This window comes from Dethiosulfatibacter aminovorans DSM 17477 (assembly GCF_900142005.1).
In the GTDB taxonomy this organism is placed as follows: domain Bacteria; phylum Bacillota; class Clostridia; order Tissierellales; family Dethiosulfatibacteraceae; genus Dethiosulfatibacter; species Dethiosulfatibacter aminovorans.
In genome coordinates, this window is sequence record NZ_FQZL01000010.1 from 1 (window position 1) to 57,671 (window position 57,671).

At 39.4% G+C, this 57,671-nt stretch carries 44 protein-coding genes and 4 riboswitches (1 of these 48 running past the window's edge); of the genes, 36 read left to right on the forward strand and 8 right to left on the reverse strand.

The annotated features are described in order from the left end of the window. From BUB05_RS08125 to argH, 8 genes are all read left to right on the forward strand, one after another. On the forward strand, window positions 1-522 hold a 522-nt coding region (locus BUB05_RS08125; RefSeq protein WP_175548532.1), incomplete at its 5' end, for a trimethylamine methyltransferase family protein. A 43-nt stretch (window positions 523-565) separates the two neighbouring features. Then, the gene (locus BUB05_RS08130) at window positions 566-1,345 is read left to right on the forward strand and encodes an aspartate/glutamate racemase family protein (RefSeq protein WP_073049106.1); all 780 of its coding nucleotides are present in this window, start codon (window positions 566-568) and stop codon (window positions 1,343-1,345) included. Between the two features lie 197 nt (window positions 1,346-1,542). Next, complete coding sequence (locus tag BUB05_RS08135) at window positions 1,543-3,117, forward strand: BCCT family transporter (RefSeq protein ID WP_073049107.1); 1,575 nt, start codon at window positions 1,543-1,545, stop codon at window positions 3,115-3,117. A 15-nt stretch (window positions 3,118-3,132) separates the two neighbouring features. Next, entirely contained in the window at window positions 3,133-4,530 is a 1,398-nt protein-coding gene (locus BUB05_RS08140; protein WP_073049108.1) for a trimethylamine methyltransferase family protein, read from the forward strand. 164 nt (window positions 4,531-4,694) lie between these two features. Continuing rightward, window positions 4,695-5,600: a UDP-N-acetylmuramate dehydrogenase gene (gene murB, locus BUB05_RS08145; RefSeq protein ID WP_073049109.1), complete on the forward strand. Its 906-nt coding sequence runs from the start codon at window positions 4,695-4,697 to the stop codon at window positions 5,598-5,600. Between the two features lie 17 nt (window positions 5,601-5,617). Next, window positions 5,618-6,358: a PHP domain-containing protein gene (locus BUB05_RS08150; protein WP_073049110.1), complete on the forward strand. Its 741-nt coding sequence runs from the start codon at window positions 5,618-5,620 to the stop codon at window positions 6,356-6,358. A 1-nt stretch (window position 6,359) separates the two neighbouring features. After that, window positions 6,360-7,214, forward strand: a complete 855-nt coding sequence (rapZ, locus tag BUB05_RS08155; protein WP_073049111.1) for an RNase adapter RapZ — start codon at window positions 6,360-6,362, stop codon at window positions 7,212-7,214. Window positions 7,215-7,326: 112 nt separating this feature from the next. Next, window positions 7,327-8,700 carry an argininosuccinate lyase gene (gene argH, locus BUB05_RS08160; protein WP_073049112.1) on the forward strand — a complete coding sequence of 458 codons (1,374 nt, stop codon included), beginning with the start codon at window positions 7,327-7,329 and terminating at the stop codon, window positions 8,698-8,700. 113 nt (window positions 8,701-8,813) lie between these two features. On the opposite strand, the gene putP is transcribed toward argH, so the two are convergent. The 3 genes from putP to BUB05_RS08175 form a co-directional block, all read right to left on the reverse strand. After that, on the reverse strand, window positions 8,814-10,298 hold the full coding sequence (gene putP / locus BUB05_RS08165; RefSeq protein WP_073049113.1) for a sodium/proline symporter PutP: 1,485 nt from the start codon (window positions 10,296-10,298) through the stop codon (window positions 8,814-8,816). A gap of 94 nt (window positions 10,299-10,392) precedes the next feature. After that, window positions 10,393-11,307, reverse strand: coding sequence for a tetratricopeptide repeat protein (locus tag BUB05_RS08170; RefSeq protein ID WP_073049114.1), 915 nt, complete (start codon window positions 11,305-11,307; stop codon window positions 10,393-10,395). A gap of 3 nt (window positions 11,308-11,310) precedes the next feature. Continuing rightward, window positions 11,311-13,662, reverse strand: coding sequence for an ATP-dependent Clp protease ATP-binding subunit (locus tag BUB05_RS08175; protein ID WP_073049115.1), 2,352 nt, complete (start codon window positions 13,660-13,662; stop codon window positions 11,311-11,313). Between the two features lie 202 nt (window positions 13,663-13,864). Between BUB05_RS08175 and BUB05_RS08180 the strand changes: the two genes are divergently transcribed. Next, window positions 13,865-14,971, forward strand: a complete 1,107-nt coding sequence (locus BUB05_RS08180) for a DUF3810 domain-containing protein (protein WP_073049116.1) — start codon at window positions 13,865-13,867, stop codon at window positions 14,969-14,971. Between the two features lie 61 nt (window positions 14,972-15,032). On the opposite strand, the gene BUB05_RS08185 is transcribed toward BUB05_RS08180, so the two are convergent. Next, window positions 15,033-15,878 (reverse strand): transglutaminase-like domain-containing protein, encoded by an 846-nt coding sequence (locus BUB05_RS08185; RefSeq protein WP_094762794.1) that lies wholly within the window; start codon window positions 15,876-15,878, stop codon window positions 15,033-15,035. A 14-nt stretch (window positions 15,879-15,892) separates the two neighbouring features. Then, window positions 15,893-15,978, reverse strand: a riboswitch (cyclic di-GMP riboswitch). 350 nt (window positions 15,979-16,328) lie between these two features. Further along, window positions 16,329-16,414: riboswitch (cyclic di-GMP riboswitch) on the forward strand. Window positions 16,415-16,647: 233 nt separating this feature from the next. After that, window positions 16,648-16,732, forward strand: a riboswitch (cyclic di-GMP riboswitch). Between the two features lie 81 nt (window positions 16,733-16,813). Between BUB05_RS08185 and BUB05_RS08190 the strand changes: the two genes are divergently transcribed. The 3 genes from BUB05_RS08190 (at window position 16,814) to srtB (ending at window position 26,080) form a co-directional block, all read left to right on the forward strand. Then, window positions 16,814-20,983, forward strand: coding sequence for a DUF7507 domain-containing protein (locus BUB05_RS08190; protein WP_073049117.1), 4,170 nt, complete (start codon window positions 16,814-16,816; stop codon window positions 20,981-20,983). Between the two features lie 188 nt (window positions 20,984-21,171). After that, a riboswitch (cyclic di-GMP riboswitch) is annotated at window positions 21,172-21,257 on the forward strand. 178 nt (window positions 21,258-21,435) lie between these two features. Further along, window positions 21,436-25,095 carry a DUF7507 domain-containing protein gene (locus tag BUB05_RS08195; RefSeq protein WP_073049118.1) on the forward strand — a complete coding sequence of 1,220 codons (3,660 nt, stop codon included), beginning with the start codon at window positions 21,436-21,438 and terminating at the stop codon, window positions 25,093-25,095. Window positions 25,096-25,210: 115 nt separating this feature from the next. After that, complete coding sequence (gene srtB, locus BUB05_RS08200; protein WP_073049119.1) at window positions 25,211-26,080, forward strand: class B sortase; 870 nt, start codon at window positions 25,211-25,213, stop codon at window positions 26,078-26,080. A 101-nt stretch (window positions 26,081-26,181) separates the two neighbouring features. Here srtB and BUB05_RS08205 read toward each other — a convergent pair whose 3' ends face one another. Continuing rightward, window positions 26,182-27,540, reverse strand: coding sequence for a hypothetical protein (locus BUB05_RS08205; protein ID WP_073049120.1), 1,359 nt, complete (start codon window positions 27,538-27,540; stop codon window positions 26,182-26,184). 125 nt (window positions 27,541-27,665) lie between these two features. Between BUB05_RS08205 and rlmD the strand changes: the two genes are divergently transcribed. From rlmD to BUB05_RS08280, 15 genes are all read left to right on the forward strand, one after another. Continuing rightward, window positions 27,666-29,036 carry a 23S rRNA (uracil(1939)-C(5))-methyltransferase RlmD gene (rlmD, locus tag BUB05_RS08210; protein WP_073049121.1) on the forward strand — a complete coding sequence of 457 codons (1,371 nt, stop codon included), beginning with the start codon at window positions 27,666-27,668 and terminating at the stop codon, window positions 29,034-29,036. A 43-nt stretch (window positions 29,037-29,079) separates the two neighbouring features. Beyond that, a complete protein-coding gene (locus BUB05_RS08215) occupies window positions 29,080-29,517 on the forward strand; it encodes a flavodoxin domain-containing protein (protein ID WP_073049122.1) in 438 nt (145 codons plus the stop codon). Between the two features lie 527 nt (window positions 29,518-30,044). Continuing rightward, window positions 30,045-30,593 carry a zinc-ribbon domain-containing protein gene (locus tag BUB05_RS08220; protein WP_073049123.1) on the forward strand — a complete coding sequence of 183 codons (549 nt, stop codon included), beginning with the start codon at window positions 30,045-30,047 and terminating at the stop codon, window positions 30,591-30,593. An 83-nt stretch (window positions 30,594-30,676) separates the two neighbouring features. After that, window positions 30,677-30,958, forward strand: coding sequence for a type II toxin-antitoxin system RelB/DinJ family antitoxin (locus BUB05_RS08225; protein WP_073049124.1), 282 nt, complete (start codon window positions 30,677-30,679; stop codon window positions 30,956-30,958). Next, window positions 30,948-31,223 (forward strand): type II toxin-antitoxin system YafQ family toxin, encoded by a 276-nt coding sequence (locus BUB05_RS08230; protein WP_073049196.1) that lies wholly within the window; start codon window positions 30,948-30,950, stop codon window positions 31,221-31,223. The genes BUB05_RS08225 and BUB05_RS08230 overlap by 11 nt, the downstream gene beginning before the upstream one ends. Before the next feature lie 334 nt (window positions 31,224-31,557). After that, window positions 31,558-32,775: an ATP-binding protein gene (locus BUB05_RS08235; protein ID WP_073049125.1), complete on the forward strand. Its 1,218-nt coding sequence runs from the start codon at window positions 31,558-31,560 to the stop codon at window positions 32,773-32,775. A gap of 453 nt (window positions 32,776-33,228) precedes the next feature. Further along, on the forward strand, window positions 33,229-33,546 hold the full coding sequence (locus BUB05_RS08240; RefSeq protein ID WP_073049126.1) for a muconolactone Delta-isomerase family protein: 318 nt from the start codon (window positions 33,229-33,231) through the stop codon (window positions 33,544-33,546). A 494-nt stretch (window positions 33,547-34,040) separates the two neighbouring features. After that, window positions 34,041-34,709 (forward strand): YkgJ family cysteine cluster protein, encoded by a 669-nt coding sequence (locus BUB05_RS08245; protein WP_073049127.1) that lies wholly within the window; start codon window positions 34,041-34,043, stop codon window positions 34,707-34,709. Between the two features lie 280 nt (window positions 34,710-34,989). After that, a complete protein-coding gene (locus tag BUB05_RS08250) occupies window positions 34,990-36,723 on the forward strand; it encodes an ABC transporter ATP-binding protein (protein ID WP_073049128.1) in 1,734 nt (577 codons plus the stop codon). After that, the gene (locus BUB05_RS08255; protein ID WP_073049129.1) at window positions 36,720-38,570 is read left to right on the forward strand and encodes an ABC transporter ATP-binding protein; all 1,851 of its coding nucleotides are present in this window, start codon (window positions 36,720-36,722) and stop codon (window positions 38,568-38,570) included. Before BUB05_RS08250 ends, BUB05_RS08255 begins: the two co-directional genes overlap by 4 nt. A 34-nt stretch (window positions 38,571-38,604) precedes the next feature. Next, on the forward strand, window positions 38,605-40,347 hold the full coding sequence (locus BUB05_RS08260; RefSeq protein ID WP_073049130.1) for an efflux RND transporter periplasmic adaptor subunit: 1,743 nt from the start codon (window positions 38,605-38,607) through the stop codon (window positions 40,345-40,347). Between the two features lie 24 nt (window positions 40,348-40,371). After that, on the forward strand, window positions 40,372-40,809 hold the full coding sequence (locus tag BUB05_RS08265; RefSeq protein WP_245819804.1) for a MarR family winged helix-turn-helix transcriptional regulator: 438 nt from the start codon (window positions 40,372-40,374) through the stop codon (window positions 40,807-40,809). A 273-nt stretch (window positions 40,810-41,082) separates the two neighbouring features. Continuing rightward, complete coding sequence (locus tag BUB05_RS08270; RefSeq protein WP_073049132.1) at window positions 41,083-42,144, forward strand: lysylphosphatidylglycerol synthase transmembrane domain-containing protein; 1,062 nt, start codon at window positions 41,083-41,085, stop codon at window positions 42,142-42,144. Beyond that, window positions 42,141-44,330: a glycosyltransferase gene (locus BUB05_RS08275; protein WP_073049133.1), complete on the forward strand. Its 2,190-nt coding sequence runs from the start codon at window positions 42,141-42,143 to the stop codon at window positions 44,328-44,330. The genes BUB05_RS08270 and BUB05_RS08275 overlap by 4 nt, the downstream gene beginning before the upstream one ends. 33 nt (window positions 44,331-44,363) lie before the next feature. Further along, window positions 44,364-44,999: a lysophospholipid acyltransferase family protein gene (locus BUB05_RS08280; RefSeq protein WP_073049134.1), complete on the forward strand. Its 636-nt coding sequence runs from the start codon at window positions 44,364-44,366 to the stop codon at window positions 44,997-44,999. 29 nt (window positions 45,000-45,028) lie between these two features. Here the strand turns inward: BUB05_RS08280 and BUB05_RS08285 are convergent, their stop codons facing one another. Next, entirely contained in the window at window positions 45,029-45,505 is a 477-nt protein-coding gene (locus tag BUB05_RS08285) for a phosphatase PAP2 family protein (protein ID WP_245819806.1), read from the reverse strand. Window positions 45,506-45,620: 115 nt separating this feature from the next. Beyond that, window positions 45,621-47,099 carry a metallophosphoesterase family protein gene (locus tag BUB05_RS08290; protein ID WP_073049136.1) on the reverse strand — a complete coding sequence of 493 codons (1,479 nt, stop codon included), beginning with the start codon at window positions 47,097-47,099 and terminating at the stop codon, window positions 45,621-45,623. 287 nt (window positions 47,100-47,386) lie between these two features. Between BUB05_RS08290 and BUB05_RS08295 the strand changes: the two genes are divergently transcribed. The 6 genes from BUB05_RS08295 (at window position 47,387) to BUB05_RS08320 (ending at window position 53,775) form a co-directional block, all read left to right on the forward strand. Then, complete coding sequence (locus BUB05_RS08295) at window positions 47,387-48,889, forward strand: glutamate synthase-related protein (RefSeq protein ID WP_073049137.1); 1,503 nt, start codon at window positions 47,387-47,389, stop codon at window positions 48,887-48,889. Between the two features lie 121 nt (window positions 48,890-49,010). Next, entirely contained in the window at window positions 49,011-50,516 is a 1,506-nt protein-coding gene (locus BUB05_RS08300) for a DUF1846 domain-containing protein (RefSeq protein WP_073049138.1), read from the forward strand. A gap of 159 nt (window positions 50,517-50,675) precedes the next feature. Further along, entirely contained in the window at window positions 50,676-51,662 is a 987-nt protein-coding gene (lplA, locus tag BUB05_RS08305; protein WP_073049139.1) for a lipoate--protein ligase, read from the forward strand. Between the two features lie 126 nt (window positions 51,663-51,788). After that, window positions 51,789-52,580 (forward strand): TIGR00266 family protein, encoded by a 792-nt coding sequence (locus BUB05_RS08310; protein ID WP_073049140.1) that lies wholly within the window; start codon window positions 51,789-51,791, stop codon window positions 52,578-52,580. Between the two features lie 102 nt (window positions 52,581-52,682). Continuing rightward, the gene (locus tag BUB05_RS08315) at window positions 52,683-52,853 is read left to right on the forward strand and encodes a 4Fe-4S binding protein (RefSeq protein WP_073049141.1); all 171 of its coding nucleotides are present in this window, start codon (window positions 52,683-52,685) and stop codon (window positions 52,851-52,853) included. Between the two features lie 100 nt (window positions 52,854-52,953). Continuing rightward, window positions 52,954-53,775, forward strand: a complete 822-nt coding sequence (locus BUB05_RS08320; RefSeq protein ID WP_073049142.1) for a hypothetical protein — start codon at window positions 52,954-52,956, stop codon at window positions 53,773-53,775. Window positions 53,776-53,889: 114 nt separating this feature from the next. Here the strand turns inward: BUB05_RS08320 and BUB05_RS08325 are convergent, their stop codons facing one another. Next, the gene (locus tag BUB05_RS08325) at window positions 53,890-54,129 is read right to left on the reverse strand and encodes a hypothetical protein (RefSeq protein WP_073049143.1); all 240 of its coding nucleotides are present in this window, start codon (window positions 54,127-54,129) and stop codon (window positions 53,890-53,892) included. A gap of 180 nt (window positions 54,130-54,309) precedes the next feature. On the opposite strand from BUB05_RS08325, the gene BUB05_RS08330 reads away from it, so the two are divergent. The 3 genes from BUB05_RS08330 to BUB05_RS08340 form a co-directional block, all read left to right on the forward strand. After that, window positions 54,310-55,581, forward strand: coding sequence for a RidA family protein (locus tag BUB05_RS08330; RefSeq protein WP_073049144.1), 1,272 nt, complete (start codon window positions 54,310-54,312; stop codon window positions 55,579-55,581). A 288-nt stretch (window positions 55,582-55,869) separates the two neighbouring features. Next, window positions 55,870-57,042, forward strand: a complete 1,173-nt coding sequence (locus tag BUB05_RS08335) for a 4Fe-4S binding protein (RefSeq protein ID WP_245819808.1) — start codon at window positions 55,870-55,872, stop codon at window positions 57,040-57,042. Between the two features lie 227 nt (window positions 57,043-57,269). Then, a protein-coding gene (locus BUB05_RS08340; protein ID WP_073049145.1) for a BglG family transcription antiterminator crosses the window boundary here: on the forward strand, window positions 57,270-57,671 show its 5' portion. The gene runs 1,695 nt beyond the window's last position; 402 of the gene's 2,097 nt are visible here — the first part of the coding sequence; the start codon lies at window positions 57,270-57,272; the stop codon falls past the right edge of the window.

Consider the following 57,671-nt stretch of genomic DNA (forward strand, 5'->3'; position numbering starts at 1 on the left):
GCAGCATCTGAAATGGCCGACTACTACGGACTGCCATTCTTCGGAACGGCTTCATGCAGCGATGCAAAGACTGTAGATCCTCAGGCAATGGCAGAAGTGACAATGGAATTATTCTCAACATCATTAAGCAAGGCCAACATAGTCCACGACATAGGAGTAATGGACCACTGCAACAGCGTATCGCCTGCAATGGCAGTGCTTGCAAACGAAATAATAAACCAGATGAAGAATTACTGCAAGGGAGTTGAAGTCAACGAGGAGACCCTGGCACTTGATGTAATACAGGACGTAGGGTTCGGAGGACACTATCTGCAGCACACCCATACATTCTCAAACTTCAAGGAGATATGGTATCCTGAACTCTTCGGCAGAAAGATGGAAAATCCCGACGAGTCGGAAATCATGACAAATGTAATAAACAAGATAGATGCCATACTTGAAAACCATGAAGTTCCTGAGCTTGACAGTGAAGTGCTGGCTGAGCTTGCCAAGTGGGAAGAAAAGTATAATGTACTGGTGTAAACCGGTAGGAAAAAATATATAATGCAATAATATGGAGGAAGAAATGAACAGAGACTTTGGAATCAATTACATTAAAACCAGAAAACAGCATACCTGCTACGGAATGGGAATAGGAATAATGGTCCTCGACGATGCATATCCTGGATTTCCCGGAGACGTGAGAAACGCAAGCGGATTCGGATATCCTGTACAGTATGATATCGCAAAAGGAGTGGACAACTACACCCTAGTATGGGAACAGGACAAGACTCCATGCAGACAGCCGATAATTGATGCTGCAAAAAGACTTGAAAACATGGGATGCAAGGCTATAGCGGCAGAATGTGGATATTTCGCATATTTCCAGAAGGATGTTGCTGGAAATGTTGATATTCCCGTATTCATGTCAAGCCTGCTGCAGGTTCCATTTATTCAGCATTTAATAGGTCCGGACAATGCTGTTGGAATCATTTGTGCTCAAAAAAGGTTCTTGACTGATGTACACCTTCAAAATGTTGGAATCGATTTGAACAGCAAATTCCATATAGCCGGAGCACAGGACGAGTATGGATGCCCTCAGTTTGACACTTTATGGGATCACGAGAAGAGACCTGAAATTCCTGAAAGCTATTATGACCAGTCAGAAGAGGATATGGTTAGGATTGCCAAGGAATTCGTAGCGAAGCATCCCGACATAAAGGCGATAATGCTTGAATGTACAGGAATGCAGCCTTTCGCTAGAGCGGTACAGAGAGCTGTTGACATGCCTGTATTCAGCTGGGGAACACTACTTGACTATGCATATTCCGTAATTGCACACAGAGACTATTACGGTCACGTATAAGTCGACAGAAGATTTGACATCTTTATTCAATTATATAAAATTAAATATGCGTAGACATATGAACAATTTTCTTGCAAGTCTGAGGTTTTACAGTATAGAATATAGAGGAATTAAAGAGATGAATACAGATGTCAAAAAATAAATTTGAACGACCCGAGATTAAAGTGCACAGCTAATTTTTGATGAGGGAGTTTAATATGAATAAAGAAAGTTTGATTAAAAGAATCAGGTTTATACCTACCGCGTTTCCCGTTTTAGTATTTGGTGTATTGATAGTGCTTGGCTTTATGAATGCAGATGCCTTTGTCAGCATTCTTTGGGGGGTTTTCGAGTGGCTTATGGTAAATGTCGGATGGGCGGTAGACCTTGGATGTCTTGCGTTTGTCATATGTCTGCTGGTTCTTTGCATTCACCCGGTTGGTAAGATCAGATTCGGTGGACCTGAAGCGAAACCCCAGTTTTCAACATGGAACTGGTGGGCTATATCACTTTGTGCAGGAATAGGAACAGGTATTGTTTTCTGGGGAGCCGTTGAACCCCTGCTTCATTCCATGAGACCTGCTGGAGGGATGGGACTTGAACCTGGAAGTTCGGAAGCAATGATCTGGGCCATGAGAACTTCATTCCTTCACTGGACACTTACTCCGTATTCAATATATGTAATAGCGGGAGTTGCAATAGGATATGCATATTACAACCTTGGCAAGCCATACGCTGTAAGTTCAGGACTCTGTCTGCTGAACAACGGCAAGGATTTGAACCCTATGACAGTAAATATAGTTGACGGTATAACCTTGCTTGCAATAACAGGTGGTGTTGCAGGATCACTGGGATATGGACTGCTTCAGGTAGGAAGCGGACTGGAATTTGTATTTGGGGTAGTTCCGGGACCTCCCGTATGGATAGGAATAGCATTGGTAATAATTACAGCTTACACGATTTCGAGTGCGACCGGCCTTGACAGGGGTATCAAGTGGTTGAGCGACAAGAACGCCTGGATATTCATAGGATTGCTTGTTTTTGTCACAATATTTGGACCTACGGCTAGAATGCTTAACATTACCACCCAGTCACTTGGATCATATGTAGCGAATTTCATAGAAGGAATGACATTTACAGATGCATTCGGTACGGACCTTTGGCCACAGTGGTGGGACATGTATTGGTTTGTTGACTGGCTGTCATTTGGACCTATTGTCGGACTTTTCCTGATAAAGCTTTGTTACGGAAGAACCATAAGAGAATTCATTATAGTAAACCTCATAGCGCCATCATTATTTGGAATGATATGGTTTGGAATGTTCGGTGGATTCGCACTGGATCTTCAAATAGTGCAGGGAGTAGACCTTCTTGGATTTATGGATGCCAACGGCCTTGAAAGCTTGATGTATGAAGTGTTTGCTTATGTGCCATTGACAGGTTTGATAAGACCGTTGATGATTATTACAATAATGCTTTCATTCATCACTCTTGCAGACTCAATGACGTCTACCGTATCCATCATGTCAATGAAGGACAACCATGACGTGAATGAGGCGCCTCTTGGAATCAAATTGTTCTGGGGACTGTTGATGGGTCTTACTTCAATCATATTCGTCCTGAACGGAGGACTCGAAGGTATCAAGGTTGTCAAGACAATTGCAGGATTCCCAATACTGGTTATTGAAGTTGTAATGATGTTTGGATTCATCAGATACATGACAAGGAATTCAAAGAAAGAGATTAAAGATAATATAGAATACATGGAAAAAATGGAAGAATCAGTATCATAAAGGAAAGGTAGAAAAATGAAAATTAGAGATAACTTTTTTACAGAACAGGAAATAGAGAAGCTGCATAAGGCAACTGTCAGAGTGCTGACTGAAGTTGGTGTTGAATTTAATACGTCAGATGCACTGGAACTCTTCAGACAGAACAATGTCAAGGTGGAAGGTAAAAAAGTTTTCATAGACGAAGACACCCTGTGGAAAGCTTTGAAGACAGTACCGTCTGAATTTATATTGTCAGGAAGAACAGAGAAGGATGATGTCTTGGTAGGTGGAGGGAAAACGATTTATGCCCCTGCCTCAGGACCAGTCTATGTTCAGAGAAACAACGAGAGAAGGAGTACAACCGGCGAGGATTATATTAATCTTTTGAAGATTTTCCAGACATCGGATGTTATCCCGGTGATCAATGCCAACATGACGGAACCGCAAGATATGGATTTTGAGGAGAGGGACGGTTTCAGGCTGAAGAAATGCCTCGAATTGACTACCAAGCCTCTTATGGGTTTCACTACGGGAACCGAAGATTCAGAAAACTGTGTAAGGACCATAAAGGGTTTTTACGATGATACAGACAAGCATGTTGTACTGGGAGTAATAAGTCCGGTGTCTCCTCTATGCTTCGACGAATCGATGATAGAGGGAATGAATGTCTATGCCAGGGAAAACCAGCCCGTGCTCATAGCAAGCTGTTCGTTGCCGGGAGCGACAAGTCCCGTAACAATGGCTGGAACTCTTGTAACCAATAATGCCGAAGTGCTGGCTGGAATAGTGTATACCCAGTTGTTGAGACCAGGTCTTCCTGTGATTTATGGAGGAACAACTCCGTCATGTGACATGAGAATGGTAACTCCTGCAATAGGATCTCCAGAAACAGGCCTCTTCACCTATGGATACAGGGCTCTAAGTGCCCACTATGGAATGCCGTGCAGGTCCGGAGGCTCCTTGACGGATTCAAACACTGTAGACATGCAGGCCGGAATAGAGTCAACCTACAGCATACTGAGCGCATCCATAGCTGGAATAGACTATGTTCTTCAGTCGTGTGGGATACTTGAATCCTTCAATTCACTTTGCTTTGAAAAGATAATAATTGACGAGGAAAACATCAGGATGGCAAAGAGGTATGTTTCAGGGTTTGAGATAACCGATGAAACCATAGCCTTTGACCTAATTAAGCAGATAGGGTCTGAAGGGACATACATAACAAGCGACCACACCTTTGCCAATTTTAGAAACTCGTTCATTCAGGCAAAGCTCTTTTCAAAAGTGCCTTATGAAAATTGGGAGATGAATGAAAAGAAGGATGTCTTCCAGATGGCAAAAGAAGCTGTGGCACAGAGACTCGAGGAATATAAGAAGCCTGAACTCACTGAGGTACAGGCGGAATATTTAAATGGCATTGAAGTAACTGTTTAACAAAAATCAATAAAGCATCAATCGACTCCTGTAGAATTTCTATGGGAGTCTTCTTTTTGCTAAAATGAATAATATGAAAGAAAAATGTTAAATATAAGTTGTTTTAATAGATTAATGCAGGCATTTCTGGTAGAATAGTTATGAATTAAAACAAGGAGAATTAAATGATACAAATATACAACCAATTGAAGAATAAGGTAAAAGGAACAATTGTCAAAAATTTCAAGATCAAGGATCAGACATACTTTAGAATTGGTGGCAGCGTGGATTTGTTCATCGAACCTGAAGACGAAGAATCCCTTAGGAACACGCTTGAAATAATCAATGGAAACATACCATTTTATATAATAGGAAACGGAACGAACCTCCTCTTTTCGGACGATGGATACAAGGGGGCTGTAATAAAGATAGGAAACAATTTCAACGGCATAAGACTGGAAGACAACAAAATTAAACTTGGAGCTGGAACGCTTCTTTCAAGAACTTCAAGGTTTGCAGCGGACAATGCCCTTAAAGGTATGGAATTCGCCAGTGGCATCCCCGGATATGTTGGTGGAGCCATAGCAATGAATGCTGGAGCCTACGGCGGAGAAATGGTGGATGTTGTAAAGAAAGTCAAATGCATGGATTACGACGGAAACGTATACTGGTTTACAAATGAGGAAATGCACTTTTCCTACAGGAACAGCAGGGTTTTCAAGGAAAACCTGATAGTTCTTGAAGCAGAGCTTGAGCTGGAGCCGGGGAACCGTGAAGAGATAAACAGTACAATTAATGATTTGACTGAAAAAAGGCTTGCCAAACAGCCTATAGAAAAGCCAAGCGCCGGAAGCACCTTCAAAAGACCAAAAGACGGATATGCGGCAAAACTTATCCAGGATGCGGGTCTTAAGGGAATGAGACACAGAGGCGCCATGATTTCCGACAAGCACTGCGGATTCATAGTAAATGAAGACAATGCAAAATCTTCAGATGTACTTTCTCTCATGAGAGTTGTAAGAGAAACAGTATTCAACAGGTTTGGAATCATGCTTGAACCTGAGGTAAGGATAATTGGAGAAGAATTCTAGGAGGACTTTAAAAGTCTATGAAACTGTACAGTGATTATCACATTCATTCAAAGTATTCAAAAAACGGTCATTGTAAAAGTGAACTGGAAAAAATAGTTATAACCGCTGTTGACAAGGGACTTAGGGAGATAGCGGTTTCCGACCATGGAATAAGGCACTTTCTCTATGGAACAAGCGACAAGAATATCATCAAGGCAAGAAAAGAGATAGACATATTGAAAGATAAATATCCTGAAATAGACATAAAACTCGGCATAGAGGCAAATCTTATCTCATATGACGGGGATACGGACATTACCCAGGTTGTTGTGGATAACTGCGACATCATATTGTTGGGCATACACTTTGGTGTGATATTCAAGGGTCTGTGGGGAAGCATAAGGTTTTTCAAGTTGAATTTCCTCGGAAGATTCATTAGCCCCTTGAGGAAATATATGGCAGGGATAAACACCGATGGGCTGATAAAGGCGATGGAGAAATATGACATAGACATAATAACCCATCCTGGAGACAAGGTCCCCGTAGATATCGAAAGACTGGCGGAAGCAGCCGAAAGAACAAATACGGCACTCGAAATAAACAATTCCCATAGACATTTGAATATTGAAGAAATTAGGACGGCATCAAAATACAAGGTTGATTTTTATATAGGATCGGATGCACATGTTTATGAAGCAATAGGGGAGTTTTCCGATTCTTATGATAGAATAGAAAAAGCGGGTCTTGGAAGTGACAGAATAATCAATCTGGAGGTATAATATGAGATTTGTAATAATAACGGGTATGTCCGGGGCAGGAAGAAGTCTTGCTGCCAAGGCATTTGAGGATATGAATTACTACTGTATGGACAATCTGCCTCCATCTCTTCTTCCTGAGTTTGCGAAGTTGTGCAGGGAATCGTCAAAGTCCATAGAAAAGGTGGCTGTTGTAGTGGATATCAGGGGCGGCGTGTTTTTCAAGGACTTGTTTGAAAGTCTTGAGACTCTTCAGAATGAAGGTATAGACTATGAAATAGTATTCCTTGATGCTGCGGATGAAATTCTTGTGAAAAGATTCAAGGAACACAGAAGGCCTCATCCTGTCAACCCTACAGGGAGAATAATAGAGGGAATTACTACTGAAAGGGCAATGCTGAGGGAAGTGAAGGACAAGTCCGACTACATATTGGATACTTCAAGCTTCACCAATGCAATGCTTAAGGAAGAACTTAATGAAATATTCCTCAGGGGAAATATACAGAAAAACATCACCATATCCATAATTTCCTTTGGTTTCAAGAAGGGAATACCTGTGGACTGCGACCTTATATTTGATGTGAGATTCCTCCCGAATCCCCACTATATTGAGGAACTGCAGCCTCTCAACGGTAATGACAAGGAAGTTCAGGACTATGTAATGGATTTTGAGCAGAGCAGGGTTTTCCTGGACAAGCTTGAGGATATGATGAAGTTCCTTATACCCCACTACCAAAAGGAAGGCAAGTCTCAGCTGGTAATAGGAATAGGGTGTACAGGTGGCAAGCACAGGTCTGTAACTATAGCAAATCTTCTGGGAGACAGGATAGGATCCGAGAACTACAGGACAGTAATCACCCACAGGGATGTATACAAGTAAAGAAATTATCACCGGTTATAATTAAGAATTTAATGAAACAATATTGGAATTGATAACATATTAAGAAAGGAGAATGTGCTGGAATCAATTGATTTCGGCATGCAATGTTTAGATGGCTAATTTATGGAGCGGTAGATTTGAAAAAAGCATGGACAAATTGATGGAGGAGCTAAATGCATCAATCGATCTCGACAGAAGATATTACGATGTGGACATCAAAGGCAGTATAGCACATGTCACCATGCTTGGAGAACAGGGAATAGTTACTGAAGAAGAAGCGGCGGCAATAAGGGAAGGTCTTGAAAAAATCAGGAAGATGATAGAAAATGATGAAATAGAATTTTCTACAAGACTTGAGGACATCCACATGACTGTTGAGACCTACCTTATCAAGGAAATCGGCGATGTAGGAAAGAAACTTCATACGGGAAGAAGTAGAAATGACCAGGTTGCACTTGATACAAGACTTTTCATGAAGAAGGAGCTTGGTGAAATATATGAGGAAATAAGGACCCTTCTGAATGTGATACTCAAGAAGGCCGAAGAATACAAGTCTGAGATAATGATAGGCTTCACTCATCTTCAACATGCACAGCCTGTCACAATAGGATTCCACCTTATGGCGTACTTTCAGATGTTCAAAAGGGACCTTGAGAGGATAGAGGACTGTCTCAAGAGAATAGACTATAATCCTCTTGGAGCGGGAGCCCTGGCTGGAACAACTGTAAACATAAACAGACACAGGACTACGGAATTGCTTGGATTTTCAAATATTACAGAAAATGCAATGGATTCGGTATCGGACAAGGATTTTGTACTTGAGTTCCTGAGTGATGCCGCAATATGCATAATGCATCTCAGTAGATTCTCTGAGGAATTCATAATTTGGAACTCACAGGAATTCGGATATATAGACATAGACGATGCCTACTGTACAGGAAGCAGCATCATGCCCCAGAAGAAAAACCCTGACATAGCCGAGCTTATCAGAGGAAAGACGGGAAGGGTTTATGGAAATCTCATGACCATGCTTACTGTGATGAAGGGAACACCTTTGGCATACAACAAGGACTTCCAGGAAGACAAGGCAGCATTGTTTGATTCATTGGATACATTGAGGATATGTGTAAAGGTATTTGCAAAGATGCTTGAAAACACCGAATTCAAGACTGAAGAGATATCAAAGCACCTGGGCAAGGGATTCCTTGCAGCTACAGACATAGCCGAGCATATGGTAAAGCAGAACGTACCTTTCAGGGAAGCCCATGAAATAGTTGGAAATATGGTAAAATACTGTGAAAACAACAATATGGGTCTTGAAGATATCAAGGAAGAGAATTATCCTGAAATAAGTGAAAAGCTTACAGCAAATATGATACCTGAACTTTCAGCAAGAGCATGTGTAGACAGAAGGGTATCCTACGGTGGAACTGCAGTAAGTGATGTTGAGAGACAGATAGAAGCAGGGAAAAAATACATGGCATAACAAAAAACAAAAGGAACAGTTCTTTTTGTTTTAAAAATAAAATCATGACAAGGAAATTGTGAAAATATCCTTTGTCATGATTTTTTGCATTAATTCATTTCATTACATATTTATTATTGGGCTGCCTTGTTGAATTCATCAATGATTTCACTTGAAGGCTCTTTTGTAGCTGTTGATACAACATATATGGCCAAAAGAGACAGCAAGAATGCGGGTACGATTTCATAAAGGCTGAATATGGCTGCTGAAGATATGTTTGCCAGTTGTTTCCAGATAATTACAGTCAAGGCTCCCGTTATCATACCGGCAATGGCACCCCATTTATTGGCTCTGTTCCAGAAAAGGGATACTATGATCAAGGGACCGAATGATGCACCGAGACCTGCCCATGCATATGAAACGAGACCGAATACCGAACTGTTGGGGTCAAAAGCCAGGAACATTGCAATCAAGGCTATACCGACAACTGCAATTCTTCCGATCCATATCATTTCAGCGTCCGATGCATTTTTCTGGATATATTTCTTGAAAATATCTTCCGAAATTGAAGATGCTGTAACAAGCAGCTGTGAATCAGCAGTACTCATGCTTGCAGCAAGTATTGCCGCAAGAAGTACACCTGCAATGACAGGAATGAAGAGACTGTCGACAGAAAACATGAATATTTTTTCAGGATCACTGAGCATTTCAGAGAAATACACCCTTCCGAAGACTCCGACAAGAACGGCAGCACAGAGTGATATTATTACCCATACCATGGCTATGATGCGTGCTTTCTTGATGGCCTCCTTGCTGTGAATTGCCATGAATCTGGCAAGGATGTGCGGCTGTCCAAAATATCCAAGGCCCCATGCCATGTTTGAAACGATTGCAATGAATGAAATGGTACCTCCGCCTCCGACGGCCCTGAACATATCCAGATAATGGGGGTCAACGGCGGCCATTTTGTCAAAGGTTGCTCCAAAACCGCCTATTTCGACAACCATTACAAATGGGACGATAGCCAGTGCGAAGAACATGAGCATTCCCTGGATAAAATCGGTAAATGAAACAGCCATGAATCCGCCGAGGAAGGTATAGATGATGATAACTGCAGCACCCAGTATCAGGGCTGTTCTGTATTCTATTCCCATTAATGTTTCAAACAGCTTGGCTCCTGCTGCAAACTGGGCAGAGGTATACACTGCAAAGAAAACAATTATCACCAGTGCTGAAACGACTCTCAATATATGGGTATCGTCTCTGAATCTGTTTTCGAAATAATCAGACAATGTCAGTGAATCGCCTGCTATCTCAGTGTAGCTTCTAAGCCTTTTGGCAACAATCTTCCAGTTGATATAGGTACCTATGGCAAGACCGATTGCTATCCAAGATGCATCGATTCCGGAAAGGTATGCAGTCCCGGGCAGTCCTATGAGCAGCCAGCCGCTCATGTCTGAAGCCTGGGCGGAAAGTGCGGCTGTCCAGCTTCCCAGTTTTCTACCTCCCAGAACATAATCCGAGAAGTCGCTGGTTTTTTTGTAATAGAAAAAACCGATTAGAATCATTCCGAGAAGATAAATTGATAATACAATAATTTTAATAGTGCTCGAATCCATAAAATCCTCCTAATGATTTATTTGTAATACTATCATTATAACATAAATGAGCATTTATTTAAAGTTGGCAAAGAAAACAATAAAAAAGAATCCGTCAGTCTAATACGGATTCTTTAATTGATTCCAAATCGGGATCTTCTTTGATATAGTCTATGAAATAATCATCAAAGAGACAGGCTTTTCTAGCATCCTTTACTGCATCTTCCTTGTTTCCAAGCAGCAGGTTGATGCAGCATCTGTGATAGTGGAGAAAACCGCTGTCAGGTTTGAATTTTAGTCCTTCGCTAAGCCAATGAAGGGAAGTTTTGTGGTCTCCCTTTATCTTGTAAAGCAAGGACAGGTTAAGGTAGGCATAGGGGTTGTATTGGTCCAATTCTATTGATGCCTTGTAGTATTTCTTTGCTTCTTCAATTTTTCCCATCTTGCCGTTTACAACTCCAAGGTTGAAAGCTGAAGTTGGATTGTTCTCGTTCAATTCATAGGCCTGTGTGAAATACTTCTCCGCCTTCTTGTTCAAATTGAACTCTTCATATAGGGAACCAAGATTTGTAATGGCCCAATAGTCCTCAGAGTTGAGTTCAAGTGATTTCAAATAGTTCTTTTCGCTTTTTTCGAAATCGCCCATTTTCTGATAGAGCCCTGCGATGAAGAAGTATGCCTGCTGATACTCTTCGTCAAGTTCAAGTGCTTTCAGATATGACTCTTCGGCTTCTTCGTGTTCTTCAAGTTCTTCATATACTATTCCAAGCCCGAAATAACCCCTGGGCTCATTGCTGTCGATTGCTATGGCATCAAGAAAGGTGCTTTTAGATGCTTCAAGATTGTCGTTTTCATAATAGATGAAGCCGATATCGAGGAGAAGGTCAATGTCTTGACTTTCTCCCATGTATGCTCTTGACTTTTCATAGAATTTCAGTGCCTTCTCTACATTGTCCTGTTCCAGAAAGCTTTCTGCCAATATTCGATAGTTGTTTTTTAGTCTAGTACTATACTTTGTTGCTTTTAACATCCACTACTCCTGTGCATTATAAATCAGTTTTACCTTTTCATCTTTCATGATGAAGCTGATTTCCATTCCTTCTTTTATATGACCCTTCAAGTAGGCTTCTGAGATTTCATCCTCTATGAGCCTCTGAATTGTTCTTCTCAAAGGACGTGCTCCGTATTTGCTGTTGTATCCTTCCTTAAGGATAAACTCCTTGACTTCATCGGATACATTAAGTTTAATTTTTTTGCTTTTCGCCTCATCTGCGACTTCATTTACCATAAGGTCGATAATCTTTCGTAGCTCTTCGTGGTTAAGCTCTGTAAATACTATTATCTCGTCGACCCTGTTGAGAAATTCGGGCCTGAAGGTGTTTTTTAGGGCGTCGTTGACCTTTGTTTCCAATGCTTCATGTTCCTTGTTGCCAAAGCCGATCTTGTTTCCCTTTATGCTTGTGCCTGCATTTGAAGTCATTATCAATACAGTGTTTTCAAAGTTCACAGTTCTACCCTTTGAGTCTGTAAGGATTCCATCTTCAAGTATTTGCAGTAGAATATTGAAGATGTCAGGATGAGCCTTCTCTATTTCGTCTAAAAGTATGACGGAATATGGTTTTCTTCTTATTTTTTCAGTGAGGAAACCAGCCTGGTCAAATCCTACATATCCGGGAGGAGCTCCAATGAGTTTTGAAACAGTATGCTTTTCCATGTATTCAGACATGTCAAGTCTTATCATGGCTTCTTCGTTTTCGAACAGCTCATAGGCTATGGTTCTTGCAAGTTCTGTTTTTCCAACTCCGGTCGGCCCTACGAATATGAATGATGCAGGCTTTCTCTTCTTCTTGAAGCCTGATCTGCTTCTTCTAATTGCCTTGGCAACACTGGTTACAGCCTTGTCCTGACCTATTACTCTTCTGTGAAGCCTTTTTTCCAGGTTTAGAAGCTTTTCAGCTTCTCCTTCGGAAATCCTGTGAACAGGTATCTTTGTCCATGCTTCTATTACATAGGCTATATCTTCTGCAGTCAGCTGGACATCGGCGCATTCCTTTTCGATTTCGGATATTTTAGCCTCAAGTCTGATTTCATGCATCTTGCAGTCGGCTGCCTTTTCATAATCATCTTCTTCGGCTGCAAGCTCCTTGTCCAATCTTATCTTTACAAGTTCAGACCTCAGCGATTCAAGCTCTACAAGGCCTTCGTTTTTAAGGTTGGCTCTTGAGCCTGCCTCGTCTATTACATCAATGGCCTTGTCGGGCAGGAACCTGTCAGTAATGTAACGCTCTGACATTCTTACGGCAGATTCAATTATTTCGTCACTTATCTTCACCTTGTGGTATGTTTCATAGTAGTCCTTGATTCCTTTAAGGATTTCAATGCTTTCTTCTATTGAAGGCTCCTCAACCATTACTGGCTGGAATCTCCTTTCCAGGGCAGTATCCTTTTCGATATGCTTCCTGTATTCATCAAGGGTTGTCGCTCCAATAATCTGGACCTCACCTCTTGCAAGGGCCGGCTTAAGGATGTTGGCTGCATTCATTGCCCCGCCTTCTGCCTCTCCGGCACCAACGATATTGTGAAGTTCGTCTATTACCAGTATTACATTTCCGTTTTTCTTTGCTTCTTCAATGATGGCCTTCATTCTTGACTCGAACTGACCTCTGAACTGTGTACCTGCAACAACGGCAGTCAGGTCAAGGAGGTATATCTCTGTGTTAAAGAGTTTTACAGGAACCTGCTTTTCAATTATTCTAACTGCAAGACCTTCGGCTATGGCAGTCTTGCCGACACCAGGCTCTCCTATGAGAACTGGATTATTCTTTGCTCTTCTGTTAAGTATCTGGACAACCCTGTCGATTTCTCGTTCCCTGCCTATGATTCTGTCGATTTCCTTGTTTTTAGCCATGTTCGTCAGGTTTATTCCATAGATGTCAAGATACTTTTTTTTCTTCTTGTTTTTCTTCAGCCTTGTCTTTATATTGCCTATTGGACCTTCATCAGAGGCGGACTTATCCTCTTCCTTTGATTTCTCGTCATCTTCAGTGTCGAACTCGTTTGAACTGTTGTTTTTGAGTCCTGAAAAAGCATTGTTCAACAGATTTGAGAAGGGATTATCCGCGTTTTCCGGGTCTCCATCTTCGATGCCCTGAACCATTTCATTTAGCTGACTCATGTCCATGTCGCCCATGACTTCCTGAAGCTGTTCGTTGATATTTTCAAAATCTTCAGGATTCATGCCGCTTTGCTGAAGAATCTGGTCCATGGGAGCAAGCCCTCTCTTTTTCGCACATGGTATGCAGAGGCCTTCTGTCTTCATTTTTCCATCAACCATCTTATTTATATATATTACCGCTACGTTTTTATTGCATTCTGAACATAACATTTTATCATCTCCATTTTTCGTTAATATACTATAACAGGTTTTGCTTTGAAATTCAATATTTGGACCTTTTATTTAACCAAATATTAATTTATTTACACGACGTTTTGGATAATTCGAAGGACTCGATGTCCATCGAATTTTAGTTTGGCAATCTGTGATAATAATTATATAATAGTAACAGATAAATCTTAAAGGAGTCTTAATGAACAAGGTTACAAAAAGAATCTCACTATCGATTTTCATATTAATTATAACATATACTGTCAATCTCCTTGCAGGGCAGAACACAGCCCTTGTCGAAACATATTATTCCAGAATGATATACCCGAAGGTATCCCTGTTTTTAAGCGGGGTATTCGGATTTATTGATGTTTCAAGCGGCGAAGTTATCATACTTGTTGCCTTGATATTCATTGTATTGAAGGTGGGAGCCTTCCTGAGCAATCCGTCAAAAGAGAAGCTAGTTGACGAAACGAGCAAATTGCTGATGACAGCCTCAATGGTATACATGATGTTCTGGATGCTTTGGGGATTGAACAATTACAGAATGCCTCTCGAGTCAAATTTCGATTATGAAATAGAAGAAGTTTCAATTGAACAGCTTGAAGAAACAGCGGTCTATTTATTGGACAACATCAAGTATCTTGAGAGCCATCTTGAATTTGATGAAAATAATCTTCCCGTATACAAGGGAAACCTGGATGACATCAGAAAAAACAGCAGGAGTTATTTCAACAGGATAGCTGCGGTTTCCGACTATCTGGCTGTAGGCATATACAGCAAGCCCAAGGCAATGTATTTTTCAGAAATAATGAGTCAGCTTAACTACACAGGAATATACAATCCTTTCACGGCTGAATCGAATCTGAATGTCAACATACCCAAGTACAAGATTCCATTTGTCGCAAGCCATGAGATAGCGCATCAACGGGGATATGCAGGGGAAAAGGAAGCCAACTGCCTTGCATTTATAAGCTGTGTGGAAAGTGGAGATTATTATTTCGAATATTCCGGTTATTTGTCTGGACTTGTCTATGTGACAAATGCCATATACAGGGAAGACAAAGAGCTTTACTTTGAAATCAGGGATATGTACTCGGAAAATCTTGAGGCTGTTTTGAAGGATAATTATGATTACTGGGAAAACTACAGGGGAATAGCTTCGGAAATAGGGGAAAAGAATAATGACAGATTTCTTAAATCAACGGGACAATTGGAAGGGACTAGAAGCTACGGACTGGTTGTGGATTATTTAGCTGCCTATGTAAAGAATGAAAACCATAAAAATGTGGATTTAGTCAAAAAATAGCACAAAAAAATGCCCGGCATTCGCCGGGCATTGCTTGTTTTCAAATAGGGTCATCTGTTGATCAGTATACATATTTTTCAGTATATTTTTCCGTTTCCTTGGCAAAGTTGTAAGACATGTTGTAGTTGTTGTAGTAAGCATCTACGGTTACATCAACCGTCATCCACTGACCATCGAGACATACCTGGTTCCATGCGTGGTATGAACCAACGTAAGTTGAATATCCCTTTACCAGCTTGCAAGGTACTCCCTTGTATCTCAGGGCTGCTGAGAATATTGCAGAGTAGTCGTAGCATATGCCGTTCTTCTCGTTGGCAAGGAGTGAAATGCTTGGAATATATCCTGATTGTACAGTTGCAGCCTTGTCATAGTCGTATGAAAAATTTTCTATCATGTAATTGTATATGCTGTCTGTAATTTCTTCATCGCTTGTAGCATTTTCTGTAATTGTGTCTATCAGTGTTGTAAACTCTTCATTGTTTGTCCAGTCGTTGTACTGCATGGGATTCAGATAGACATCAAGTTCGTTTTCGATTTCAGCCTCAATCGTCATCTTCTTGAGATATTTGTAGCTTTTTCCATCGACTTTTTCAAGTATGCCTATTGTGTATTCTCCGCTGTCCATTTGAAGAGGGAAGTAACAGGCTTGGCCGTCTGGAGTTAGGTCGTAGAGATATTGCTTTCCGTCTTTCTTTATCATTAGTTTGAGTGTTGAAGTTTCACTGAAGTTTGCAAGGCTGAATCCAATGGATCCTTTTGACAGATTTTCATCAAGTACGATGATTTCGTTCTTTTCGGAAGTGTGTTGGTATTCAGCACTTGTTTTTGTAGCTGTTTCTGTTGCCAAGGCGACAGTTGAGAATAGCATTGCTATTATAATAATGAACGATAGAGTTTTTTTAAACATAAAAAATCTTTCCTTTCGGTAGCTCGGCTGCCATTCACTTTCGTGGTTAGGCCCTTTGGCTTTGTGTCCCTGCCTTTCGACAGGTTTACCTTTATCGTTGAAAAGTCATTCAACTCTTATTAAATTAAATAGTCCAAATAATCCTTAAATCACCTTGAATATTTGTTGACTACACTACATATATACGCAAAAAAAAATGATTTATTCAGAAAATTTAGAATTTTTTAACAAATAACAGTTAATTTTCCTGAATGATATGCAGGATAGATAAAAATTATTATATATACACTGGAGTCAACTTTATTTCGCGACTTAACACTCGCTTTTGAGGTTGATACATTGGTGATGTTTTTTTTGTTAGAAGGCTTGTTTTGATATTAAAAAAACTTTGCTAATATTGCGAATTTGCTTTTAATGAACGATGATTAGGGGTATAATAATAACAAGAAGATATTTTAAGGGCAAACCTGCTGAAAAGCAGGGACGCAAAGTTTGGAGTCTAAGGTATTGATTACTAGGACCGTTCAACTGCTATGATTATTTTTCATGGCAGTTTTTACATTATAAAAGAATACTATGACCGTTCGACTGCTGTGAGAAATCACGGTTTTTTTTGTCCACAATTGTTTAGACGGATTAACTTGATTTAAATATTGTAACAAGGGAGGAGTAGTATGAAGAAAAGTTAGGTGTTGTAACTCTGCTGGACTTTTCATCATAAGTTGTTTCATCAATATGTAGTATAAATTCATGGGAGTAAATTTATATTATCTGATAAGGGTAATCCTGTTAAAAGACAGGTGCACAAAGTTAAGTTCTAAGGTGTGCAGCACTATGAATGTTTAACTGCCGGATACATTGTATTCAGGCGGTTTTTTGTTTTATTTGATGCTATTTAGGCGGATGGGGACAAATAAATCAAAAGGAGGTTTACGATGAGTAAACATAATATTAAAATGAAAAAAATCATTTCATTGTTAATTATTATTTTATTGCTGATGGGTTATATTTCTCCTACTTATGCAGCAGGAGGCGCGTATACATTGGATTGGACCGCAGCTGACCCGGCTGAGGATAAGGGACCTTATTCACCTACTTATGAAAAGGTTCCGCCTGATTATTTGCATTATGATTATCCTTTGCTTGGACGGCAATCCGATCCCCTTGAGGATGCTATTTTCTGGGAACCGGATTCAGCAAGCAATAAAGATGCTGTAGAATCTCTTGCGCCTAAGGATCTGGTACTTGGACAAATTGTACCATTTGAACTGGAAATATCAGTTTCAGGCGATACGGGACCTGAAGACGGTGTAATCCATGTGAATCCATATTTCAACACTAAGACGACAAGCGGTGATGATTTCGGATATGATCCATCTTATGGCGTTATTGCCGCCTTTGTGGATACATCAGAATCTCATTTTGTGGATCCTGATGGAGATGCAACGGTTTCGGATCTTGATTGGGAAATTTCTGACGCAGGCACTAAAACTGAGAAAATTGATGCGACGATTAAAGTATCGGGTCTTGATGACGGAGATCTAGTCATTGTTGAGATATGGGTTGTCCTAAAGGATAGAATCCCGGATAAAGCATCTGGTAATGTTCAGACAGGACTTGATTCTGCACAGACGCAAGATGGGGATGTAATTAATACAGGTAATGAGACAGTGCCGCTTCTAAAAGTACAAGACTTTTTATCTCCTTCACTCAGCATAGTTAAGACAGCAGCCGAAGCCAACTACGACGAACCGGGAGACATAATCCACTATACTATGACTGTTACAAACACAGGAAACATACCGCTGACGGGAGTAATGGTAGAAGATGATCTTCTCGAAGACGAGGCTTACTCAACAGGAGACGACGGAAATGGAATCCTCGATGTGGGTGAGACTTGGACATATACAGGAACATACACAGTTGACCAGGATGATATAGATGAAGGCCAGGTGGACAACACTGCAACTGCCGATTCCAACGAAACGGATCCTGTCGAAGACAGTGAAACGGTATATGCAGTTCAGAATCCTGCACTCAGCATAGTGAAGACAGCAGCCGAAGCCAACTATGACGAACCGGACGACGTAATCCACTATACAATGACTGTTACAAACACAGGAAACATACCGTTGACGGGAGTAATGGTAGAAGATGATCTTCTTGAAGACGAGGCTTACTCATCAGGAGACGACGGAAATGGAATCCTCGATGTGGGTGAGACTTGGACATACACAGGAACATACACAGTGGACCAGGGTGATGTAGATGCAGGTCAGGTTGACAACACTGCAACTGCCGATTCCAATGAAACGGATCCTGTCGAAGACAGTGAAACGGTATATGCAGCTACTAGTGCTGGACTTAGCATAGTGAAGACGGCAGCCGAAGCCAACTATGACGAACCAGGCGATGTAATCCACTATACAATGACTGTGACAAACACAGGAAACATATCGCTGACGGGATTAATGGTTGAAGATGATCTACTCGAAGACGAGGCTTACTCATCAGGAGACGATGGAAATGGAATCCTCGATGTGGGTGAGACTTGGACATACACGGGAACATACACAGTTGACCAGGATGATATAGATGAAGGCCAGGTTGACAACACTGCAACTGCCGATTCCAACGAAACAGATCCTGTCGAAGACAGTGAAATGGTATATGCAGTTCAGAATCCTGCACTCAGCATAGTGAAGACGGCAGCCGAAGCCAACTATGACGAACCGGACGACGTAATCCACTATACAATGACTGTGACAAACACAGGAAACATGTCTCTGACGGGAATAATGCTAGAAGATGATCTTCTTGAAAATGAGGCTTACTCATCAGGAGACGATGGAAATGGAATCCTCGATGTGGGTGAGACTTGGACATATACGGGAACATACACAGTAGACCAGGATGATGTAGATGAAGGCCAAGTGGACAATACGGCAACTGCAGATTCCAACGAGACTGATCCGGACCAAGACAGTGAAACGGTATATGCAGTTCAGAATCCTATGTTGAACTTAGTTAAGACGGGAACATTTAACGACGAGGACGGAGACGGATTGGCTGATCCTGGCGAAACCATTAGCTACAGCTTTGAGGTTGAAAACATTGGAAATATCACCCTTACCAATGTGACAGTAACTGATCCACTGGTAACAGTGACAGGCGAACCTATAACACTTAATGTTGGAGATGTGGACACAGATACATTTACGGGAACTTACACCATAACCCAGGATGACATAGATGCCGGCAAGGTTGACAATACAGCCACTGCCGATTCCGACGAGTCCGAACCTTACAGCGACGAGGAGACTGTGGGATTGTCCCAGAATGCAATGATTGACCTGGTTAAGACTGGAACGTTCAACGATGAAGACGGAGACGGATATGCTGATCCAGGAGAGACAATAAGCTACAGCTTCGAAGTCAGCAACATAGGATTAGGCAATATCACTTTACACAATGTGACGGTAACTGATCCAAAGGTAACAGTTACAGGAGGACCTATAACTCTCAATGTTGGAGAAGTGGATACCAGTACTTTTACAGGAACCTATACCATAACCCAGGCAGACATAGAGGCGGGAAAGGTTGACAATACAGCCACAGCTGATTCCAATGAGTCCGAACCTGATGAAGATCAAGAAACCGTATTATTACCACAGAATGCTGACCTTGATATAGTCAAGACTGTAGATGGAGTGGAGCATGTTACAGTATATCCAGGTGAAGAGGTGACTTATGAAGTAACAATTACAAATATTGGAAACATTACACTAATGATAGACTATTCGGACAGTGATAATCATGATATAAATGATACACAGTCATTCGACCTGACACCAGGAGGAATAAAGACATTTGAATACATGACTTCATATGGAGCAATCGGTACGGAAGTCAATACAGCTACTGCTATATACTATGATGGAGACCAGGTTCCGGTAACGGAATCAGATACAGCATCTGTTGACATAGTTAATGTACCTGTATATGATCTTGAAATATCCAAGACAGTAAATGGAGTTGAGGAGGTAAGAGTAGAAAAGAATGTAGAAGTCAAGTATGAAGTAGTACTCAACAATACAGGCAATCAGGAGCTTTACATTAGGTTCTGGGATAGCGATGGGTATGATTTAACTGAAGGGGAAACTGAAGAATATTTCTTCCTGGATTCGGGGACAACAACAGAAAGGGCATTCTACACATCATACAGCTCAACAGGAGAATATACAAATAATGCAGTTGCTGAATATTACGAGCATATTGAAGCATATGAACCTATGGGTACTGTTACAGATTCGGCTATAGTGGATGTATATGATGATCCGCCGGACAACAAAACATACAAGATGAAGATAACCAAGGAAGCAGATGCTGAAGAATATGAAGTCGGAGACATCATCACATATAACATTACATTAGAAAATATTGGAAACCAGACTTTGACCGATATTGAAGTAAAAGACCCAATGTTGGATTTCAGTAAGACAATAGGCAAGCTTCCATCCAGTGGAGACGACAGTGTCACCTTTACAGTCGAATATGAAGCTACAGAGGTTGGAACAATTAAAAACACTGTAACGGCTATAGATGACCGCGCATCTACCGTTCGTGATGATGAAACCGTAGTTGTCAAGGATGATGGTGATGGTGACAGTAAAACTCCTGGACTTGATATCAATAAGGAAATAACAAGTGATAAAAAAGCGGATTTCGTTCCGGGAGATATTGTTGAATTCACGTTGACTGTCAAGAATACCGGTGAAACCAACTTGGATAATATACTTGTTAAAGACGAAAAGGCCGGCTATGAATACACGATTGAAAAAGTACTTGGACCTGGAGATGAAGTATTATTGACGGTAACAATGGAAATCTCTGAAGAAATGGTGGATTTCGACAACGTAGCTACAGCAGAAGTGGATCATCTCTTTGCAGAAGATTTTAAAAGAGTTACAGTTGCCAAGCCTATAGTGGAAGAGGAAAGTGTTCCACTTGCACTTCCACAAGCTGGTATACCTCCAATGTTCTTGTTCTACGGATTTGCTGCAATAGCATCAGGACTGGGTCTTACTATCTCTAAAAAGAGATAAACATTTGAATAAAAAAATAAAATAAACAATTAAAATGATATAGCCTCTTTTAAAACCCTGTATACTACCCACATATGCAGGGTTCTTTTTGTTGTTAAAATTTAAAATAAAGAATTATTATGTTTTTTTATAAAAATATATGATAATACCCTTTTCAAAACTGAATGTTTATCGTATTATTATATCAAAGAATATTTTGGCAAACTTGTCGAAAGACAAGGACGCAAAGTTTGGAGTCTAAGGCATTAATTGCTATGATCGTTCAACTGCTGTGAATACCATTCATGGCAGTTTTTTGTTTATAGACCGTGCTATGATCGTTCGGCTGCTGCAGAGAAAGACGTCTCTCTGCAAACAAGATATGTTGATTGCTGGGGAGCGGTCAATGTGTCGGAGTGGGGACTCCTATCTTGGACATTGTCAATTCAAGATAAAAACAGGAGGAACAAATTATGATGAAGAAAAGAGTAATATCATTAGTAATCGTTTTTACACTTTTATTAAGTCTTTTCACTGTTGCTTTTGGAGAAAGCGGAACGGTATATGCTTGGAATGATGGAAGTTGGAAAAACAGTGCAAATGACAGTTGGAATGAAGGGGACTGGATACCAATCAAGGTTGTCCCTAATGTACCTGATGTAATGGAAATAACTCCGGAAGCAATTACATTGACAGTTGGCATGGAGTATACCAAGAATGGGTCGGAACCTATTGGATTTGATGGTGGAGATGATTGGGAAATAGGCACAGATTCTCCAACATTGGGTTATACGGATTTAGGTGTTTCGATTGGAGTTACCGGACCTATAAAATTTACAGATAAGAATGGCGCTGAATTGTTGCATTATGTAATTACCATACCAGGTGAATCTTTAATCGAACTGGTTGCCCAGGACTGGGCTTTGTATGGAAAGGTACATGCAAGTGAGGCTGGAGAAGACAACCTGTTTGCTGGAGGAACTGTTGGTTCAGGAGCAAGCTCATGGAATGGAAAAAATCTTCAGGTTGAGTATGTTGAAGCAAACCAGACAGTTTCGTTTGGAATCAATCCTGCACCTGCCAATTATTGTATGACATTGGACAAGAGTGTTGATGAAGATACTGTATTTATTGGTGAAAATGTAACTTACACAGTAACCATGGAGAATACAGGGAACAGAGACCTTTATTTGGACTTTACAGATTCAGACGGGAACAGTATTGATGAACAAGAATATATTGATCTTGCTGTTGGTGAAACAGTAACTAGAGATTTTACCACAGCATATGAAACCGCAGGCTTGAAAACCAATACGGCTTCAGCTGATTTCTATGCAAGCAGTACAGCACAGGAACCGGAAGGAACTGTATCGGATACTGCAGATGTGACAGTAAACATAGTTCCAAGTTATTCCATGACAATAGAAAAGGTAGTAGATAAAGTAGCTGCCTACGTTGATGAAGAAGTAACCTATACAGTAACAATGGTTAATACTGGAAATCAGAATCTGTGGGTTGAATTTACAGATGCGGATGGAAATCTGATTGATTCAAATGAAGATTTTGAATTATTGGAAGGAACAACTGAAACTAGGACATTTACAACTTCATATGTTGAAGAAGGAGAGTATACAAATACGGCAACAGCTGTTTTCTACGAATATGAAGGAGCATCAATTTCCAAAGGGTCAGTGACTGATTCAGCTGATGTCAATGTAACCAATGAGCCTACATACGGATTAACCATAACAAAGACGGTTGATGATGGAGATGTATATGTAGGTGAAGAAGTAACATACACAGTTGAGCTTGTCAACAAGGGAAATCAAGGTCTGGATATAGGATTCCATGATTATGACGGCAATGATCTGGATGTATATGATGAAATATACTTGGATGGCGGAGCAACAACATCAATGGCATTTACCACATCATACGGCGAAACAGGAGAGTATACAAATACAGCAGAAGCTACATACTATGACGGTGAGCAGACTCCTGTAACTGTTAGCGATACGGCAGTAGTCAATGTAACCGATGAACCTGCATATGGATTGACAATAACCAAAACAGTCGATGATGGTGATGTATATGTTGGGGAAGAGGTAACCTACACAGTCGTTTTGGAAAACACAGGAAATCAAGGTCTGGATATAGGATTCCATGATTATGACGATAATGATCTGGATGTATACGATGATATATACTTGGCAGGTGGAGCAACAACATCAATGGCATTCACCACATCATACGGCGAAGCAGGCGAGTATACAAATACAGCTGAAGCTGCATACTATGACGGTGAGCAGACTCCTGTAACTGTTAGCGATACAGCCGTAGTCAATGTAACAGAAGCACCTGCATATGGATTGACAATAACCAAAACAGTCGATGATGGTGATGTGTATGTTGGGGAAGAGGTAACATACACAGTCGTTTTGGAAAACACAGGAAATCAAGGTCTTGATATAGGATTCCATGATTATGACGATAATGATCTGGATGTATACGATGATATATACTTGGCAGGTGGAGCAACAACATCAATGGCATTCACCACATCATACGGCGAAGCAGGCGAGTATACAAATACAGCTGAAGCTACATACTATGACGGTGAGCAGACTCCTGTAACTGTTAGCGATACTGCAGTAGTCAATGTAAGTACTGAACCGCCAGCACCAATATATTCAATGACAATAGACAAGGTAGTGGATGATGACAGTGTATATGTAGATGAAGAAGTAACATATACAGTAACAATGGTAAATACAGGGAACCAGGACCTTTGGGTTGATTTCACAGATGCGGACGGAAATCTCATAGATTCCAATGAAGGATTTGAACTGCTGGATGGAGCAACAACATCAATGGCATTTACTACATCTTATGATACAACCGGACAGAAGACAAATGTTGCGACAGCTGTTTATTACGAATATGAGGGTGCCTCCATTTCAGAAGGTACAGTAACAGATTCGGCTATAGTCAATGTAATCAGCAGACCGGTTGATCCGGTTTACGGCCTCACTATAGACAAGACTGTAGATGATGATACCGTATACATTAATGACGATGTAACATACACAGTAACATTGGAAAACACCGGAAATCAGGGATTAGGCATATACTTCCACGATTATGACGACAATGATTTAGACGAATATGATGAATTCTATTTGGATGCTGGAGCAACAACATCAATGGCATTTACAACCTCATACGGTTCAACAGGGGAGTACACGAATGTTGCTGAAGCTACATACTATGACGGTCAGGAAGAGCCTGTAACCGTATCAGATACAGCTGTAGTAGATGTTAACAGAAGAACTTCAACTTCAAGCACTGACTACGGAATGTCTATAACAAAGACTGCAGATCAGGATGAAGTGACTGTCGGTGATATCATTACGTATACAATCACTGTCAAGAATACAGATGAAGGAAACTTGTATAGTGTTGAAGTTGTTGACGAACTTGTTGGATTAGATGCAGAGATAGACTTGCCAAGAGAGGGAAGCGATGATGACACTGTTGTATTTACTGTAGAATATGAAACAACAGAAGTTGGAATCCTTGAGAATACGGCAACTGCATACAACAGTAGAACTGGAACTAAAGAAGCAACTGCAACTGTAATAGTTAATGATAAGCCGGCACAAGGACTTCCGGGACTGTCGCTTACTAAGACCGTTGTTGGCGACAAGACGGAATTCTTCCCTGGAGACATAGTTGAATTTAGTATAGTTGTTACGAATACAGGTGATACAATTCTCAAAAATATTGTAGTTGAAGACCCAATGGCAGGTTTGTATGGTTATGAAATTGATGAAATTGGAGTCGGTATGTCATCTGATCCGATAACTGTAAGCATGGAAATCTCTGAAGATGCGGAAAATTTCACTAATGTTGCAACTGCAACGGTAGGGGATTTGACGATATCAGACGATGCCAACGTAACAGTTGGGGATACTGTTGAAGAGGTAGATGAAATTATAATAGTACCAGTCGAAGAAGAGACTGTACCTCTGGATGTACCTGACACAGGAGCTATACCAATGATGTTGGTATACGGACTTGGAGCACTTGGAGTAGGTACAGGATGGAGCATCATTGACAGAAAGAAAAGATAATAGACTTGATTAAATCCATACCGGTCTATACAATATATGTATAGGCCGGTGTTTTTTGACTAGAATTACTTGGTATAAAATTCGATTCATCTATTATTTTCCCGGAGGAGATGTCATGAACAGAAATCGAATAGTAACAAGCTTGCTTTTTTGTGTATTCCTGACCTTCATAGGTCTTGCAGTAAATGAATTTTTCAAGTACGGCAGATCTACCGACATATACGAAGAAGCAAAGGAACAATACTATGAAAAAAAGGAACTTTCAGTTGAATTGGATGGAGCTGACAATACGTCCGCTCCACAAATTACAACTGATGCCGATATAGCTGTAACTACAGATGCAACGGTAGTTGAGGATAATGGAAGCGATAATGAGGGAAACAATACAACAGTTACACCTATAGATGATGGAGGAGTATCGGAAGAGGTGAAACAGACGGCAGCTGAAGCCGGAGAGGTCATAGGATGGGTAAGGATTCCAGGTACCGGAATAGACTATCCTGTTGTACAGACCACGGACAATGAATTCTATCTTACCCACAACTACAAGGGCGACAAGGATGTAAAGGGCGCAATATACATGGATTTCAGGAACGATGGCATAGGTGATGACAGAAACTATATCCTTTACGGGCACAAGATGATAGACGGCAGCATGTTTTCCGATCTTGTCTACTATGTGCAGGATGGTTCATATGAAAGGTATTTCTACAATTACAATACGGTGAAATATGATGACTATGAAGAAGAAACAGAATGGAAGATTTTTTCTGTATATGTGGTAGATCTGGACAAGGAAGACTATTACCTTTACACGAATTACAGCGATGATGAAAAATATCAGGCATTCATAGACAGGGCATATAGAAGATCTTTGCTGGACAGTGATATCGAGGTTACGCTTGAAGATGAAATAATGACACTTGTAACATGCAGTTTCTGGTATGAAAACTCGAGGGTTATCATTCATGCCGTTAGACAATAGCTTTCCATGAATATTAGGGAATCAGATATGATTTAAGTTGGGATAAATCTAATAGAAAAACAAGAAAAACTGGAGAGATATTACCTCCAGTTTTTTTAATATTATTCTGTTGCACCTTCTAATTTGATAATCTCATCTGCATAGGGGTTGATATTATTCTTCGGATAGATTGTCACCCCTGCAGAATATGATCCTATGTCGGTGATGTTTTCGTTGAAGGTGCTGATATAGATGCTGTCTATTCCACTTATGCTTGAGAAGGAATAGATCATCGATTCCATCATCATGTTAAGCTTGTCTTCACTGTAGTTGTCTAAGCTTACATCGCTGTTGAACAGTATGTTAACCGACGAACCGCTTATTTCATATGAGAAGCTTACATTTTTGGGCATTGACGCAAGTCCCGTCATGTTTCCATTTTTCATGTTTTCAACCATGAGGTCGATTTTTTCTCTTGTACCCAGTCCCTGGTTGTTTAAAAGGTTGAAATCAGCCAGCAGGTACCTTTCTCCTGCTATGACGGGAAGATAGACCTTGTCGGTATTGTAATATTGTATGGAACTTCCTATTTGATGGCTTCCGAAGTACTCTTCAACAACGTAATTGTCAACTGTGAATCGCACCCTTTCGACATAGCCGATGCCCATATATGATTTTACAAAGGCCCAGTATGCATTATCTGACGTATTGTTGTTGCTGTATATGGGGTCGCTTCCCTTGACATCTATATATACTATTCCATCCTGGAAGACAAGGTAGTTTACGGCACCTGTAGGATTTTTTAGTGAATATGCTGAATGATTTCTTGTATATGCTGACTCTATAAGTCGGTACTCGTAAACATCAACAGCATTTTCTATGAATTCCGATATCGGGAGCAATACATCATCATCATTGGCAAGGTAGAATGTTATGCCTCTTGTGTTTTCAGGAGGTACATCCATAGCTGCAATATACTTCCTGTCCTGGGTATAGGTTACATTCACCTCTATGTTTTCATTCTTGAGCTCATAGATCTTTGGAGTGATTACAAGCTTGTACTGGCCGTCAGGCAGTGAATAATCCCTCTGATTGATGCTGATTGTTGAAATGATAGGATTATCCTTGTCCAGCAGGTACTTGTTGTTGGAGAAATGAACCGATGAAACCATCTTTGCATCGATTCCTGATTGTACAAGGCCGTTGTCATTCAGGACATCAATGCTGAAGAGTGTGTCCTCGGACAATGAAAGCTCCATTGCTCCGCTGTAGAATATTTCAAGTATCAGTGAATCAGGATCTGTGAAGGCATAGCCTGAGTTGGATTTGAAATTGACAACATTGGGATTGTAGGAAATATCCTCTCCGTTGTCACTTATATTTATTGTCGAGCTGTAGTCTATGGGAGACAGGAACAGCGGCATTGTAGATGTGCAAAAAACTATCATTAAAAGCAAAAATATATTAATTAAAGGTTTCATTTTATTTTCCTCTCTGTTTGACTTCTTTTATTATATAATAGGAAAATAAAAAAATAAACTTATTTATCAATTATTGATGATATAATATAATGATTACTTGAAATAATAAAAATCCGGAGAATGAAATGCAAGAAAATGTAGAATTTAAAGTAAACGATATAATGGAAGTTGAAATAGTGGACATCAATCACAGAGGACAGGGAGTGGCAAGAATCGACGGTTTTGTCGTGTTTGTGGACGACCTGATCATGGGTGATGAAGCAAGAATAAGGATAATTGAAAAGAAGAAGAACTATGGTGTAGGCAAACTGGTTGAGCTTACTAAAAAGTCAGAGTATAGAACAGAACCCCAGTGCAAATACTTCTGGGAATGCGGCGGGTGCCAGACTATGCACATTGTTTATGATAAGCAGCTTGAATACAAGAAGAACAGGGTGGAGTCGGAAATCAGAAAGGCAATAGGTGAAAACGACATAAAGATAAACGAAACCCTGGGAATGGAAAATCCTTACAGATACAGAAACAAGGGATCCTTCCCCGTTGCCAGGCACAGGGGGAATGTAGCAATAGGTGCATACAAGCTGGGTACCCATGATATTGTGGATCTTGACAAATGCATTATACAGCATGAGGCGGCAGACAGGATAGTCAACACCTTCAGGACCTTGATGGAAGTTTTGAAGCTGGAGCCCTATGATGAGATAGCCCACAAGGGACTGGTGAAGCACCTCATGATAAGGAGCAACAGGAAGAATGAAATTATGCTTATAATCGTAACTTCAAAGAACAAGCTTCCGAACAAGAGTGAAATAATTGGAAAGCTCCTGGAGGAAATTCCTGAAATTAAATCCATAGTTCTCAATGTAAATGAAAGACAGACCAATGTAATTCTCGGGAACAAGAACAAGGTGATTTATGGAAAGCCTGTACTGAAGGACTGGATATATGATCTTGAATTTTCAATATCGCCCCATTCCTTTTTCCAGGTGAATCCTTTCCAGACTGAGGTGCTCTACAGCAAGGCTCTAGAATATGCAGAGCTTGATGAAGACAAGGTGGTATACGACATTTACTGCGGAATCGGTACAATCTCACTGGCTGCTGCCAGGAAATCAAAACATGTCTACGGAATTGAAATAGTACAGGCGGCAATAGATGATGCAAAGAAGAATGCAGTAAAGAACACGATTGAAAATGCGGATTTCTACTGCGGCAAGGCGGAGGATGTATTTCCGAAGCTTCACAGCCAGGGAATAGATGCAGACATAGTCATTGTGGATCCCCCAAGAAAGGGATGTGAGAAGTCGGTCCTTGAAACGATAATCACAATGAAACCTGAAAAGGTTGTGTATGTGTCCTGCAATCCTTCAACTCTTGCCAGGGACCTTAAGATACTTGGTGATGGTGGATATGAAATACTTGAAGTTCAGCCTGTCGATATGTTCCCCCACGGGACCCATGTGGAGTGTGTCGTGAAGCTAGAATGCAGGCACTGAGCTGGTTATAAGGAACTATGGCATCAAAGGAGCGTGAGAGTTTATGAAAAAATTGATTATATGCCCGAAAGCATCAGGGAATACCTACAAGGTATGCTGCCATATATCGGGTAATACAGATGTGAATATCCTAATTGTTAATGAATCAACGAAAATTGATTTCTCGGATTATGATACCATCATCCTATCTTCTGGTATATATGGTGGTCATGTTCATAAAAACATACTTCGATTGATACGCAGTGACCAAATGGACTCTATCAAGACAGATGCCAAAATCTGCTTGTTTTTTACTTGGATCGGCAGGGGACATTCAGACATGGATGCTTTCAACGAAATAAATCAACTCTTAAATAAAAAAGGCATAAAACTCGATAATAGTTACATGAAATGTTTTGGGAGCGCTATGGGAATAATAAGAAAATCGCACCCCAACGAAGAAGATCTTAAAAATGTTTTATTGTGGGTGAATAAGTTATAACTGGAAAGGCTGTTTAAAGCAAAAATAAATATTGAATTTTTATTGTAATCCTCAATCTACAGGCGTATAATTTTCATAGGGTAGATATTTTGGGGAAAAGTTAAGATTGATAGCAATGGCGATATCTGTCCGCGGGTATCGCTATAATTTATTTTTTGATTAATTTCTTAAAAAGTGTAACAAATCATCTACCTGATTTGTTATTTATTATGAAGGAAGGTATGATCATAACCGAATGAGATAAGGTGATGCTTTTCTGGTACAATGAAGTTTTATCAACATGTTTTTATAGGTCGGAAGAAGTAACTGAAATAGAATAAGATCAAGTAAAATTGGAAGGACTGGAAAATGACTATATTTGAGCAAAGGAGTAGATTTAAGTGAATAAGAAACATATTTATTCCATGCCTGTAACAACAAGGGAGGAAGCGGTGGAAATAGCAGATAGGTTGCAGCACTGGAATGGAAAGGTCAATTAAAGTATCGGAATGTTATTTGCTATATTATTTAGAATAAGGGGTTTTATTATGAATGAATATATTGATACTGCCTGTCCCAAATGTGGAGAATTATATTTACCGGGGGACTTATTTTGCAGTAAATGCGGTTATGAATTTAACCTGGTTGAAAAGAATGAAAACGAGAAGCAGTATATAGGCAAAAATAGTCAATATTATAGCAATAAGTTTTTTGAGATGAGGGTTGTTCATAAAGATACTAGTTGGAATTGGGCTGCATTCTTATTCCCGGCATACTGGTGTATTTATCGAAAAATGTACTTCTATGGTTTTGGTCTCCTGCTCCTTCAATATGTGCTTAAGTTTGCATTTTTATTTGGAAATATAATGAATGTAGCGATTGGAATTGCTTTTGGAGTCTATGCTAATCACATATATATGCAGCATGTTGAACAACTGGTTGATAAGCATCAAGTTTTGGAAGAAGACCAAAAGAAGAAACACATCAATCAGTATGGCGGAGTCAACTTGGTAGCGCTCATAGCTGTTATTGTTGGAACATTTTCATTAGCAGTAGCAGCAGTCTTACTCGGATTTGAAATATATTCTTTATGTTGATCTTGTGCAAAAACTTTACAATGCACGTGTTATGCAATATAATATAAGTGTATAAATGATATTTTAGAAAGGAGTTGGAGTTTATGTCTACTAAAAACGTTACGATTCGAATGGACGAAGAATTGAAAGAAGCATCTGAAAAATTGTTTGAAGCTCTTGGTTTCAATATGACTACTGCAATAACTGCCTTTGTAAAACAAGCGGTTAGAGAGCAAAGAATTCCATTTGAAATTAGTTTAAATACACCAAATATGCAAACGGTTCAAGCTATCTTGGAAAGCGAGCGTCTACTGAAAGATTCTGCAGCCAAAAGATTTTCAAGTATGGAAGACTTGATTAAGGATCTTGAAGATGATGAAATATGAAATCATAAGAACAGCTCAATTTAAAAAGGACTATAAGTTATCAAAAAAACGTGGAAAAGACTTAAACATGTTATTGAAGGCAATTGAGATGTTAGCAAATGGGAAAAAATTACCTGAAAAATTTAAAGATCACCAATTATCTGGAGGATACATTGGCTATCGGGAATGTCATATCCAACCGGATTGGCTGCTTATTTATAAGTTGACAGAAAAAGAGTTGGTTTTGACCTTAACAAGGACCGGGACACATAGCGATTTGTTTTAAAGATGCACTATGTTGATTAGGGATACCAATAGACTATCTGCGACCTCCACGCCACACATGTTGAGACTGTTTGTAAGCTTAAACTAGCATTATAAATAATAATTGAATGTAATTTCAAATTCTGAGGAAAGTTTTTTACTCAGAATTTTTTTACTTGAAATTTTGATTTTCTTCCCTTTATTGAATACAATTTAGCATGATTAGTTTATACTATTGGCAAAAGTGTTTTAAAGAGTGAAAAACACAAAAAATATAAAGTTTTCACTCTTCTAATGAAAAGTTTTATTGAAAACGTGTTTTAATTTTATTATAATGATAATAAAGAGGTGGAATTATGATTGAACGAAAGCAATATTATGATGCGATAAGCGGTTTTATTAATAAACCAATTATTAAGATAATAACTGGGATTAGGCGTTCTGGAAAGTCGACGTTTTTAAGAATGTTACAACAGCATTTAGTTGAGAATGGTGTTTCCGAGAATCAAATTTTATATATAAACTTTGAAAGTTTTAGATTTATGGACATTCGAGATTCAAGAGCATTATACAAGCATGTAATTGACAATATTGATTCTAAGCAGAAGTCATATTTGTTCTTTGATGAAATTCAGATTGTTGAAAATTGGGAGGAAGCGGTTAATTCGTTTCTAGTTGATTTGGAAACAGATATTTACGTAACGGGTTCAAATTCAAATATGTTATCGTCTGAGTTGTCAACATTGCTAACTGGGAGATATGTTCAAATAAGAATGCAACCACTTGTATTTAGTGAATTCCTAAAGTTTCATGAATCTGAAATAAAAAGCAAAAGCATAGATGATTTGTTATTGACTTTTATAAGAAGAGGTGGATTTCCATCAATACATTCTGTAGATTATGAAGAAAGAGATGCTTTTACATTGATTGGTGACATTTATGATTCGATTGTTTTAAGAGATGCAGTTGAACGGTTTAAAATTAAGAATGTTGAGCTTCTTGATCGAATACTCAGATTTGTAATGGATAACATAGGTAACACTTTTTCAGCAAAAAAAATTGCAGATTATTTTAAAAGTCAGCAAAGAGCTGTGAATCAGAATACTGTGTATAACTATCTTGATGCACTTGAGAGTACATTTTTGATCAACCGTGTGAATCGGTTTGATTTACATGGTAAAGAAATATTGAAAACGCAGGAAAAATTTTACTTAGCAGATCAAGGAATTATTCATTCGATACTTGGATACAATGATAGAAATATACCTGGAATATTAGAGAATATTGTATATAATGAATTAATATTTAGAGGTTATTCAGTAAATATTGGTAAACTTAAGGATAAGGAAATTGATTTTGTTGCTTCTAAGGGGAACCAGCGAGTTTATTTACAAGTAACTTATAAGATGGAAATTGAAAGCACAATTAATAGAGAATTTGGACCACTAATAGCTATTGATGACCATTATCCCAAATATGTCATTTCAATGGACAATTTTTTCAATGATAATATCAAAGGTGTAAGACATATGGCACTTGCTCAATTTTTGACTACAGATAATTGGGAAAAATAGAATTACATCATAATAAAGTTCTGCGACCTGGTTACTACACATGTGGAAAGTGTTAGTGTTCTTCGAAAGTGTTAATATTAGCAGTGTTAGGTGACTTGAATACAATAAGTACACCTACTTGCAAATTCTCTGGATATTTTCATCCCAAGGAGAATATTCTTCAAGGAATTCCGGAGCCAATCAGAGAAGTTCCTTAATGATATGATTCAAGTATTTGTCGAAGACAATTAGAGTTGAATTCCATATTTCTTTATTTTCCGATAAACGTTAGAAAGGTCAAGCTTTAAAACTTAAGCTACTTTAGTTGAGTTAGAAAGCTCGTTTTGAATATACATATTTTGAACTATTGTTCAAAATATATTGAAGTGTTATAATCTAGCTAGGTATTGGAAGAAGGTTGAATAAACACACTTTTAAAATGACCGGGACAAAATATTAAAAGGAGGGACAAGCATGAAGTTTTTAGTAACAAGTAGAATTAAAGACATGTTTTACACACTGCCTCCGGAAGTACAATTAGAACTGAATAAGGGAGCGGCAGCTTTCATAGAGAAATATCTAGACAATGGTAAATGCAAGGAAATTTACAATATGCCTGGCAAAAATATGTCAATGAGCATATGGGAAGGAGAAACAGGAGAGGAAATGGAACGAAGATTCGTTGAATTGTCCATATCAGCCTTCATGGAATATGAAGTAATTCTTCTTTCTGACTTTGAAGATAGTATAAAAAGAAACAATGAAGCATTGGAGCATATGCTTGTGAAATAAACTTATACATACGGTATTGAACACTATAACTTAATAGTTTCAACCTTTTTCCATTTGATACAAATGATATTCTAATTAGATAAGATATGAATTTACAGGAAATAAGCATAAATTTCAATAAAGAGAATAATTAGAATAAAAAATGTTCGATAAAGCAATGTTAAGAATATATATTAGTCTCTGGTTGTAGACAAACTACTTCAGATAATTGAGGTGGTTTTTTGTTGCAAAAATGATAATACTATGTATCTGCGACCACCATACCACATATTTGGAAAGTGTTACATTATTGATAAGAAAGAAGTGAGTTTTATCAAAGGGTTGAGAGGCTTGGATAAAAGACTACCAAAGGAAGAATTTAAAATGTTGCTAAATTTTGAATTTAAGGGGAAGGCGGTTGTAATTTAAGGATATTATTGACAAAGAGCAGTTATATTATTAAACTTATATGGAATTGTTGAAGAAAGCTTGAAAATAAAGTGGGAGGTGATTAAATGAAAAAACTTCGGAATCTGAAAGAAATTTCAGATGGCAGGTTATATGATATTAAAGACATGGTAAAAGCAGATGCGGGGGACTGTTATGGCTGTAGTTCATGTTGCTATGGAGTTGGAGACTTGGTTGAGCTTAACCCTTTTGACATATACCAAATGACAAGTTGCTTGAAACTGTCATTTGATGAGTTGATTGGAGAAAAAATTGAGTTGAGATTAAGTGACAAAATATATCTGCCTTATCTTAAAATGTATGGAGATTTGGAGAAATGCAGTTTTTTAAATGAAGAAGAAAGATGTTCGATTCACTCTCATAGACCGAATATTTGCAGGTTGTTTCCTTTGGGACGGGTATATGAAAAAGATGATTTTAAGTATTTTTTACAGGTGGGAGCTTGTATAAAACCAAATTTGGGGAAAGTAAAAGTCAAAAAATGGATTGGGATTGCAAACTATAATGAAAACAAGAGGTTCATACTGGCCTGGTATGAAATAGTGAAGGCATTGGCCTTTAGACTTAAGTTTGTACATGACAATCAAGAACTTCATGAGATAAACAAATATTTTGTGGACTCGTTCTATAGGATTGAGATAAAAGATGGAGAAGATTTTTATAGCCGGTTTTTCAATATATTACCTGAGACAAAAAATAGGCTTGGAATAATTTGATAAATCAATGAACTCTCATAATTACTGAAATTAACATGTTTACTAATTGTAGCATGTTTTTTCTTTTTTGTGTGGATGAAAAATTTCTCGGAGAAGCTGTCCTGATGAAATAAAGTAATAACACAAGAAATAGTTTGATTATGTAACTCAAATTAACACAAAGCATTACAATTTTCTTGACTATAAAATAAAGATTTTAGTTGACAATGAATAATTGAACATTTAAAATGTATTGTACAAACATAAACAGTTCGCACACGAACAATAAAGGAAGAGTCATATGATAAAAGTATTATCTTATTTAAGAACACATAGTGTGAGTCTTTTTTTTGTGCTTATTTTACTGGTCATACAAGCAACCACCGATTTGAGTTTGCCGGATTATATGTCGGATGTAGTCAACACCGGCGTTATGTCCGGTAATTCGTCTGTTATCTATGAAATTGGGGGGAAGATGCTACTGATTACTCTTGTTGGAGCAATCAGTTCTGTATTGATCGGATACAATGCAGCGCGAATAGGGGCTGACGTGGCAAAAGAACTTAGACGGGATGTGTTTCATAAAATTCAGTATTTTTCAAATGGTGAATTTGATAAATTCACAACATCATCGTTGATTACAAGAAGTACCAATGATATTATTCAGATCCAGACATTCTTGATTATGTCCATTCGACTGGTTCTTTATGCACCGATTTTAGGAATCGGAGGCATTGTAAAAGCTTTGGAAAACAGTCCATCCATGTCATGGATTATAGCAGTGTCAGTCATAGTACTGTTAGGTGCTATCCTGCTGATTATTACTGCTGCTCTGCCAAAGTTTAGAATGGTACAGAAACTGCTGGACCGTTTGAATTTGGTTGCACGGGAAACCCTGGACGGGATGTTGGTTGTCAGGGCCTTCAATACCCAAGAATTTGAAGAAGAACGTTTTGACAAAGCCAGCAAGGATTTGTTGAGCGTCAATTTGTTTGTAAATCGTTCGATGGCAGCTTTGATGCCTCTGATGATGCTGGTGATGAACCTGACGACAGTAGCTATCGTATGGGTTGGTGCCAAACAGGTATCCTCCTTCCAAATCGATATCGGTACAATGATGGCTTATATGCAATATGCCCTGCAGATTATTATGGCATTTCTGATGCTTGCCATGATGTTTGTCCTTATACCAAGGTCCGTTATTTCCGCCAATCGTATTGAGGAGGTCCTGGTGGAAGCAGAATATATTGCTGATCCGAAATCACCCGAGGTCTTTGATGAGGATTTCGAACCTGTTGTAGCCTTTCACCAAGTGGAATTCAAGTATCCGGAAGGTGATGGTAATGTATTGCATGGCATTGACTTTGTTGCTTATCCCGGTCAGACAACAGCCATTATAGGGGCTACCGGCAGCGGCAAGTCTACGTTGGTCAATCTTATTATGCGTTTCTATGATGTGACAGAAGGGAGTATAAGCATTCATAACAAGGATATTCGATGTATAACCAAGAAGATCTTAAGGGACAAGATTGGATACGTACCTCAAAAAAGTCTTCTGTTTAGCGGAACGATAGAATCCAACCTGAAATATGCAAATAAGGAAGCAACCAGTGAAATGTTGGATGAAGCGGCGGCAATAGCCCAGGCTAAGGAATTTATTCAGACAAAGGAAGAGGGGTATCAGTCGGAAATTGCTCAAGGTGGAAATAATGTTTCTGGTGGGCAAAAACAAAGGCTTTCAATAGCAAGAGCCCTAGTGAAAAATGCACCGATATATATATTTGATGATAGTTTCTCGGCACTTGACTTAAAGACTGACCGAAAACTGCGCAAGGCTTTGGAGAAAAATACTAAGACCAGCACGATTTTCATTGTTGCGCAGCGTATATCGTCCATTAGACATGCGGATCAGATTTTAGTCCTTGATAATGGATACCTGGTTGGGATTGGGACCCATGAAGAATTGATGTATGGTTGTGAGGTATATCGGGAAATTGCTAAATCTCAGCTTAGTGAGGAGGAACTGGCCATATGAGTGATACAGCAGGCATGAGAGGTGCCAGAGGAGGGTTCCGGATGGGCGCCCACAGCGGGCCCGCGGCAAAGGCCAACGATACCAGGGCAACACTGCATCGCATCGGGCAATGGCTGGTACCTTATAGGTTACAGATTATTATTGTTCTGATATTTGCAGTTCTTTCATCTGCATTTTCCATCATCGGACCCAAGATGCTGGGAAAGGTTACTACGAAGTTGATTGAGGGTCTGTTGGCTTATTATTATGGAACCGGATTACTGACGGATTTCGATTATATGAGGCGGATTGTATTCAGTCTGGTCATACTATATATTTTTTCAGCCATTTTTGCATATATACAGGGTTTTATTATGACAAAGGTAGCCATGGATGTTTCTTATGAACTTCGTGATGCCGTGTCGAAGAAGATGCACAAACTGCCCTTGAATTACTATGATACAAAAAGTCGGGGCGATGTCCTTTCCAGAATCACCAATGACATTGACTTGATTAGTCAGACTCTGAATCAGAGTTTGTCCCAGCTGGTAACATCGGTGGCTACAGTGATTGGTATCATGATTATGATGTTATCCATCAGTTTTGTAATGACGTTGGCATCACTGACCATTATACCCCTATCCTTTGGTGTGATAGCTTACATATTTAAACATTCCCAAAAGTTTTTCAAGTCGCAGCAAAGGTCCATTGGAGAGCTGAATGGACATGTTGAAGAGACTTATTCAGGACATGTTGTAGTAAAAGCTTTTGGCTGTGAAGAAGATGCCATTAGGCGCTTTGATAAAATCAATGAGTCGTTGTATGACTCAGCTTGGAAATCTCAATTTATTTCAGGCATGATGATGCCGATTATGCGAATTATAGGAAATTTAGGGTATGTACTGGTGAGTATTTTAGGTGGATATCTTGCTATTAAGCATGTGTTGGAGCTTGGAGATATTCAGGCATTCATCCAATATGTAAGAAACTTTACACGACCGATTTCACAGATGGCTACCATTTCCAACACTTTACAGTCGACTATAGCAGCCAGTGAACGGGTCTTTGAATTTTTGGATGAAGACAATGAGGTGCAGGAAAAGGACTTGATTCAGGAAGAACCGAATTTCAAGGGAGAAGTAATGTTTAAGAATGTATCCTTTGGATATTTGCCGGATCAAACGATTATCAAGGATTTTTCAGCAGTTATCGAAGCGGGACAGAAAGTTGCTATTGTAGGTCCTACAGGAGCCGGGAAAACAACCATTATGAAATTGCTTATGCGCTTTTACGATATCGATTCAGGGCAGATTCTATTGGATGGGTATGATATATATGATTTTTCGAGAGAACGGCTGAGGAATCATTTCGGAATGGTTCTGCAGGATACCTGGTTATATAATGCTTCGATTTTAGAGAATATTCGGTATGGAACCTTTGATGCTACTGAAGAAGAAGTCATTGAAGCGGCAAAAGCGGCTCATTGTGATGAATTCATCCGTACATTGCCCCATGGTTATCACATGATGATGAATGAAGAGAGCAGTAATATTTCACAAGGGCAGAAACAGCTCTTTACCATAGCCAGGGTCATTCTTGCCAATCCCAAAGTGCTTATTTTGGATGAAGCGACTAGTTCGGTCGATACCCGTACGGAATCATTGATTCAAAAGACGATGACCAATGTCATGAAAGGGCGGACCAGTTTTGTTATTGCTCATCGTCTGTCGACCATCAAAGATGCAGATGTGATTTTGGTGCTCAAAGACGGAGATATTATTGAACAAGGGAATCATGAAGAATTACTGGCTAAAAAAGGTTTCTACGAAGATTTATATAACTCTCAATTTGCATATGAAGATGATTAAATAAGGGATAGGAATAGAAGAAAGGATTGGAAAAATGGAAAATAAAGTGTCAGAAACTAAAGATAAGTTGCCTAAAAGAAGCAAAAAGAAAATAGCATTGGGAATAGTTTTGTTCCTGGTTGTTGTAGGAATCTGTTTTGGATGTTATTATTATTTTGATTCCGTGAATTACATTTCAACGGATAATGCGAAAGTAACAACCGACCTTAAAAGTGTATATCCACTGTCAGCAGGCCGTGTTGTCAGATGGGATGTGAAGGAAGGCGACCAGGTCGGGCGCAACCAGGTAATTGGACGTTTAAGCAATGGCTCCTATCTCAGAGCACCAATCGACGGTGAGGTTGTAGAAACCTCCATCGAAGTAGGGCAGTATGTATCTACGGCAAACAAAGCTGCTGTGATAGCAGCTACCAATGATGTTTATATCAATGCGAACATTGAAGAGAATATGATTGCCAAGATTTGTAAGGGCCAGGCGGTAAAGGTGGAATTGGATGCATATCCGGGACAAAACTTCCTGGGTTATGTTACGAATCTTGATTCGGTTACACTGGCAGCTATGTCGGGATCCTCAACAAGTTTTTCAACCGGTGGAACTTATACAAAAGTGACGCAGCTGTTCCCGGTTGAGATTCGTCTTGAGGAATCTTCAATATTAAATACGATTATTGGAACTAATGCTTTTATCAAAATTAATGTAGGCGGCGATACTCTGGATGAGGAAACATTGGCTGGAATAGCAAGTTCTGCAGCAATGGATGTCAATGGGACTATTATTGAAGCAGCAGGTAAAATCATTGCAAAGGATTCGGAAGATATTGTTTTGGATTTCCCGGCAATGGTTAATACCATTGAAGTGGATAATGGTGATGTTGTGACAGCAGGAGATACTTTGATGACCTTTGATTTGACAGACTCAGACATTCTGATTCAAAGCAGGGAAACATCATTGGCTCAATTAAATCAGCAACTCGCATCTTTGAGGTCGACTTTGGCAGCAGCTCAGACCAATTTGACTCAGCAACAGAGCAATCTGGAAATGGAAGCCAATAGTCGGGAAACCATCCAGATTCTGGAAGATGACGTGAAACACAATGAGGAGTTGGTCGCCCGGGCTCAGGACAATTATGACAAAACCCTGTTGCTGTACAATGCAGGAGCAACGGCAAAAATTGAACTGGACAATGCACAGCAGAAATTGGATGATGCCAATTATGCTCTTTCCTCTATGCAATTGACATTGGAAAGCAGTACAATAGGCAGGGAACAAAGCATAGAGTCATTGAAAGTAGCTATCAGCCAGCAACAAGCGTCAATCGACTCTACTCAGGCTTCAATCGAGTCTCAAAATCTTCAGATTCAACAGGCGGAAACAGAACTGGAAAATTTAAGGGCGAACCGAGACAGCGGAAATATGGAAGGGTATGCATTGGTATGTGATATGGAGGAAGCATTGGTTCAGAATATAAGCCGTGTTAAAGGTGATTACATACCAGCCAACAGCACAGTGGTGAATTTGGTGGATTTGGATTCGTTGGTGATTGTAGCAGAAGTCACAGAAGATTATATAAAAGATGTAGGAATCGGTGATGTCGTGGAAATTTACACTCTTCGGGATCACGGGAAGACATATACTGGTCATGTAAGTAAAATCAGTGCAGTTGGAACTGAGAAAAACAACGAAGTCATTATTGAAACGGAAATTATAATAGACAATCCTGATGAAGGCATGCGGCCTAATTATAGCGTCGATGTGCGGATTGTGAAAGGTGTGTAGTCATTGGATAGGGAGAATCAGCATTTGAAATATAATGAACGTATTTTAGAGACCTTCAAAAAGGTTAAAACCGATTACTTTGAATATTTAAAAGAACTTTCAAGTTTGGAAGGGTTTACCCAGCCTCAGACATTTATGATCTATGCTTTGCACAGATTCCCGGGAATAGGTGTCCAGGAGCTAAGTGACCGGTTAAGGTTATCGAAAAGCAATGTATCATCCACTGTCGACAGGCTTGTCGGTCAAGGTGTTGTCCGACGGGAAATTCCAAAGGAAAATCGTCGAAGGGTGAAATTGTATCTGTCTGAGGAGTTTGTAAGTAAAACAGATGTGGAACAGATTCGAATAAATCTTCTGGCCAATCTGTTTCCGAGTGCAACAGAAGAGGATTATATAACGGTTATCAAGGGATTGGAGCGTCTGCAGACCTTGGTTGAAGCGAATAGAAAAGAAGAGGAATAAATACTAGCCAATATCCAGCATGAATTAATCTGTTTGTACGTAGATAATAAAAGTTGATATTTTAAGTTAATAAACAGAAAGATTTATCAATTGAGCCCAAATGTAAAGGGCTCTTTTTTTTACGAACTGAAGTTTATTTATTGGGAGATTATATTAAACTAACATGAGATATTAACATTTATAATGACAGTACGGTGTATAAGCAAATAAAGAAGTGTTGTTTATGGTATAATTAAGATAACCAATTAACTCGATAGGGTGGGTGTTGTTGCAATGAAAAAGGGAACATCTGAAAACCTAAATGTTAAAAGACGATATTTCTTGTTATTGTTGCTGTTTGGACTTCTATCCGGGTTGTCACTGTTAGGTGTATACCACTTTGCCGGCAACAGGGTTGCATTTCTTTCTCTCGATATTTTTTCAAGGTGTTTGTATTTGAGGTTGTTTTTACTGATTCTATTTTACTTTGCAACGGATTTTCTTCGATTCTATTATATTATGAAAGCCATCGATGTGGATATATCTTTGAGTTATATGATGAAGGTTACATTCATCAATATTTTCATATCAAATATTACTCCATCCTCTGCAGGTGGCGGTGTCGCCCAGATCTATTTTCTGCAGAAAAAAGGGGTGAATTTAGGAGCGGCGACAGCAGGATCATCACTGAGAACAGCCTTGCCCATGCTTTTTTTCATCATCTGCACACCAATCATATTGATTTTTGACAAGAATATAGAAAGACTGTTTCCAAATCGAAATATCATCGTATATATGATTATTATGATGTTGCTGATTGTTTGTGTATTGATTTTTCTCCTCAAATTAATCAGGAATCCTTCTGATGTGGGGGAATCGGTCAAAAGATTGATATTGTTTTTTGCGAAGCGTTGGGATCAGGAAAAAAGAGAACGCATCACAAATAATGCAGGAACAGAGATAAGGAAATTCTCAAGTTACCTCATCAGTTATTTCAGAGGGAATAAGAAATATGTTTTCCTGTCGATTTTCTTCTCCGGTCTTTTCCTTTACTGTTTGTTTCTTTTTCCGGTGGTGTTAATAAAGGATTTAAATTCATCTGTACCGGCGTATGAAATCATATTTTCACAGATAATCATCACATCGGTCATGTATTTTTCACCTACACCTGGAGCGACAGGTATTGCAGAAGCGGCGTTTACCATCTTGTTTTCTGCGTATATTTTACCGGAACAAATTGTTACGCTTACATTTTTATGGCGGTTTTCTTCTATTTACATAGGTGTTTTTATTGGAGTGGTTATCTTTTACAGAGAAACCATTAAAATCAAAGACTGGAAGAAGGTGACAAGATGAGAAAAAAACTTATGCTGATGCTTATTGTCAACTTGCTTTTACTGGGTGCATTTGTGGGTTACAGATTATATATTTATATCTATGAATCCGACTTTGCATCTGTCAATTACGAAAATATCGAATCCATCAAATCCTTGGAGGACGGGGATTCCTTTTCTTTTGCTGTATTTGGTTCCGTGCAGAACTCCATTGATATTTTTCAGAAGAGAATCATACCTGAAATTAATGATGATCATAATATACTCTTTTGCGTTTCGACAGGAGATGCAGTTCTGGATGGGGCTGAAGACAAGTACAGAATATTGAATCACGCCATAGACGATTTGAAGGTGCCTGTGGTTATTGGTCTGGGAGAAAATGAGGTTTCTGATGGTGGTGACCGGCGTTATTACAAGCATTTTGGTCCGTTCTATCATTCGTTTGTATTCAGGGAATGCTATTTCATATTCATAGATACAACAGGAACAACACCATATGACATGCAAGTTGAATGGATGAGTGGTGAATTGAATAAAGGCGACCAATACAACCATATATTTATCATCATGAATGATCCATTGACCGATGACAGTGAGATTGAACTTAAAGACCAGATGTTTAGAGAATCTTTGATCAATGTATTTTCGGGACATGGTGTTACAGTTCTATCAAACGGTAGTATGAATTTCCAAAAATCCAGAGTAGGAGATTTTGATTTTTATTCAAGCGGAGGCGGCGGAGGACTGGACATCAAGAATTCCTATGACGCAGACTACCACTATCTAAAAATTGATGTGAATCCGGAAAATGTTGATGTCAATAGGGTTGTAATCAAGTTGAAATCCGGTAACTCGGCATTCAAGATTTTGTACGGCATATGGATTTATTTACATTCATTGTTTTATACCTCTTTTTGGCATATTGCAGTGGTGCTCAGCCTGATCTTAATATTCTTTTTGGTTCTGTATATAAAAGCTGTACAAGACGTTGATTACTATAGGGATTTCACCAGGGAACATGATATGACAGCTCAGAAGGGACAACTTAATATTGCCATGTTTACAAATAATTATTATCCTTTTGTAGGTGGAGTTCCAATCTCCATTGAAAGACTGTCAAAGGCATTAAGGAGCCGGGGGCATTTTGTCAAGATCTTTGCACCTTCTTATCCGGGACATGAGGAGAATGACTTGTATGTTTACCGTTGTGGATTGTTGCATTACAAAAAAACGGATAAATTTACTTATGCTGTGGCCAACCGGTTTTCAAGGGATATGAAAAAGGAATTCATGAAAGACGACTATGATATTGTTCACGTTCATCATCCTTTCTGGTTGGGCAGGACAGGATTGAATCTTGGAATAAGGAAGTCGATTCCCGTGGTGCTCACTTATCATACGAGGATGGAACTGTATTACCACAATGTACCGATTTTTAAGAAGGTATATAAAAACATAATTTCACATAAATGGATACGTCGTTTTGCCCAGCACTGTGATGGCATTATATCTCCGACGGAGTCAGCCAGGGAATATCTGGAGAACATTGGTGTGAGCAGAAAGAAACTTGTCATGCCTACAGGGCTTGATTTTTCCGTTTATGAACATGAAAGTTCTGAAATGGTCAAAGCTATTCGGGAGGAATATGCCGGGGGTGGAGAGGTTCTGCTTTGCAGTGTGTCAAGGCTTACCAAGGAGAAAAATTTGGATTTCCTGGTGGATGGATTGAAGCTTGTCAAGGAAAAAACAGAAATACCTTTCAAGGTCATTATAATAGGAACCGGTTCGGAACGGGAACATATTGAAGAGACCATTTTAGCTTATGGATTGGATCAACAGGTGAAGTTGACGGGAACGGTTCCGCAGGACCAGATTGTTCAGTATTACAAGGCATCGGATATATTTGTGTTTTCCTCCTTGTCGGAAACACAGGGCATGGTGCTGACGGAAGCCATGGCAGGTTTTTGTCCGGTAGTCTGTCTTGTTTCCAGTGGTACTGACGATATAATTGAAGATGGGATCAATGGTTTCAAGACCAGGAACGACTTGGATGAATGGGCTGATAAACTGGTATATTTGCTGGAAAAGCCGGAAGAACGACAAGCCATGGGTAAGAGGGCATTTGAGAGTGCACAAAACCTTTCGATGGACAATATGGCAGAAAAGATTGAAGATTTTTACAGAGAGCTTATCGATGACAGGAGCTGATGGATTTACAATGAGATCTAATAAGGTGAGGATATGTTGAATGAAAAATTGGGAAAACTATATGTACGAATGAGTATCAGGTATATAGAATTCGTATATGATACAAGCAAGGTGGAAATTACCGGCAGTACGGAATTATTGAATAAAGACAACGATGAGAATGTGGTTCTGCTTTTCTGGCACGGAGACAGTTATTGTCTATATCCGGCACTGAGGGGAAGTATGCTTTATGTATTGACCACTGCAGACAGGCGGGGGGACTATATAACTGATATATGCAGACATTTTGGCTACGAAACAATACGTGTTCCGGATGAAAGTACCGACGGGCAGCATCTTTTTCACATAAGGAATATGATCAAAAAAGGGAATGATGGACATCTCGCGGTTGCAACGGACGGTCCCCTGGGGCCATATCATTTACCGAAAAGCCTCACCTTTGTGCTGGCTCGATTGACAGGGCGACGGTTGGTTCCGGTATCCTTTAGCATCAAGCGAAAAATAAGCATAAATAAACGGTGGGATAAATACAAAATCCCACTCCCGTTTAATGAAATTGAAATTCGGTTGAACAGCCCTATTGGGGTTTCGGGCAAAGACAGAAAAAACAACTATGCGGAATTAAAAGAGAAGATAATAAAAGTGATGGAGGGGTATGTGGACATATAGATAATTGCATCACACTTGGTTCACCGTCTTTATTCATGATCAGGATTCAAATGCATTAATTTCTTTAGCTTGTTTTCATATATCCATATGGCGACTTTACCTAAACTTAGCCCCAAGACAATACCTGCCAGTATATCGGTTGGATAGTGCATGAACAAATATAATCTTGAAAATGATATTATACATGCAAGCAACCCAAAAAGACAGGAGTATGTCCTTAGATATCTACTAAGGACATAAAATGCAGCGAAAGAAGTCGTGGTATGACCCGACGGGAAGGAATATGCTGTAGATTTGGCGACTAACAATTGCACCCCGGGAAACACATCATAAGGACGAGGCCTTTGAATTATATGCTTTAGTATCCCTTCACCGGCAGCAAAACTGATAATGAGTGCAAGGGACATAATGACTCCTATTTTCCTTGTTTTTTTACTGGCAAGGAGCAGCAGAGCTGTCAGTATCCAAATGGCGCCCTTGTTACCTGACATTGTGGCCAGAATCATTATTTTGTCCAAAATGGGCGTGTGGCAATTTGTCTGAATATAGAATATTATTATTTGATCTAAATTGTTTATCTGAGCTATCATTTATACACCTTATATTATAATTATTTGTTTTCTATTTGTTGCTGAAAATTTCCTTGAATCGTTTGACTGAATATTTCGCAATGTCAACAAGCCATTTTCCGAATTTATCCATGGTCTGTTTTTTCCACAAATAAAACTTTATTGCCAGAAGAACCACAAGCAGAGAAAAACCGGCTATTAGGAGCACGACGGCAATTGTATTCTCTTTATACAGGGCATCGGCAAAAAGTTTTATTGTTGCTTGATACCTGGCAATATAATAATTTGACGGCGATGGCAATTCAACCATTGTAAGAGAGTTGGTATCTTCAAATTTTGCTATGAGATAGTGGTAATAACTGTCTTCAGTCAAGAGCTCTGCACCTGCACCGCCGGATATCAGATAACGAACGCCGTCTTTATAATAATCAAAATAACTGTGGATGTGAGAAAGGTATACTGTTTCTACATGATAGGCACTCATGAGTTCTTCAAACTTTCGTGCTTCCTCAGGGTCCTGAAACCCATGGTCCATATCCATGTTTTCATAATAATTGTCCAGTTTCTTTTCCACCCAGTTTTCACCAGATTCGGCCATCTGAATATAATTTGGAATTTCATTTTTACTTACGTCACTTCTGGGATCATAGGGAGGTATATGGGAGATGACGTAGATTTTCTTTCTCTGGGATTTTTTAAGATCATTTTCGAGCCAAACATATTGTTTGTCGGAAATGGCCTGCATTTCAGACCAGCCCGGTGACGAATCCAGAAAGATGAAATGACTGTTTGAAAAATCAAATGAATAGTAGGGTGGGCCATAGAGCATCGTATAAATTTGCCTGCCGTCGCCGCGAATGTCATGATTCCCCAGGGTTGTACATAGTGTCGTTGAAATCTTAGCCGTCAAATTATCAAACAATCTGTATTGATTTGGTTTTCCGTTAAAAACAAGGTCGCCGTTGTCTATGACAAATGCTGGGTTCAAGCCGTTGATTTCCTGGATTATCTGTTCGAAAGTATCATAACCGTCCCTGTTGTCACCGAGGACGATGTATTTATCTGCACTGTCGATTGGTTCTGTTGGGTCAATGCTTACTGTCGATTCCTGATTTACAGCAACTGTAATTTGCAATGTGTTTACCGTCAGCTTTGCCATGGGCAAACCGTAATCGGAAACGCTTTGTGCATAATAATCGGGATTTATGTTCTCCAGCATCAGTGAAATAGAGGTTGTCTTATCAGACTCTATCTGAATAGTAGGAAGAGGCGACAAAGCTCTTATAAGAAGATTTTGAGAACCATCCTTTTCATTGATGATTCCTTTTACAAATCCACCAAAAACGATGACGTCGACATCATTGAATCGATAAGTGGAGGAGGACTCGTAGGCATCATATTGAAGAGGCAAGCCGACAAAATGCTTGCTGACTGAATAGTCATTGTTTGCATTGTAAATAAAAACGGATACCCCCAATATCAAACTTATAGACAATAAGATTATTGTTGGTTTAATAAACTTGTTGACCATCGAATTCACACCTTTTTTTATGGTTTTCATTATTGAAAAGACCTGTGTAATGTACCGATTTCTTTTTGTAGATACTGTGATTATAATTTTATTATACCATGTACTGGGAAAGCAAAGTTGCAATATTTTGTGACGGTTTGAATGCATCGCATCAACCTTGTTTGAAAGCAATAAAGTTAATGTGATGTTTTATTGTGCGCTGATTTATAAAATCCACAATTATTTCTTGTAAGGGTGTATAATGGAAAATATATGAACAAATACTCATTAAACAAGGAGGGTACACTATGACCTATTCACCATCATTGTCTTCAGCCTTCAATAAGACTAATAACAGAAGCAGCAAACATTCACCGCAATCCGGCATGTGTTCTTTGTGCACTGAGGAGTGCACTGGCACATGTGAAATAGGACTCGCAGCGGTACTGGGCGCAAGAACTGTTTATCCAACAACAACAGGCACCAACCAGGTGGCTTCGGAAAAGGACTATCCTGTCGACTATTCACATTTCAATATCAACGGACATGTTTTTGGTGCCATAGGATGCAATGCAACATACGAGGAAGCTACAATATTCAATGTTAATCTGCAACAGGAATTTGGAAAATTCAATACAGTAAGATTAAATATGCCTGTAATTCTACCGGCGGTTGTTAAATTGAACTGGGAAGATTATTATGCCGGTGCGGCAATGGCCGGTGTTGTATGTGTAATTGGTGAAGATGCAAGAAACAAAGATCCTGAGTTGAAAATAGAAAATGGTAAAGTTGTTCATTTCCCCGCACTTAAGAAAATGCTTGATTCCTTCCGCAAGTACTATCGCGGATACGGCCAAATAGTACTTCAGTGCAATGTTGAAGATGATATGCTAGGTATTCCCGAATATGCAATTACAAAGCAGGGCTCGGAAGCAATAGAGTTCAAGTTCGGCCAGGCAGCTAAGGGCACCCAGCCTGCCAGCAAGTTAAAGGACAGAGATGAGGCATTGAAAAAGAAAGCTCTTGGAATTATGGTGCATCCGGACCCAAATGACCCGGAAATTACTGAAGCCTATGAAAAAGGTGTTTGTCCCAATTTCTATTCCTATGGAAGACTTCCCTTGTGGGAAGAAGAATATCTTGTCAAACGCATAGCTGAATTGAGAGATTTGGGTGCAAAGAACATCTACTTTAAAATGGCGGGGTATGATCCTCTTGATTTGGAGAAGGTAATACGAATAGGGAGCAATGCAGAAGTGGATTTGATTACCTTTGACGGTGCCGGAGGAGGCAGTGGATACAGCCCCTGTAAAATGATGAATGAATGGGCCCTCCCAACGGTTTCCATGGAAAGTGCAATTTGCGGTATTGTCGACAAGCTTAAGGAAGAAGGTCTCTGGATACCGAAACTTGTTGTGACAGGCGGGTTTGCATCTGAAGACCAGGTATTTAAGGCCTTGGCTTTCGGAGATGGTAGGATTTCAGCAGTAGGCATATGCAGAGCCGCAATGGCAGCTGCAATGACTGGAAAAAAAGTCGGTGAAATGATTCGGGAAGGTAATATACCAAATCATTTAAAAGAATATGGTGAAACAGTTGATGACATTTACGGTGACCTGCCTGACTTGCGTGCTCTTTACGGCATGGATGCCAATGAATTTCCAACAGGTGCCATTGGTGTATTTTCCTACCTTAATAAAATTGCTTTTGGATTAAGGCACTTCGCAGCACTGAATAGAAAATTCGACATAAAATATGTGGATCGGAGTGATTTGATACCTTTGACCAGAGATGTAAAAGATTTATATTAAAATTTGTGAAGAATGTTTTATAATTGAAAACAAAAATTCGATTTCACGCAAAAAATATTTTAATATTATGTTAAATGATGGTAAAATGTAGGGTATTAATTTTTGAGGAAAGAGGTTTATGATGAAAAAAGGATTTGATCCAGATAAGTATCTTGAGGAACAATCAAAATACATACTTGAAAGAGTAAACAACTATGACAAACTGTATCTTGAATTCGGCGGAAAGCTTTTGTGGGACCTTCACGCAATGCGAGTACTGCCGGGCTTTGACCCCAATGCCAAGATTAAACTTTTGCATAAATTGAGAGAAGAAGTTGAAATAATCATCTGTGTTTATGCCGGAGACATTGAAAGAAATAAAATCCGTGGTGATTTCGGCATCACCTATGACATGGATGTTTTAAGAATGATAGATGACCTTAGGTCATATGACCTTGATGTGAATTCGGTAGTAATTACCAGATACGACGACCAGCCGGCGGCAACTGTATTTATGAACAAGCTGGATAGACGCGGTATTAAAGTGACCACACACAGGGCAACAAAAGGATATCCGACAGATGTCGATACAATAGTAAGTGACGAAGGCTATGGAAAGAACCCCTATATAGAAACAACTAAGCCTATTGTAGTGGTGACGGCTCCTGGACCGGGAAGCGGAAAGCTTGCTACTTGCTTGAGCCAGATGTATCATGAGCACAAGCAGGGCAGGGAAGTAGGCTATTCGAAATTCGAGACTTTTCCCGTATGGAATGTACCTCTGAAGCATCCGTTGAACATCGCTTACGAGTCTGCAACAGTAGACCTTAGGGATGTAAACATGATTGATTCATTCCATCTCGATGCTTATGGAGAAGTTGCTGTCAATTACAACAGGGACATAGAGACATTTCCGGTATTGAAACGTATAATTGAGAAGATAACGGAAGAAGAGTCCATGTATAAATCCCCTACTGATATGGGAGTTAACCGTGTTGGATTCGGTATTGTAGATGACGAGGTCGTACAGGAAGCATCCAGACAGGAAATCATCAGTCGTTACTTTAAGACGGGATGCGAATACAAGAAGGGATACGTGGATTACGAAACTTTCCAGCGTGCAAAGCTTATAATGGAAGAGCTTGGACTGAAACCTGAAGACAGGAAAGTTGTTGTACCGTCAAGAGAGCGTTCTGAAAAACTCAAGGAAGAGCGCGCTACAAACGAACTGTGTCCGGCAGTGGCGATTGAACTTGCTGATGGGACCATAATCACTGGAAAAGGGTCAAAAAGCATGGATGCGGCAGCTGCTGCACTGTTGAATGCAGTGAAGTATCTGGCTAAGATTGATGATAGAATTCATCTTATATCGCCCGGGATTCTTGAGCCTATAAATGCTCTCAAATCCAATACTCTTAATGAAAAGAGCGTGTCACTGAATTGTGAAGAAGTTTTGATTGCACTAAGCATCAGTGTTGCCACGAATCCAATGGCTCAGATAGCCATGGATAAGTTGTCGCAGCTTAATGGATGTCAGGCTCATTCTACAACAATTTTGAATACAAATGACGAGCAAACATTTAGGAAACTGGGAATAGAAGTTACCAGCGATTCAAAGTATGCTTCAGGCAGTTTGTATTATATATAAAACAATTTGATATAATTGATCTGGGCGAAAACACAGTGGTTCTGAAAAGTGTTTTCGCCTTTTTTATCAGATAAAAGTTGACACTATCAGCTATTGACCCGGTATATATATGAATTTATAATTATATAATAGATGTGAATATCCAAGGGAGGATAATTGATGAAATTTATTAAAACAGACTGGGACATACCGTACTATAATTTTGCACTGGAAGAATATTTGCTTAAGGAAGCTCCGGAGGATGAATATGTTTTTTTCTACATACACAAGCCGTCCATAATTGTTGGAAAGTTTCAGAACACTATAGAAGAGATAAACAAGGAATTTGTTGATGAAAACAATATCATTGTGGCAAGGAGGCTTTCCGGAGGGGGTGCGGTGTACCATGATTCTGGAAATCTGAATTTTTCCTTTGTGCACAAGGCTGGAAAGGAAGATGTGAACAATTTCAAGAAATTCACGAAACCTGTAATTGATGCACTTAAGGAACTTGGAGTAGAAGCGGAGCTTTCAGGCAGAAATGATATTCTGGTTGATGAAAAGAAGGTGTCCGGAAATGCACAGTGCTTCAAGAATGGAAGGATTCTTCACCATGGGACACTGCTTTACAACGCAGACATGTCCAATCTTTCAAAATCCCTTAAGGTCAAGGAACTTAAAATCAAGTCAAAGGGGATCAAGTCTGTAAGAAGCAGGGTTGGAAATATTGCGGATTATATGACAAGAGATATGGAGATACATGAATTCAAGGATTTTCTCCTTGAACAATTCGGCAAGGCAAAGAATATAGAGGAATTCAAGCTGTCTGATGAAGTGATTGAAGGCCTTAACAGAAAGGTCGAGGACCAGTTCAGCACCTGGGACTGGAATTGGGGTAATTCTCCAAAATACGAGGTTGAAAAGGTGGAAAAGTTCACTTGTGGCCTTATTGATATGAAGATGAATATTGCAGATGGTAAGATTGATGACTGCAAGATATACGGAGATTTCTTCACGGCAGAAAAGCTCCATGTATTGGAGGACCTTTTAAGGGGTACGAAGCTCAAGAAGGAAGACCTTTTCGACAGCCTTGAATCAATACAGATAGACTCATATTTCAACTGCATGACAAAGGATGAATTTGTTGACTTTTTGCTGAGCCAGTAGGCGCATCTCGGGAAAGTTATTAAAGATGTTGTATTTATTGATACTATAAGGGTATATATAAGTGGATGGACAAGGAAGCAGCTAGGCTGCGTAAAATATAGCTACAGTAATTATGGAGGATATTATATGAAATCGCACGAACTAAGCTACAAGCTTTTTGGAGATGACCTGCAGTTTGTCGAGGTTGAACTGGATCCGGGCGAAGTTGTTGTTGCCGAAGCAGGTGGCATGATTTACATGGAAGAGCGTATAAAGATGGAATCTGTTTTCGGAGACGGTTCCGATCAGGATTCGGGTTTCATGGGCAAGATGCTGAGTGCTGGGAAAAGAATGGTTACAGGCGAGAGTCTGTTTATGACTACATTTACAAATATGAGCGGAAGCATACAGCATGTCGCTTTCGGCGCTCCCTATCCAGGAAAGATAGTACCATTGGATTTGAGTGAATACGGAAACAGGATAATATGTCAAAAGGATGCATTCCTTTGCGCAGCGAAGGGTACACAGGTTGGAATAGAGTTTTCCAAGAAAATCGGCAGGGGATTCTTCGGTGGAGAAGGATTCATAATGCAGAAGCTTGATGGCGACGGCATGGCATTTCTTCATGCCGGCGGAACCATTATTGAAAAGGAACTGTCAGCAAGAGAAACCCTGAGGGTTGATACAGGATGCATAGTGGCGTTTACCAAGGATGTCAATTATGACATCGAATATGTAGGCAATATTAAAAGTGCTGTTTTCGGAGGCGAAGGATTGTTCTTTGCAACCTTGAAGGGTCCGGGCCGAGTATGGCTGCAGTCACTTCCATTCTCAAGACTTGCCGACCGTGTAATCGGCAGTGCAAGGACAACCGGAGGCAAGCAGACTGGAGAAGGAAGCTTGCTGGGAACTATAGGCAATCTGATTGACGGTGACTAAGAATTGATGGTGAGGCGTTTCGATTGCGAGACGCCTTTTTATGTGTTACAGGGTGGCAGAAGAAATTTATAGAGAACAATAAATATTTGAGGAGACGAGCGAATGAAAATAAAAATCGACCAAGGCAAATGCACAGAATGTGGAATGTGTGTTGAAATTTGTCCCGTAGAGGCAATTGTTTATGAGGATGTTGTCAAGATAGATGATACCAGGTGCATCAACTGCAGGATGTGTCTTACGGTATGTCCGTTTAAAGCGATCACCATGAGGTAGAAAAGATACATGTCCTCCTTCAAGGTGACTGGTGATGTGGATTTACTAAATAGCTCCAGCAGTGGTATAATGAAATATAAACATAAAGGAGGATTTAAGAATGAGAAGAAGTATTGCGATATTCATGATATTGATTCTGATATTCAGTTTTACGGGATGCAAGAATGAGGCTCCTGTGGAGGAGCAGGAACAGCCTGAAAGTGAAGTTGAATCAAATGAAACTCCTGACAATGATTCTGAAGAAGACTCAGGTCAGAATGATACCGACAGTGATGATGGCGCACAGGACAGTGACGGAACCGTGGAACTGTCAGGACTTGATTTAATCAAATCCTTGAATCCCGAACCTTTTGACAACATGTATGTAGAGACTGAAACCACAGGCTATGAAGGAATGAAGATAACTACCTCCATGTATTTTGAAGGTGAAAACTACAGGTCTGAATTCGAGGTGTTTGAAGGTCAGAAACAGGTCACCATATATCTGGCTGAGGAAGGGGCAACTTATCAGTATTTGGAAGGAGAGCCTCATGGCATCAAATTCTATGACGATTTAGAAACAGGTGATATGAATATGGAGATGAATATGGAAGCTCCGGGATTCAATGAACTGTACGAGGATGCCGGACCAGATTTCAAGGCTAGGATGGATGAATTGAATGGTGAAGAGGTCGTATATATAGAGAACGTTGAATGGGACGACCAGGCTAATACCATGCAGGTTAAGATGTGGTATTCAACCAAGTATGCATATCCGATTAAACACGAAACATACATGGGCGGCGAATTGATGAATAGTTCGGAAGTGGTAAGGATAGAGACCGACATAAACATGGAAGAGGATCTGTTCATACCTCCTTCAGATGTTGAATTCATAGAGTATTCCATGGATTCCATGTTTGAAGCACCCAGTCAGGAATAGATAAGGTGTCATAGAAGGTAAAATATTTAATTATGAATCAAGGGAAGAAATAGAAATGCTGTAGAGAGCACATTTAGTGCAGTCTACAGCATTTTTGTTATATTTACAAGTTGATTAAAGTCCTGAATACGTAAGCAGGTCATAAATCAATTCTTGTCCGGCAATTGTTGGATGTGGATCAAGTGACGTAGGTGGAACAAATCCTACAGGTGAGGGTGTAGGATTATCAATAAATTCCTGATGTACATCTACGAGGTGTACATTGCCATATCTGTTGGCATTTCTCTCGATCACGCCGTTCATGAATTCCAGTATTCCATCAAGCTGCGTTCTGATTTTTCGTAAGTTTCTCAACGCTTTCAAGCTCTTTAAAGCATATGGTTAAAATGTTTTTAAAAAACATTGAAACAATGTTTCAAAAAAGCTTGAAAAATAAAATATATGTGGTATCATATATTTATGAAACGGTGTTTCAAATAATGTAGGCAATCAATATTGCCAATATTAATAAAAATAAAGAGGGAGACTAACATTATGAGTAACTATAACGCAGTATTAGCAAGAAACACAAAAAATGCACCAAAAGGTATAGGTCCATATTCACAGACAGTGGCTTTTTCGCATTACAATAATCTGTCAGCGCAACTACCTATCGACCCCCAATCCGGTAAACTGGTAGCAGGTGGAGTAAAAGAGCAGGCTGAACAATGCTTTAAAAACATCAAGGCAGTTGTAGACAGCATTGACCATGTTATGAGCGATATTGTTAGAATTACTGTATTTGTTAAGAATATCAAAGATATTGATGCTGTAGACGAAGTTTATAAAACATTTTTCCCATGCTATATGCCTACACAGACTAAAGTGGCAGTTGCAGCTTTGCCTATGGATGCTTTGGTGCAAATAGAAGCATTGGTTTCACATGGAGAAGGTACAATTCCAAATGCTCCACAATCAGGCGACCTGATAAAGCTTACAAATAATACAGCAAATGCGCCAATAAGTTCACTTTCTTCTCAAAGTGTAGCTTTTTCACATTACAATAATATTTCAGCTCAATTACCTATCGACCCCAAAACAGGCAGAGTGATAGCTGGGGATGTTAAGGAGCAGACCGGACAGTGCTTGAAGAATATTATGGCAATTCTAGAAAGTATTGACGTTCCTTTTGATGATATTGTCAAAGTGAATATCTTCCTTAAGAATCTTTCGGATGTTGAAGCTGTAAAAGATGTATATAGTACATTTTTCCCGGACTCTGCCATTGCCAGGGCAGTAGCTTATGTTCCAGCACTGACAACTGTTGCAGCTTCAGCGTTACCTATGGATGCTTTGGTACAGATTGAAGCGGTTGTGTCGCATGGAGATGGTACGCCTCCACAAGTTGTTGAAGACAGACATGGAATAATAATAGAAGCAAACAATACGGAAAATGCACCGAAAAGTTCACTTTATACTCAGTCGGTAGCTTTCTCTCATTACAATCATATTTCAGCTCAATTACCTTTGGACCCTAAAACTGGTGAAAAGGTAGCTGGTGGAGTAAAGGAGCAGGCTGGTCAGTGTTTAAAAAACATCAAGGCAATAGTGGAAAGCATAGACCACGTTATGGACGATGTGGTTAAAATCAATATTTTCCTAAAAAATATTGAAGATATTGATGCTGTAGATGAAATTTACACAACATTCTTCCCGGGTGGTGTGCCCGCACGAAGAACAGTTGGCGTATCAGAATTGCTTGAAGGTGCTTTGATCCAAATTGATGCTGTTGTATCAAACGCCGAAGGAACACCTCCAATAGTATAATTAGAGCCATTATTGTTATGAGAAGTATGTAAATATTTGAGCCCAAAGTGGGCTCGAAGTGATGAAAAAGCCTCTTGATTATATATGCAGAACTGACAATTAGATAAACTAAAAAACGAAGCCATGTGCTTCGTTTTTTAGTTTATAACTGCCATGTTTCTGTCACAAACAATTGTTATCATTAACACAAGAAAAACAATAATCAATGAAATTTAAGACTAATTAAAGGAATATTCTATATCATTTCCCCACGGAGTTTTAAATAACAATTTTTGAGAGGAATAAAATATGAGCAAATCAATGAATAAAAACAAACCTGTAAGATATGTACGGTATACTGTCCAAACTTTAGGAATCGTACTGACTGCAATAGGTTTTTTCAAAGATTATCCTTTGATGAATACGATTCTATTAGGAACGATTCTGATTATGGGACCGATCTTTTGTGGATGGATTTGTCCATTCGGGACATTGCAGGATGTTTTCAGTAGGATTGGCAGGAAATTGGGAATTAAAAAGTATCCGATGGCGCGAAAAATACAAAAGGTGCTTGTGATTTTCAGGTATGTTTTATTGTTTGCAACAATCCTGATCAGCATGGATTTTATATTCAGTATCCTGAGCCTTGATCCACGCGCCAATTTCACTACTTTAATCGGTGGAAAAACAATTGCTGCAACAGGATGGATTGTCATTTTTGCTTTTCTAGCCGCCTCGATTTTTTTCGAAAGACCATTCTGTAATTATTTTTGTATTGAAGGAGCAAAATTCGGATTATTGAGTTTTGCTAGACCGATTACAATATTTAGAAACGAGGAAACCTGTGTAGGATGCAATAAATGCAATAAAGCATGCCCCATGAATATCGATGTATCATCCCACGGTCAAGTCAGATCCTTGCAATGCATTAACTGTATGGAGTGCATATCGGCCTGTCCGGTCAAGGATACTTTAAAGGTCGGTGTGGTGTCCGTCAAGAAGACATTGGGCAAAAAAAAGCTGATAGTTGTATCTGCTGTAGCTGTTGGTGCGGCTGTATTGCTGGTGTTTAACGGCATTGATTCGACTCCTTCAAACAATGAGAAGTATGATATTGGTTCTGCAGCTGGATCGGAAGCAATAAATGATGGAGTGTCGACAGAAGATGATATGGCTGAAGAGGAAAATGCAATGATTAGTGAAACTATTTATGAATATGGAGATGCCCTTGGTATACCAAACGGCATATATGAGGGGACCGGTGAAGGGTTTAGGGGCAACATTACAGTTGAGGTTACAGTTGAAGATCAAATGATAACTGAAATAAATGTCACTCAAACCAGTGATGATGCCAAGTGGTTCAGCAGGGCTTATACGGCTATTGTATCGAGCATAATTGATAACCAGACTGCAGATGTTGAAGCTGTGTCGGGAGCGACATATTCGTCAACGGGTATCAAAGAGGGGTGGCCGATGCGCTAATTGATGCAGGAGAAAAAATGTCGCTGAAATAATCAATGACTTGCCTGATGGTGGTGGACACAGTCATTAATAAATTATGAACTATAAACTTGAATCCGTATAATGATATGCAGTTATCATTATACGGATTTTTGCTTACGTGTTTACAATGTATTTTGAGATATTTACAGTATTGTGAATAAAATAGTATAATATACTTATGATCCCAGAAAGAAATGGAGGACATCATGCTAAATTCCAGAATGAAGAAAACATTGATCATCATACTAGAAGCTGAAGGTTATGTCACCATGCAGAGTATTGCCGATAAACTCAATGTGAGCAAAAGAACACTTTTGAGAGAAGTGGACAGCATACAGAAGTGGGTGGAGTACAATGGAGGTACCTTTGTTAAGAAAAAGGGGAGCGGGATTGAAATCACTGGAGATGATGATGAGAAAAACAGGCTTCTCGGCTTGCTTAAAAGTGAAAAGAGCGATCTTATCTTTACATCCTTTGAACGGGGGAGTGTAATCAAGTCTGAACTCCTTAAGACAGAGGAACCCATGAAGCTCTTCTATTTTGGAAGATTGCTTGATGTTACTGAAAGTACTATATCAAATGATATAGCAGGTATAGAAGACTGGTTC

Coding starts and splice junctions, on each gene's coding strand:
- BUB05_RS08130 (WP_073049106.1), top strand. CDS start 566: ATGAACAGAGACTTTGGAATCAATTACATTAAAACCAGAAAACAGCAT.
- BUB05_RS08135 (WP_073049107.1), top strand. CDS start 1,543: ATGAATAAAGAAAGTTTGATTAAAAGAATCAGGTTTATACCTACCGCG.
- BUB05_RS08140 (WP_073049108.1), top strand. CDS start 3,133: ATGAAAATTAGAGATAACTTTTTTACAGAACAGGAAATAGAGAAGCTG.
- murB (WP_073049109.1), top strand. CDS start 4,695: ATGATACAAATATACAACCAATTGAAGAATAAGGTAAAAGGAACAATT.
- BUB05_RS08150 (WP_073049110.1), top strand. CDS start 5,618: ATGAAACTGTACAGTGATTATCACATTCATTCAAAGTATTCAAAAAAC.
- rapZ (WP_073049111.1), top strand. CDS start 6,360: ATGAGATTTGTAATAATAACGGGTATGTCCGGGGCAGGAAGAAGTCTT.
- argH (WP_073049112.1), top strand. CDS start 7,327: ATGGCTAATTTATGGAGCGGTAGATTTGAAAAAAGCATGGACAAATTG.
- putP (WP_073049113.1), bottom strand. CDS start 10,298: ATGGATTCGAGCACTATTAAAATTATTGTATTATCAATTTATCTTCTC.
- BUB05_RS08170 (WP_073049114.1), bottom strand. CDS start 11,307: ATGTTAAAAGCAACAAAGTATAGTACTAGACTAAAAAACAACTATCGA.
- BUB05_RS08175 (WP_073049115.1), bottom strand. CDS start 13,662: ATGTTATGTTCAGAATGCAATAAAAACGTAGCGGTAATATATATAAAT.
- BUB05_RS08180 (WP_073049116.1), top strand. CDS start 13,865: ATGAACAAGGTTACAAAAAGAATCTCACTATCGATTTTCATATTAATT.
- BUB05_RS08185 (WP_094762794.1), bottom strand. CDS start 15,878: ATGTTTAAAAAAACTCTATCGTTCATTATTATAATAGCAATGCTATTC.
- BUB05_RS08190 (WP_073049117.1), top strand. CDS start 16,814: ATGAGTAAACATAATATTAAAATGAAAAAAATCATTTCATTGTTAATT.
- BUB05_RS08195 (WP_073049118.1), top strand. CDS start 21,436: ATGATGAAGAAAAGAGTAATATCATTAGTAATCGTTTTTACACTTTTA.
- srtB (WP_073049119.1), top strand. CDS start 25,211: ATGAACAGAAATCGAATAGTAACAAGCTTGCTTTTTTGTGTATTCCTG.
- BUB05_RS08205 (WP_073049120.1), bottom strand. CDS start 27,540: ATGAAACCTTTAATTAATATATTTTTGCTTTTAATGATAGTTTTTTGC.
- rlmD (WP_073049121.1), top strand. CDS start 27,666: ATGCAAGAAAATGTAGAATTTAAAGTAAACGATATAATGGAAGTTGAA.
- BUB05_RS08215 (WP_073049122.1), top strand. CDS start 29,080: ATGAAAAAATTGATTATATGCCCGAAAGCATCAGGGAATACCTACAAG.
- BUB05_RS08220 (WP_073049123.1), top strand. CDS start 30,045: ATGAATGAATATATTGATACTGCCTGTCCCAAATGTGGAGAATTATAT.
- BUB05_RS08225 (WP_073049124.1), top strand. CDS start 30,677: ATGTCTACTAAAAACGTTACGATTCGAATGGACGAAGAATTGAAAGAA.
- BUB05_RS08230 (WP_073049196.1), top strand. CDS start 30,948: ATGAAATATGAAATCATAAGAACAGCTCAATTTAAAAAGGACTATAAG.
- BUB05_RS08235 (WP_073049125.1), top strand. CDS start 31,558: ATGATTGAACGAAAGCAATATTATGATGCGATAAGCGGTTTTATTAAT.
- BUB05_RS08240 (WP_073049126.1), top strand. CDS start 33,229: ATGAAGTTTTTAGTAACAAGTAGAATTAAAGACATGTTTTACACACTG.
- BUB05_RS08245 (WP_073049127.1), top strand. CDS start 34,041: ATGAAAAAACTTCGGAATCTGAAAGAAATTTCAGATGGCAGGTTATAT.
- BUB05_RS08250 (WP_073049128.1), top strand. CDS start 34,990: ATGATAAAAGTATTATCTTATTTAAGAACACATAGTGTGAGTCTTTTT.
- BUB05_RS08255 (WP_073049129.1), top strand. CDS start 36,720: ATGAGTGATACAGCAGGCATGAGAGGTGCCAGAGGAGGGTTCCGGATG.
- BUB05_RS08260 (WP_073049130.1), top strand. CDS start 38,605: ATGGAAAATAAAGTGTCAGAAACTAAAGATAAGTTGCCTAAAAGAAGC.
- BUB05_RS08270 (WP_073049132.1), top strand. CDS start 41,083: ATGAAAAAGGGAACATCTGAAAACCTAAATGTTAAAAGACGATATTTC.
- BUB05_RS08275 (WP_073049133.1), top strand. CDS start 42,141: ATGAGAAAAAAACTTATGCTGATGCTTATTGTCAACTTGCTTTTACTG.
- BUB05_RS08280 (WP_073049134.1), top strand. CDS start 44,364: ATGTTGAATGAAAAATTGGGAAAACTATATGTACGAATGAGTATCAGG.
- BUB05_RS08285 (WP_245819806.1), bottom strand. CDS start 45,505: ATGATTCTGGCCACAATGTCAGGTAACAAGGGCGCCATTTGGATACTG.
- BUB05_RS08290 (WP_073049136.1), bottom strand. CDS start 47,099: ATGGTCAACAAGTTTATTAAACCAACAATAATCTTATTGTCTATAAGT.
- BUB05_RS08295 (WP_073049137.1), top strand. CDS start 47,387: ATGACCTATTCACCATCATTGTCTTCAGCCTTCAATAAGACTAATAAC.
- BUB05_RS08300 (WP_073049138.1), top strand. CDS start 49,011: ATGAAAAAAGGATTTGATCCAGATAAGTATCTTGAGGAACAATCAAAA.
- lplA (WP_073049139.1), top strand. CDS start 50,676: ATGAAATTTATTAAAACAGACTGGGACATACCGTACTATAATTTTGCA.
- BUB05_RS08310 (WP_073049140.1), top strand. CDS start 51,789: ATGAAATCGCACGAACTAAGCTACAAGCTTTTTGGAGATGACCTGCAG.
- BUB05_RS08315 (WP_073049141.1), top strand. CDS start 52,683: ATGAAAATAAAAATCGACCAAGGCAAATGCACAGAATGTGGAATGTGT.
- BUB05_RS08320 (WP_073049142.1), top strand. CDS start 52,954: ATGAGAAGAAGTATTGCGATATTCATGATATTGATTCTGATATTCAGT.
- BUB05_RS08330 (WP_073049144.1), top strand. CDS start 54,310: ATGAGTAACTATAACGCAGTATTAGCAAGAAACACAAAAAATGCACCA.
- BUB05_RS08335 (WP_245819808.1), top strand. CDS start 55,870: ATGAGCAAATCAATGAATAAAAACAAACCTGTAAGATATGTACGGTAT.